This window comes from Streptococcus infantis (assembly GCF_047460685.1).
Lineage (GTDB): Bacteria > Bacillota > Bacilli > Lactobacillales > Streptococcaceae > Streptococcus > Streptococcus infantis_AD.
The window spans coordinates 1-44,411 of record NZ_JASHFS010000018.1; the positions used below are offsets into that span (position 1 = coordinate 1).

Below are 44,411 nucleotides of genomic sequence, written 5' to 3' on the forward strand. Positions count from 1 at the left end.
GTGTCTTAACCCCTTGACCAACGGACCGGAGTTGTTATTTTCAACTCTTACTATTATACCGACTTTTCTTACTTTGTCAACACCTTTTTTTAACTTTTTTTCATTTCTCCTGAATTACTTCCTTCAGCTCTCTGAGAAGGGCTTTGCGGCCTTTAAATCGTTCGTCTGCCCAGAGGCGTTCATAAGCTTCTTGCTTATCTTCTGGTAACTTTCTTCTATAAGTATTCAACAATTCATGAAGAGCGTAGTAATCATCCAACCACAATCCTCCTTCTGGTAGGCGATGGCTAATCTCCCCTACTTCTTCATAGGCCATTCGGTCTAAACGACGTTTTTGACTCTCTTGTTTTCTAACGCTATCAAGGATTCGATTGCGAAATTTTGTTTTGAAGTAGACGTAGAGTTTCTTTTCTTCTTCCACTAGTTCTGGATGGTGTTCTAGAAGTTCATGGAGACAGATCATGCCTTCTTGGTCCCAGTCTTCTTTTTCCCACAGGTGAAGATAATAATCTTTTCGGCATCTATGGACAATTCCTTTTACCTTCTCATAATACTTTTCAAGCATTTGCTTTCCCCCTTTCTCTGCTTGTAGTATAGCAGAGAAAGGGGGAAAGAAGGGCTTTGGTTCCTGTCTTATGTTTTTTTGAGTCTGTAATGTTATGGATTATAAGTTTGTAATTCACATAAAGGTTGACTAGTTTTTCACAGTTTAATTTTCAGGTAAAGCAAAAAGCCCACTGTTGTAGGCTTTTTGTAAAATAAATCTTAAAATTAAAGCATTTTGTTGTAGAATTCAACGACAAGTGCTTCGTTGATTTCTGGGTTGATTTCGTCGCGTTCTGGTAAGCGAGTCAATGAACCTTCCAATTTTTCAGCGTCGAATGATACGAATGCTGGACGTCCAAGAGTAGCTTCTACTGCTTCGAGGATTGCTGGAACTTTCAATGATTTCTCACGAACTGAGATCACTTGACCTGGAGTTACGCGGTATGATGGGATATCAACGCGTTTTCCGTCAACAAGGATGTGACCGTGGTTTACGAATTGACGAGCTTGACGACGAGTAGTCGCAAGACCAAGACGGTAAACAACGTTATCCAAACGACGTTCCAAAAGAAGCATGAAGTTGAAACCAAGGATTCCGCCTTTGATTTTTGTAGCTTGTACGAACAAGTTACGGAATTGTTTTTCACCTACACCGTAAGTGAAACGAAGTTTTTGTTTTTCAGCCAATTGCAAACCGTATTCTGACAATTTAGAACGGTTGTTTGGTCCGTGTTGTCCTGGTACGTAGTTACGACGTGCCAATTCTTTACCTGTACCTGTAAGTGAAAGGCCAAGGCGACGAGCTTGTTTCCAAGATGGTCCTGTATAACGTGACATGTGTATGTCCTCCTGATATAAATAATATTTCGGTGGAAATAGTCACTTAGAAAGCCCTGATTCGTGCAGATGCCCTTCGCCTAAACAGCCAAGGTTACTTATCAGAAGACATCTGTTGACGAGCTTCATGCGTTCCTGCTGATATTTCACACAATGGATATTGTACCATGAATGGTTAGATTTGTAAAGGGGGTTTAAGCTTTATTTTCATTGCCAGAGAGATTGAGAAGGAGGGTAAAGGTGCTTCCTAGGCCGTACTGGCTGGTAACTGTGATTTCTCCACCTAATTGATGGGCCAATTCGCGCGCAATCGCAAGACCTAAGCCATGACCACCTGTTTTCATGTTACGAGAAGTTTCTACACGATAAAGGCGTTTGAAAATATTTTCCAAATCCTCTGGGGCAATGCCCTGCCCTTCATCCGTTACACTGACTGAAAGCTGGTTCTTCTCCAGCTTAGCCACCACTTCCAGCTTGGTTCCTGGAGCTGAGTATTTAAAAGCGTTATTGATCAGATTCACCAAGATGCGAGAAAGTTTGGCATAATCTCCTTCAATCCGGGCAGACTCTGGAATTACCTGCAAGTGGACATCTCGCTCCTCCTGCTCAATCAAGAACTGAAACTCACTCATACACTCAATCAAGAGCTGATCCAGAAAAATGCTGTCTTTACTAGTTGTCTCTGCCTGATTTCTAGCTGTGTTTAGAGTCAAAAAATTCAACTCCTCAACCAGTTTATTGAGTCTTTCAGTCTGGCGTCCAATGGTTGCTAGATAATGCTCCTGTTCTCCTTCCTTGATAACCCCATCCAAAATCCCTTCTACCGTCGCTTGGATCGAAGTGATGGGGGTCTTGATATCATGCGAAAGTTGAGCAATCATCAAGCCCTTTTCTCGTTCGCTTTCTTCCAAGGAATCAAAGGTCGCCTGCAAATCATGGGACATTTCATTGAAAGCTTGGCCTAATTGCTGAAATTCTACAGGTCCTTGAACCTCTAGATTTGATGGAAAATTCTTGTCCGCTACTCGCTTGGCATGTTCCTTGAGTTTGCCCAACGACGTAAATATCGGCGACAGGAGAAAGAGACTAATCCCAGCACCGACAAGGCTGGCAACGATGGTCATTCCAAGCAGAAAGTAAATCTCGCTTTTCTCAATCAGCATTTTTTGAACAGCCCAAAAAACCACGATAATCGTTAGGAGTGTTGAAATGACATACCCCACTAAAATATAACTTTTTAATTTCATTAACTACCTCGTGCTTTCTCAATTTTGTAGCCCAAGCCCCAAACGGTTTTGATGGTCGGTGTTTCTGCACTAGCATGTTTAGCCAACTCCTGTCGAAGAGCATGAATATGAACATTCAAGGTATTGGTGTCATCCACATAGTCTTCTTGCCAGACCTTTTCATAGAGGTCTGTCTTAGAGAAAACCTGCTCTGGATTGCTGGCTAAAAGCCATAGAAGGTCGAAGGATTTGACTGTCAAATCAAGCGCCACATCTCCGACTTGGACCTCATGGCTACCGTGATTCATCCGTAAATCCCCGAGACTGACGACCTCTGTCTCACCTCCACGATGAAGGCGCCGCAAGATATTGTGGACACGCAAAACCAGCTCACGAGGGCTAAAGGGCTTGGCAATAAAGTCATCTGCCCCCAGGCTTAGACCGTAAATCTTGTCCTGCTCACTGGTCTTAGCCGTGATAAAGAGAAAAGGCTGGTCTGGAGATTGATACTGAACCTCACTAATCAAATCATAACCATCCATCCGAGGCATCATGATATCTGTAATAATCAAATCAATTGGTTTTCGCTTGAAGATTTCTAAGGCCTCTACCCCATCATGGGCCACCAAAACCTGATATCCTGCCTGAACCAGATAGCGTTGATGAATATCTGTGATTTCTACCTCGTCGTCAACGAGTAAAATTGTCTTTCCCATCTGTCTCTCCTTTGAAAAAAACAGTGCTATACCACAATAGTATAACACTATTTTAATCGCTTTACGAACATTCTAATCGATATCTGAATTTTTCAAATCCTAGATAGAAAGTCTGTAGCTAGACTAGTCATTTTCCTCTTTTTTAGCTTTCAAACCGAGGCCACCTAGCAGTCCTGCCAAGGCGAGTCCAAAGAATCCAATAGTAGCCATTGATGTTTGGGCTTCACCAGTATATGGAAGCATGTCTTTTTGTTCTTTCATGCGAGCAGCCATCATTGGACTTGACACCTTGTTAGTAGATGCCACCTTGCCTTCATCAGGCATTTTACTTGAGGCTGCTGGAGCTTGTTTTTGCTTCATGCTTGGTGTTGCCATTGGCTGGCTAGCATTCATGGTTTTGTCCTGCTCTTTGTTAGGCATCATCTTATCCTGGCTAGCAGCTGGCATTTGAGATTTCATCGGATTGAGAGACTTATACCCCTTCAAATTAACAGTCAAATCCTTAGTCGCTACAAGATTACTCAAATCTGCCTTGCCGTCTTTAGCGCCGTACACCTTGATAGTAGCTTTATAACTTTGAGTGCCGTTTTGTTTCAAGAGGTCAAGAAGCTCTTTATCTGATTTGCCTTGAGTACCGGCCAAATCCACTTCATAGAAGTAGAGACCTTTGCCCAATTTCTCTACTGGTGGGAGAGCAGGATTTTTAGCTGAACCATTGTCTGACCATGGGGCCTTGTCGGAGGCTTTCAAGATAAGGCGAGTCAACATACCGTCACCAGCGAAGAATTCATATGGAATGACTTGGTTAACTCCGGCTGTGAATGGGCCTGGGAAGTTGGCTTTGTCCAAATAAGTGGCTGGGACATCTACTGTGTCTTTGGTGTTGTCGGCCACTCCTTTTTGAACTTCAGCAGGCGTAGTCAAGCCATTCAAGTTGACATCCAAATCTTTTGTCGCTACAAGATTGCTCAAGTCTGCCTTACCATCTTTGGCACCGTACACTTTAATAGTAGCTTTATAGCTTTGAGTGCCGTTTTGTTTTAACAAGTCAAGCAGCTCTTTATCTGATTTACCTTGAGTGCCGGCCAAATCCACTTCATAGAAGTAAAGGCCTTTGCCCAAGTTTTCTACTGGTGGAAGGGCGGGATTTTTAGCTGAACCGTTGTCTGACCATGGGGCCTTGTCTGAGGCTTTCAAGATAAGACGAGTCAACATTCCGTCTCCGGCGAAGAATTCATATGGAATGACTTGGTTGACACCTGCTGTGAATGGGCCAGGGAAGTTGGCCTTGTCCAAGTAAGTAGCTGGGACATCTACTGTGTCTTTGGTGTTTTCAGCCACACCTTTTTGAACTTCAGCTGGGGTGGTTGCTGATTGAGCTTCACTTGCCGCAGGTTTAACCGCATCTTCTGTTTGTTTCTTAGATTCTGGTCGGGCTTGCACTTCTTCTTTGGGTGCTACCACTTGGTCTTTAGCAGTCACATCCGCTTTTTCTGGAGAGCTTGTCGTATCCACACTTGCTTTAGGTGTTGGAGCAGACTGTTCTGAAGAAAGATCTACATCGACTGCTTTTTTGAGAACCTCTGCTGGTAAGTCGCTCTTTTCACTCACCGAAGTAGCGTCTGGCACGACTTGGGCAGGAGTCGGATTGACGACATCAGCACGTGCAGAACTTGGTTGACCGACTAGGACAAAGAAGCCACTAGCCACAACAACTGAGGCAACACCGACACTAAGACGGCGGATAGACCAACGAGTATATCTCTGATTTGGATTGAATTTCATAGGATTCTCCTTAGAGTTTTTCTTTATTTGATGACTCTAGTATAATCTCCTAAAATTAAAAAGGATTAAGAAAAAGTTAAAATTTTTCTTAAATCCCTCTTATAAAATACTTATATTGACTCAATAGTCGTTGAAAAAAAGAATAGTCATTCCTCTTTTACTCACTAAGGCTTGCTAGGGTATCCAAATATTGGTTATTTATCACCGCCATGATATAGGTATCCGATTTTAATAAATCATTTGGTCCAAACTGTACATCTAAGGGAGCATTTTCGTAGTCACGAAAACCGAGGATATTGAGATTGTACCGTCCTCGAAGGTCTAGTTGACTAAGACTCTGCCCTGCCCAGGACTGTGGAATTTTCATCTCGACAATCGAGACATTCTTGTCCAACTGAAAGACATCCACACTGTTATTAAAGAGAATCGTCTGTGCCAACGAACGCCCCATCTCAAACTCTGGTGAAATGACTGAATCTGCACCGATTTTTTCAAGGACTTTTTTTGCTGTATGGCTTTTAACCTTAGCAATAACAGTCGGTACACCCAGACTCTTGCAATGCATGACTGCAAGAACACTAGACTCTAGATTTTCACCAGTTGCGACGACTACGGTATCGCAGGTATCAATTCCAGCTGATAGCAAGAGCTCTTCATCGGTGATATCTCCAACAACACCACGCACCAAGACTGGTTCAAATTGATTGATTCGTTCCTCATGGTTGTCAATAGCGATAATATTTATATCATGCTTGGCGAGAGCAGCCAGAACACTACTCCCAAAAATACCCAAGCCTAAAATTCCGATTGTCCGATCTGACATAGTTTATCCTTTCTTATCCTATGGTAATATCCGCTTTCATATAGTGGATCATATCTTTCTTATCTGGTCGATACTCAGCCAAACTAACTAATAGCGTCAGAGGTCCGATTCGCCCAATAAACATCAATAGCATGATGACGCTAAGCGCTAGCTTACCTAACTCTGGTGTCAAATTAGCTGTTACTCCAACCGTGGCAAGCGCTGAAATAGTTTCAAACATCAGGTAGATAAATTTCGGATTCCCTTCTACTGTTATTCCTAGTAAAATCAAGCCAACCAGAAAAGTCAATAAGAAAACAATAAACACACTGAATGATTTTTGAACTGTCCGAGGTTCAATAGTTCTCCGAGCCACATTTGCATGAGGTAACCCTAGAAGTTCACTGCGTGCGAATACCAACAAGACAAAGAAGGTTGTGATTTTTAGTCCCCCTGCTGTACCGCCAGGTGCCCCACCCAGAAACATCTGCAAAATATAGATCATCAAGGTAACAGGTCTAGCCTGAGTAAAATCAATAGAAGCAAAACCGGCTGTTCTCATGCTGACAGTTTGGAAGAAACTAACCAGCAATTTATCAGGGAAGCTGAGATTGCCAATCGTTCCCGAATTGTTCCACTCTATCAAGAGGGTTGAAACTGTTCCAGCAAATAAAATCCCCGCTGTTAAGAAGAGGACTAGCTTAGTATGGAAACGAAGACGACGCTTTTTCTTCTTTCCTAATTGGGTAGCCAAGTCGAACCAAACCATGAAACCTAGACCACCCGTAATAATCAATCCTGCAATCACTAAATTAATCAAAGGATCAGTTTGAAAAGCTACTAAACTTGTACTTCCAAAATTATCAAAACCAGCATTACAGAAAGCTGAAATAGCTACGAAAATGGAAGTAAAAAGTCCCCGTCCCCAACCAAACTCGGGGACAAAACGAAAACTTAGCAGAAAGGCTCCGAAGCCTTCTACTAGAAAAGTCGTCACGAAGATGGAACGTAGAAAATCCCTCAGAGACTGGGTTTCTTCGAAGCTAAAGCTCTCCAGAATCGTTTCTCGACCTCGAAGACTGAGTTTTTGCTTGCCCTGGATATAGAAAATTCCGATAAAGGTCATGAGACCCAAACCACCAATCTGAATCAAGAACATACAGATCAGCTGCCCCCAGACATTGTAGGTCGAAGCGACAGGTAAGGTAAAAAGTCCTGTCACACAGACCATGGATACTGCTGTAAAGAGATGGTCGAAATAGGTCGCTTGGGAGCTTGTTGCTTGCACAAATGGCAGACTCAAAAGGAGAGAGCCTGCGAAAATAACCAAAGCAAAACTTAAAAAAATTCGACGAGCAGGTGATAAACGCCCTAGAACGGTATTTATTTTTTCAACAATTAATTTGAATAACATAGCTACATTGTACCATAAAACAGTTAAAGCAGTCACATATGACTAACGATCTCAAGACAGATACCTAGCGCCTTATCAAAAGCTTCTGCACCCCAATCGCGACTATCATAATTTTCTAAATCTGCTAGAGAGTCTGCTGTGAATAGAAGTTGTCCCCACACGACTCCACGAAGCCGGGCAACTGCTGCAAGAGCTGCACACTCCATCTCCACAACTGCACATCCCTCTTCCTTACGATAGGCAACTTTTTCAGCTGTTTCTCGGTAAAAACCGTCTGTCGACCAAGTCATAACCTCTTCATAAGGAATGCCTAGTTGTTCCAAGACTTGCTCGATAGCAGAAATCGCTTCTACATGTACATCCATATAACGAGAAGGGGGTGCATAATGGTAACTAGCTCCTTCATCACGCAGGGCACGAACCGGAACCAGAAAGGCATTTTCTTCTATACTAGTTAGTACTCCACAAGTACCAGTGGAAATGATTTTCTCCACACCGTAACCAATCAACCAATCCATAAACTGGGCTGCAGGGGCAGAACCAACAGGAGCCTGAGCCAGACACACTTCCTCACCCTTGTAACTCATGACATAAACAGGATAGGTTTTAGTGGCAGACACAAACTCCCCAACGCACTCTGCTCCCGCTTCCTGAGCATAGCGGTCAATCTCCTCCTCCAAAAACGCATAGATGCACTTCTTTGGCAACTGTAAATCTAAGCCTTCATGGTTGGGCATGATAACTGCTTGAGGATTGTCATCAAACTCTAAAATAGGAATAGCGTGTTTCTGAATCATAGAATACCTCCTCTAAATTTTTACTATTGTATCAAAAATAGAAAGAAAGTCAAGGTCGAGTCGCAATTCAGAAAAATTGAATTTAAATAGGAAACAACAATTAAATGCTTTTTTCGTCATAATAAAATTGCTATAGCTTAAGAAATAGTTTATAATAGATTGAATTTTTAAAAAAAGTGGAGGTTCTTATGAAATTCTATTCCTATGACTATGTGCTCAGTCAGATTAGTCAACAGAATTGGGTCATGATTATTGTATCAGCTTTACTGCTTATCGTGACTGGATTTTTTGCATTTAAGGCTTTTAAAGATAAGAGAGGAAGTAAGTTCCGTGAATTATCGATTATTTCTATTTTGACTTTAATTGCTTTTGTATTGATTAGCATTACGAATCTTCAAAGCAGTCAATCCAATGATAATCAATTTCGTAGTTCCTTACACTTCATCGAGATTGTATCAAAAGAGTTAGGTGTTGATAAAAAAGATGTTTATGTCAATACTTCGGCTATAACCGATGGAGCTATTATTAAGGTTGGTGACAATTTTTATCGTGCGATTAGCGGAACTGACCAAGATAGCTATTTATTAGAAAAAATGGAACTGTATAAATCAGATGTTGAACTCGTGGAGGTTGAAAAATGATAAGCTTTTTTGCTACAATTGCGATTAAATTGGCCTTGGGGCTTCTGTCTCTTGTTTTTGTTATCAATGTAACAGGTAAAGGAAATCTAGCACCAAGTTCTGCAGTAGACCAAATACAGAACTTTGTTCTCGGGGGTATTATCGGCGGGATCATCTACAATAGTTCAATCACCATCATCCAATACATTGTTATCCTCATTATTTGGACTATTCTCATTTTGCTCCTCAAATGGCTGAATACTAATGTTTCCTCCATTAAACATCTGATTGACGGAAAACCTACGATTATCATTAAAAATGGGAAATTAGATCCAGAAGCTTGTCGCTCAAAAGGTCTTGCAGCTGCAGATGTAGCTCTTAAATTGCGTGCTCAAGGAATTTTCCAACTAAAGGAAGTCAAGAGAGCTGTGATTGAGCAAAACGGACAACTAATTGTCGTAAGAATGGGTGACGAGAATCCTAAGTACCCAGTCATTACAGACGGCGTTGTCCAAGTTGAAATTCTAGAAACCATTGGCAAAACTGAAGAGTGGCTAACAGAACAATTGAAAGAAGAAGGCTTCGAAGAAGTGTCTAATATCTTTATCGCCGAATATGATAAAGGTCAATTGAATGTTGTAACCTATTAAAAAAAATAAACTGATGCTTTTCGTATCAGTTTTTTGCTTTTTAATAATAAAGGGTGTATACTTAAATTAATATCTGATGTAATTTAGATAATACAAAAATTAACGGAGGTATCCCCCATGTCAATCGAAGAAAAATTCAACCAAGCTAAAGGTTCTGTTAAAGAAGGTTTTGGTAAACTAACTGGCGATACTAAAACTCAAGCAGAAGGAGCTGCAGAAAAAGTAGCTTCAAAAGCTAAAGAAGTTGCTGAAGATGCAAAAGAAGCTGTCGAAGGTGCAGTAGCTGGTGTAAAAAACATCTTTAAAAAAGACGGAGAATAATTCTTTCTCGTCCTAATAACATAAGAAACTCTTATTCCAAGCTGTTAATATGCTAGGGATAAGAGTTTTTTCTTTAAATTATTATGTTTTTTAATATTAGAAAATACTTCTTATGATGTGTTGCTCAACCTAAAGCAAAAAGAACTAATTCCTATACTCCTCCTATTTCCACAAACCACCTAAGATTTGTTTTTCCAATAAGCCTAAGTCCTCTTCTCTCATTTCGCCATTGACGCCAACGACATATAGTTGAGAGAAGTAAGCTAACAATGGACCTATACAGATGCGAACCATTTGAGGAATCGTTATCTCTGGATTTACACGTGGATCTGCTAGCAATTCCTTATGAAGCACTCGAAGTTTATCTTGAATAGCATTCCAGATAAAAATCTGTTCATTTTTTAGTTTTTTATTTGAAAAACTCTCTTGTAGAATGATTTTCATCAAGGCACGATTTTTTTTGAGATAGCTCATACGATTATGGACGAGATAACGAACCCTCTCTTCTGTCGTTTCAAAAGCTAAGAGTTCCTCAAAAAAACTACCGAGAATGCCTGGGACTACAGGATGTAAAATAGCCGTCAGTAAATCATCCTTCGTCTTAAAATACTTAAACAAAGTTGCCTGGCTTAGTCCAGCACGCTCAGCTATGTGAAGAGTTGAGGTCCCATGGTAACTCCTGGTTGATATGAGATCCACTGCTGCCTGCATGATTTTTTTCTTTCCTTGAGGGTAATTCGCTTCTTCTAAGTAATCTTCAAACGATTCAAAAACAGTCTTATCCATCCAATCTTCACACCTTTTTAGCATTATTTATGTTGATTTCTAAACTTTACGATAACGACGCAATCCAACAATATTGAGAATTGTTAAAATGATCAAGAAAATCATTAAAACACCAAGATTTGACAAAATATCACCAAGATTGTGTCCGTAAAGAATAATCTGGCTTATTGCATCACCAGAATAGGTTAATGGCAAAAATTTCCCCACAGTTGGAGCCCATTCTCCCATGGATGACAATGGAATAATTCCTGAGAAAAAAAGTTGGGGCATAATCACGAGAGGAATAAATTGCATCATTTGGAATTCTGATTTTGCTAGAGTAGACAAGAGAATTCCAAAAGCTAGTGCTACAAGAGCCAGTACCACATTAACTATTATAACATTTAAAATATTTCCTACAACTTCTACATCTAGTAGCCAAATTGCTGCTAAAACGACAACTGCCGTTTGAAAAATCGCAATAATACCGTAAGACAACATATAGCCATAGACGATTTCAGAACGTTTCACTGGGGTTGCTAACAAGCGATCCAAGGTTCCACTTGTTCGCTCTTTCAACAGTGCCATACCAGAAATCAAAAAGACAAAGAAGAAGACCACAAAGCCAATTAAAATTGGAATCATACGTGCAAAGAATCCAGTATTTTTATCTCCATATTGGTAAGATTCTTTGATTTCAGGCGCCTTTTCATCTAATTTCAATTGTGGAAGAGCTTGTTTGACACGAGATAATAACTGATCGGTGCCTTCATTGACGATACTTGTTCGTAACACTTGTCGTGTCATAGTTGTTTTAGAAGCATCCGTATTTGCGTAGTCGACCTGATACTCACCATCTTTATACGATATGACTGCATCTACTTTCTCGTCAGCTAGAGCTTTTTTAGCCTGATCTAAGTCTTGATAAGTCTCGACGTCCACATGATCGAGCTCATCCATTTTTGTTACCAAACCAGTTGGTAGATCTTGTGTCGCTAACTTGACATTCACGGTTGTACTAGCTGAAAACATGAGGTTCATCAGCCACATAATAAATACCGGCGCTACAAACATCATAGCCAAGGTTCGTTTGTCACGAAGCAATTCTTTGATAACTTTTTTAGCAATAGCAATGGTTCTCATCTTACTCTCCTTCTGCTTTCAAAAAGACTTCTTCAATACTTGAAACTTGATAACTATCTTTTAAGTGTTGCGGTGTATCAAAAGCAATGATTTTTCCACCTAATAATAAGCCGACCTTATCCGTTAACTCTGCTTCATCCATAACATGGGTAGTAACTAATATCCCTACCCCATTGTCTCTAAGCGCGAATAATTCTTTCCAGATTTTCTTTCGAAGAGAAGGGTCGATTCCAACTGTCGGTTCGTCCAAAATCAAGAGCTGAGGATTCCCCAGAAGCGCGACGGCTAAAGACAAGCGTCGCTTCATTCCTCCAGAATAACCGGATACCGTTTTATTCAAATGCTCTGTCAGATCCACAACTTGAGCCACATGGGCAATTTCAGCTGTCAGATCTCTTTTGGATAGCCCTTTTAGCTGACCAAAAAATTCTAGATTTTCTTGACCTGACAAGGCCTCATAAAGAGCATCAGACTGAGCCATATAGCCAATATCACCTAAAATATGACGATTTGGCATAGTATGGTCCAAGACTAAAGCGATACCGCTATCCGCCTTTTCCATTCCTAGCATGGTTTTAATCATAGTTGATTTACCAGCACCTGATGGACCGATTAGACCAATGATTTCTCCAGGCTTTAAATCAAAACCAACGTGATCTAAGACCATTTGACGACCAAAAGATTTTTCTAAATCTTTTAAATGTAACAATTTTTTCATTTGAATCCTCTCAGGTGAGTGTTTACTCACTTTTTAATCATGAGACTATTATAGTGAGTGAACGCTCACTTGTCAAGTAGAAAGTAGAAAATTGAAAAAAAATCTCCCTTCTCTTTCGAGAAAGGAGATTTTCTTTTATGGTCGTCCACCAGGACCTCCATTTCCTTGAGGGCCACCGCCAGGTGCTCCTCCGCCGCCAGGCATCGAATTTACAATCTCAGTTTGTTTTTCACCGTTGATGTAGATATCACCACCTGTGTAGGTCGCTGTTCCATCAAAGTCAAAACCAGTTTGACCAGTCATTTTGATGGTTCCTCCCGTAACAGTAATGTTACCATTTGAGTCAATTGGATCCGTGTCCCCTTGACCAACTTCAACGGTCAAATTCCCACCATTCATAGTAAAGAAGATTTCACTTTGTTGGGCGTTTTTGTTGGCCGCATTGACACCATCATCTGTTGAGTATATGGTGATGTCTCCACCGTTGATAGTGATTGACTTACCTTCAAGACCTTCTGTAGAATTCTTAACAGTATAGGTTCCGCTATCAATCACCAAATCACCTGATGCGTGGATACCATCGTCCCCTGCAGTAACAGTGATGCTATTATCAGAGAGATACATGGTTCCTACAGATGTGTCCTCATCATTGTCAACCTTAACTCCGTCTTCCTTGGCATCGATAGTCATGGTTGTGCCGGTAATGTTGAGTTCATCATTGACGTTAAAAGCATCTCCTACTGCTGTGATGTTGCAGGTTCCACCTGTGATGTGAAGTGTGTCGTTGGCCTTGATAGCATTGTTTTTCTTGCCATCTACATTGAGAGTTCCTTTACCATTGATGGTCAAGTCCACTTTAGAGAAGAGGGCTGCATCCGCTTTTTCATCACTATTAGAAGCAGAATCTGAGAGGCTATTGGTTGTTCCATCTGCTAGAGTTAGGTAAACATGACCAGCCGATGTTGCAGAAATAGCTGCATTGGTATTGATCATGGTAGCGCCCTTTAGAACAATATGTACATCATCAGTCTTTTCGGCCTCAATCTTGATTTGAACACCGTCAGATTGACCAGAGATCACATAGGTACCTGACTTAGAGATTGTAACAGTCGAACCTGATACGGCAACTCCGTCACCTGATACCATCGCTGTTGACCCAGACAAGGTTACAGTTGCTGCTGTTTTTTCATCATAAGAAGTATCATAGTCCTTATCTGTAAAGTAACTAGATGTTTTCTTATTGGTAGTTACTGTTGTCGTTGCAGTACTATTGCTAGCTGTTGTATTTGAAGTTGACTGGGTACAAGCTGTTACTAGTGCTAGAGTTGCTATACTCGTTAATAAGAATGTCCATTTTTTTGCTTTCATGCTCGTTTCCTCGACTTTCATTTTACATGCTCTTAGTCTACGTGACTTTCCTAAAACAAGCCTAAACTTTTTCTGAAAATTTTCTTAAGTTTAGTTTCAATTAAGTTAAATTTAACAAAAGTTTTAGATAAACTCTTTAAAATCCTATCCAAACAAGTTCATCCTTGTTTAAAAATAGTATAAGCTAAGATTAGAGGAGAAGGAATTATGAAACCAATCGAAACAACTTTTAAGCGGATTGAAACCAAATATATTATCTCCAAAGATAAACTAGACAAACTGACTCAAGATTTAAAGGAATATTTGGTAGAAGATGACTATCCAATTTCAACCATTTCAAATATCTACTTTGATACGGAAGACTTTGATATTCTCCAAGATGAGCATCTTGGCGACAAACTAAAAGAAAAGGTGCGGATGCGGACCTATCTCAGCCAACCCAAAGCAGATAGTCAAGTATTTTTAGAAATCAAAACCAAGGATCAAGAAGGAGTTGGTCGAAAATTTAGACTACTCTCAACTCCTATTTCTATCCTTAACTTTATGACCAAAGGGCACTTGGATGCTAGTATTACTGATACAGTCGTCATTGAAAAAGTGAAAAAGCTTCACCAAGATTACAAGCAGGCTATCAAGCCTCGTATGTACATCTACTACGATCGTTATTCATTAAAAGAAAAAAAATACATCAAGGGCTACGACTATAATAAAATTCGTATCACCATTGACCAAAATCTAATCTATAGAGATGAAAATGTCAGTCTCTTCGCAGGAAATCAAGGGGCTCCTCTATTAGATGACAATACTGTGATTATGGAGATTAAAGCTCCTGGAAACAAACCTCAGTGGTTACAAGACATTCTAGACAAGTATGGTTTGATGGAGCACAAATTTTCAAAATACAGTTGTGCTTACCACAAATCTCAAGGGCTTCCTTATGCACCACGTCCCAGTATAGAAAGCGCAGGTATCGCTTATGCTTAATCTATTTAATTCCATTTTCAAGAACGCCACTGCAAGTGCAGATCCCTTCCAACTACTGCTGGCACTTCTAGTCAGTCTAGTTCTCGGTTTGGCACTTACTTGGACCTACAAATATCGGACCCTCTACACCAGAGAATTTGCTATCAGCTTGACTCTGCTTCCCTGCCTTATGACCTTGGTTATTTTTCTGGTCAATGGGAGCTTGGGTACGTCAATTGCTGTAGCCGGAACCTTTAGTTTGATTCGTTTCCGTTCTGCAACGAGTGGTTCAAGAGAACTGATTGCGATTTTCCTAGCCATGATTATCGGTTTGGCTTGTGGAACAGGCTATCTCTTCCTGGCCATTCTCTTCACACTCTTTATCTTGGGCGTTTGGTTCCTTTTGGAGAATCAACAAGTTAAATCTGACAATCAACGCCGTAGACTTTTGACAATCACGGTAACTAATCAAGAGAAGATTCAAGATGCTATCCAATCTGCTCTTGACCAATTCTGCTCAGAAGTTGACATGATTACGATCAATAGCACAAATGCAGGGGACAACCTTAGCATTGTCTATGAAGTCGAGCTAAAAACAGAGGTCGATGATTTCCAAGTGACTAGCTATCTTACACAAAATATTGATCAATGCGATGTGGCATTGACTAAAAAAGCTAAAAAGAGAAAAAATCTCTAAAGACGAAAAACGAGGCTGGGATAAAAATTCCGACCTCGTTTTTTGCTAGCAATAAGTTTTTGACACTGAGACTGATTAGGCTTTCCAATTCCAAAGAGTTCTTTTGAAAAAGACTTCATCTTCTCTATCTCAACCTTTAATTTCCTTTAACTGGAATTTCTTTGATAACTCGTGCTGGGTTGCCTGCCAGAACGACATTATCGCCAAAAGATTTAGTAATGACAGCTCCTGCTCCTGCAACAACGTTATCACCTAGTGTAACACCTGGAAGGACAATAACCCCACCACCTGCCCAGAAGTTCTTGCCAATTGTAATTGGTTTTCCAAATTCTAAACCTGAATTTCGTTCATCTGGATCCAGCGGATGAAGAGGTGTTAAAAACTGACAATTAGGACCAATCATGGCATTATCACCAATGGTAATAGGACAAACATCCAACATGGTTAAATTCCAATTGGAATAAAAATTTTCTCCCAGATGAATATTGACCCCGTAATCTACCATCAAGCGAGTGTTGATGTAGAGATTTTCACCAGTAGAACCAAACCATCCTTTGATTATTTCCATACCTTTTACTGGGTCGACCTCTTCATTAAAGGAGGCTTGCTTTTGTCGTGCTGTTTGTGCTAGAGCACGAAGTTCTGGGTCGAATGGGTGATAGGGTTCTCCCGCGATCATTTTTTGATATTCTGTTTTCATGTTATTTCTTTCTTGCTTGTTTTAGATGATTGTAGCATAGTTTTGAATCTAGAGCAAATTATAGTGAAATGAAATAAAATCAGAACAAATTTACTAGAGCAGTTAAGTCAATTTCTAGCATTTTTTAGAATTCACAGTGTACTGTTTTGTATTTGATCTACTATAAAACACAAGTCTAACCTTAAATAAAAAAAGCGAGCAAAGCTAGTTTTCTGACAATCAGAATTCTGCCTTGTTCGCTTTTTTATCTAGTGGATCCTTCTTAAAAATCTATAGTAAATGATTAATCTTTTCATCTCAGATCTTAAGTAACATCTACTTATTCACTTACTTCAACAGTCTCAACGACTTCTTCTACAGTCGTATCTACTGAAACTTCTTCTTGAGAAGATGCTAGGTAAGACTCTTCATTGATAGCTTGTGGTTCAAGGTTTCGGTAACGTGCCATACCTGTACCAGCTGGGATAATCTTACCGATGATAACATTTTCCTTAAGTCCAAGGAGATGGTCTTTCTTACCACGGATAGCCGCATCTGTAAGGACACGAGTTGTTTCCTGGAAGGAAGCCGCTGACAAGAAACTATTTGTTTCAAGTGAGGCTTTGGTAATTCCCATAAGGACTGGACGACCTGTCGCTGGTACTCCACCTGCGATGAGAACGTCCTTGTTAGCATCTGTAAAGTCATTGATGTCCATAAGAGTTCCCATGAGAAGATCTGTATCTCCTGGATCCATAACACGAACTTTACGGATCATTTGACGAACCATTACCTCAATGTGTTTGTCACCGATTTCTACCCCTTGGCTACGGTAAACTTTTTGTACTTCACCGAGGAGGTAAGTTTCAACTGACAAGACATCACGTACAGCAAGGAGACGTTTTGGTTGGATTGAACCTTCTGTCAATGCTGCACCACGAGAGACTTGGTCCCCAACTTCAACACGCATACGAGCTGTAAATGGTACCACGTATTCGCCTTCTCCAGTTTCACCTTTAACGAAGACTTTCTTAGTACGAGTTGATGCATCTTCTTCGATAGCGGTAACTTGTCCTTTGACCTCTGTGATAACCGCTTCCCCTTTAGGATTGCGGGCTTCAAAGATTTCTTGGACACGAGGAAGACCCTGAGTGATATCGGTATTTGAGGCAACCCCACCCGTGTGGAAGGTACGCATTGTAAGCTGTGTACCAGGTTCCCCGATAGATTGGGCAGCGATTGTACCAACTGCTTCACCGACTTCGACCGCATCACCAGTCGCCAAGTTGATACCGTAACAGTGACGGCAGACACCATGACGAGTGTTACATGTAAATACAGAGCGGATAGTCACTTCTTCCACACCAGCATTGACAATTTCACGCGCCTTGTCTTCTGTGATCAATTCATTTGGACCAATGATAACTGCACCAGTTTCTGGATGTTTAACAGTTTTCTTAGTATAACGACCATTGAGGCGCTCTTCAAGAGACTCGATCATCTCTTTTCCTTCTGCAATAGAGCGGATCAAGAGACCACGATCTGTTCCACAGTCGTCCTCACGGATGATAACGTCTTGGGCAACGTCAACCAAACGACGAGTCAAGTAACCTGAGTCGGCTGTCTTAAGGGCCGTATCGGTCATACCTTTACGAGCACCGTGAGTTGAGAAGAACATTTCGAGTACTGACAAACCTTCGCGGAAGTTTGAAAGGATTGGCAATTCCATGATACGTCCGTTCGGAGCAGCCATCAGACCACGCATACCGGCAAGCTGTGAGAAGTTTGAGATGTTACCACGGGCTCCAGAGTCCATCATCATAACGATAGGGTTCTTAGGATCTTGGTTAGCAATCAAACGTTTTTCAAGTTTTTCACGGGCAGCACGCCATTCAGCTGTTACAGCATTGTAGCGCTCGTCGTCCGTAATCATACCACGACGGAATTGTTTTGTGATTTGTTCTACACGTTTGTGTGATTCTTCAATGATTTCAGCCTTGTCATCAACGACTGGGATATCGGCAATACCCACTGTCAATCCTGCAAGAGTTGAGTGGTGGTAACCGAGGTTCTTCATGCGGTCAAGTAGGGCAGAAGTTTCTGTCGTACGGAAACGTTTGAAGATTTCAGCGATGATATTTCCAAGGTTTTTCTTCTTGAATGGAGGGTTAAGTTCAAGATTGCTGATTGCTTCCTTGATATCTCCACCAAGTGGCAAGAAGTATTTAGCTGGAACGCCTTCTGTCAAGTTGGCATTGTTTGGTTCTTGCAAGTATGGTAGACCCTCTGGCATGATGTCGTTGAAGAGGATTTTACCAACTGTTGTAAGCAAGACTTTATGTTTTTGCTCTTCTGTCCATGGTTTGTTGAGGCTGTCTGTTGCAATACCAACACGTGAGTGGAGGTGAACATAACCATTGCGGTAAGCCATGACTGCTTCGTCACGATCTTTGAAGACCATTCCTTCACCTTCACGACCAGCTTCTTCCATGGTCAAGTAGTAGTTACCCAAAACCATGTCCTGAGATGGAGTAACAACTGGTTTACCATCTTTAGGGTTCAAGATGTGCTCAGCAGCGAGCATGAGGATACGAGCTTCTGCTTGGGCTTCTTCTGAAAGCGGTACGTGGATGGCCATTTGGTCCCCGTCAAAGTCGGCATTGTAGGCTTCACAGACAAGTGGATGCAAGCGAAGGGCTTTACCGTCAATCAAGACAGGTTCAAAGGCTTGGATACCCAAACGGTGAAGGGTCGGTGCGCGGTTCAAAAGCACTGGGTGTTCTTTGATAACTTCTTCGAGGATATCCCAGATACGCTCATCTCCACGTTCTACCAAGCGTTTAGCCGCTTTAACGTTTTGCACGATATCACGTGCAACGATTTCACGCATGACAAATGGTTTAAAGAGCTCGATAGCCATTTCACGTGGCACACCACATTGGTACATCTTAAGAGTTGGACCAACGGCGATAACAGAACGTCCTGAGAAGTCAACACGTTTACCGAGCAAGTTTTGACGGAAGCGTCCTTGTTTACCTTTGAGCATGTGGCTCAATGATTTCAGTGGACGGCTACCTGGTCCTGTAATTGGACGACCACGACGACCATTGTCAATCAAAGCGTCAACCGCTTCTTGAAGCATACGCTTCTCATTTTGAACGATGATACCTGGTGCGTTCAACTCAAGCAAACGAGCCAAACGGTTGTTACGGTTGATAACACGACGGTAAAGGTCGTTCAAGTCAGATGAGGCAAAACGGCCACCATCCAACTGCAACATTGGACGAAGATCTGGTGGAATAACCGGAAGGATGTTAAGAATCATCCATTCAGGTTTATTTCCAGACTTGTAAAAGGCATCCAAAACATCCAAACGACGGATGGCTTTGATACGTTTTTGTCCAGTTGCTGTCTTCAATTCTTCTTTGAGTTCAGCAATTTCTTTTTCAAGATCTACTTGTTTCAAGAGGTCTTGGATAGCTTCGGCACCCATTTTAGCAACGAATGATCCGTAGCCATATTCACGCAAGCGCTCACGATATTCACGCTCTGTCATGATAGATTTGTGCTCAAGTGGTGTATCCTTTGGATCAATCACCACGTAAGCAGCAAAGTAGATTACTTCCTCGAGGGCACGAGGGCTCATATCAAGGGTCAAGCCCATACGGCTTGGAATTCCCTTGAAATACCAGATATGAGATACAGGAGCTTTCAACTCGATGTGTCCCATACGTTCACGACGAACTTTTGTACGCGTTACTTCAACACCACAACGGTCACAAACAATCCCTCTGTAACGAATACGTTTGTACTTACCACAAGCACATTCCCAGTCTTTTGTAGGACCAAAGATGACTTCGTCGAATAGTCCTTCACGTTCTGGTTTCAACGTACGGTAATTGATTGTTTCAGGTTTTTTGACTTCTCCATAAGACCATGAACGGACTTTACTTGGAGAAGCTAGTGTGATTTGCATACTTTTAAAACGATTTACGTCAACCACTATTTCTTCCCTTTCTATTCTAAGTGAGCTACTTATTCTTGTTCAGTAGCTTCTTCTGTTGCTTCCGCTTTTGCACCTTCTTCAGCTTCAAAAGCAGCTTTTGCTTCTTCAGCAGCTTTTTTACGTGCTTTTTCAAGGTCATCTACGTGGATGACATCTTCGTCCATGCCCTCGTCAAGATCACGAAGTTCAACTTCTTGATCATCTTCGTCAAGGACACGCATGTCAAGACCAAGTGATTGCAATTCTTTAACAAGAACTCGGAAGGATTCTGGAACACCTGGTTTTGGAATTGGTTTTCCTTTTGTAATAGCTTCATAGGCTTTCAAACGTCCGTTGATATCGTCAGACTTGTAAGTCAAGATTTCTTGAAGGACATTTGATGCACCATAGGCTTCAAGCGCCCAAACCTCCATCTCACCGAAACGTTGTCCACCAAACTGAGCTTTACCTCCGAGTGGTTGTTGGGTAACGGTTGAGTATGGTCCGACTGAACGAGCGTGCAATTTATCATCAACCATGTGGTGGAGTTTGATCATGTACATGACTCCAACTGACACACGGTTATCAAATGGTTCACCAGTACGTCCATCGTAAAGGATCGTCTTGGCATCGCTATCCATACCTGCTTCTTTAACAGTTGACCAAAGATCTTCTGAACTTGCTCCGTCAAAGACTGGTGTTGCGATGTGAATACCAAGGGTGCGAGCTGCCATACCAAGGTGGAGCTCCATAACCTGACCGATATTCATACGTGATGGCACCCCAAGTGGGTTCAACATGATGTCGACTGGAGTTCCGTCTGGAAGGTAAGGCATGTCTTCTACAGGAACGATACGAGATACAACCCCTTTGTTTCCGTGACGTCCGGCCATCTTATCTCCAACCTTGATTTTACGTTTTTGAGCGATGTAAACACGAACCAGCATGTTAACACCTGATTGCAACTCATCTCCATTTGCACGTGTGAAGATCTTAACATCACGAACAACTCCATCGGCACCGTGTGGTACACGAAGGGAAGTGTCACGAACTTCACGAGATTTGTCTCCGAAGATAGCGTGCAAGAGACGCTCTTCAGCTGAAAGATCTTTTTCACCCTTAGGTGTTACTTTACCTACAAGGATATCCCCTTCTTTAACCTCAGCACCGATACGGATAATACCCATTTCGTCAAGGTCTTTAAGGGCATCTTCACCAACGTTTGGAATTTCACGAGTGATTTCTTCAGGCCCAAGCTTTGTATCGCGAGTTTCTGATTCGTATTCTTCAAGGTGGACAGATGTGTAGACATCGTCTTTGACCAAGCGTTCGCTCATGATAACGGCATCCTCGAAGTTGTAACCTTCCCATGTCATGTAGGCAACGATTGGGTTTTGTCCAAGCGCCATTTCTCCATTTTCCATAGAAGGTCCATCTGCGATAAAGTCGCCTTTTTCTACAACGTCACCAACTTTAACAAGCGTACGTTGGTTGTAGGCAGTACCTGAGTTTGAACGACGGAATTTTTGGATATGGTAAACATCCAATGAACCATCTTCACGACGAACTTCTACCTTGTCAGCATCGGCATAAGTAACTTTACCATCATACTGAGCAATTACAGCCGCTCCAGAGTCATGGGCTGCTTGATATTCCATACCAGTACCAACGTAAGGTGCTTTTGGATCAATCAATGGTACAGCCTGACGTTGCATGTTGGCACCCATGAGGGCACGGTTGGAGTCATCGTTTTCCAAGAAAGGAATACATGCTGTCGCAACGGCAACTACCTGTTTTGGAGAAACGTCCATGTAATCAACACTTGAAGCTGGGTATTCTTGGTTAACCCCTTGGTGACGTCCCATGACAACTTTTTCAGCAAAAGTGCCATCTGCGTTCAATTTAGAGTTAGCCTGTGCTACTGTGTACTCATCTTCTTCATCGGCTGTCAACCAAACGATTTCGTTAGTTACTTTTCCAGTTTCACGATCAACCTTGCGATATGGTGTTTGAATGAAACCATACTTGTTGAGGTGCCCGTATGAAGACAAGTTGTTGATCAAACCGATGTTTGGTCCCTCAGGTGTCTCGATTGGACACATACGACCATAATGAGTGTAGTGCACGTCACGCACTTCATATCCAGCGCGGTCACGTGTCAAACCACCAGGTCCTAAGGCAGACAAACGACGTTTGTGTGACAACTCAGAAAGCGGGTTGTGTTGGTCCATGAACTGTGACAATTGAGAAGAACCAAAAAATTCTTTGATTGCTGCAGTTACTGGACGGATATTGATAATTTGTTGTGGTGTTAGTACTTCGTTATCTTGAACAGACATACGTTCACGAACGTTACGTTCCATACGTGAAAGTCCAAGACGCACTTGATTGGCAAGCAATTCACCAACAGCACGAATACGACGATTTCCAAGGTGGTCGATATCATCCACACGACCAATACCTTCTGCTAAGTTGAGGAAGTAGCTCATCTCAGCCAAGATATCTGCAGGCGTTACGATACGAACCTTGTCATCTGGATTTGCATTACCGATGATAGTTACAACACGGTCTGGATCAGTTGGTGCAACAACCTTGAATTTTTGAAGAACAACTGGCTCTGTTACTACAGCAGCATCATTTGGAATGTAGACAATCTTGTTCAAATCGCCATCCAAATGGCTTTCAATGCTCTCAATCACGCTACGAGTCATGATTGTTCCAGCTTCTACCAAGATTTCACCAGTTTCAGGGTCTACCAATGGTTCAGCAATTGTTTGGTTAAGCAAACGTGTTTTAACATTGAGTTTTTTATTGATTTTGTAGCGACCAACTGCAGCCAAGTCATAACGACGTGGGTCGAAGAAACGAGCTACAAGCAAGCTACGTGAGCTTTCAGCAGTCTTAGGCTCACCTGGACGAAGGCGTTCGTAAATTTCTTTCAAGGCTTCGTCTGTACGAGAGTCCATTGGGTTCTTGTGAATATCTTTTTCAACAGTGTTACGAACAAGATCGCTGTCACCAAAGATATCAAAGATTTCATCATCGCCTGAGAAACCAAGCGCACGAACCAAGGTCGTAAATGGAATCTTACGAGTACGGTCGATACGAGTGTAGGCGATGTCTTTTGAGTCGCTTTCAAGTTCCAACCAAGCTCCACGGTTAGGAATAACAGTTGAACCGTAACCCACTTTACCATTTTTGTCTACCTTGTCATTAAAGTAAACACCTGGAGAACGCACCAACTGTGATACGATGATTCGTTCACCACCGTTGATGATGAAAGTACCCATCTCAGTCATGATTGGGAAATCACCAAAGAATACTTCCTGTGTCTTGATTTCGCCAGTTTCTTTGTTAATCAAGCGGAAGGTTACAAAGATAGGTGCTGAGTAGCTAGCATCGTGGATACGAGCCTCTTCAAGCGTATATTTAGGTTCTTTGATTTCGTAGCCAACAAATTCCAACTCCATTGTGTCTGTGAAGTTTGAAATTGGCAATACATCTTCAAACACTTCCTTCAGACCATGGTCTAGGAAATCTTTGAATGAATCAGTTTGAATTTCAATCAAATTTGGTAAGTCAAGAACTTCTTTGATTCTTGAAAAACTACGACGGGTACGATGTTTCCCGTATTGAACGTCATGTCCTGCCAAGATGATTCTCCTTTTTAAATAAAGTTCCAAGCTTAGTGATCTAAGCTAGTAATTATCGTTAGATGGTTCTAAAAACCCTATCAACTTATCCCCCTCGACTAATTTTCAGAATCTTTAAATCTTTGTTACAAAGGTCGAAAAAACTGAAAAAAAGCACAAAAAGAGCAGCTAAATCCGACTTTTTCAGGAGATTTAACTGCTGTGAGCCTTGTCCGGACAATATTTCAGACAAAACCTACGACAAATGATTATTCATATTATACCTAATTTTCTTTGATTTTTCAAGGGTTTAAAATATTTTTCTCTTCCTCTAATCCGTTAATTATCTATATCTTTCTTTGAAAAATCAAGTCCATATTTAGGAAAACGCTTGCCTTAACTATTCCCTCATGCTATACTGTTATTGAAATTAATAGACAGGAGACATTTTATGAAAACAGCTAAAACCACTGTTACAATCGTTTCTGCACTTGCATCTGTCATCTTATTGACCAGCTGCGCCACAAAATCCACAGAAACACAAACATCCGCTAATAACTCATCTGACAATCAGATTACAATGACTTACGACCAACTACGGTCTAGAGAAAATACCATGTCAACTCTCTGGTATCAAAAAGCGGCCGAAACAAAAGCCTTGTATCTACAAGGCTATAATGTTGCTACAGATCGTCTAAAGGAATTACTGAAAACAGAATCAGACAAGCCTTATTCGATTGTTTTGGACTTGGACGAAACGGTCCTAGATAACAGTCCTTATCAAGTTCAAAATGTCAAAGATGGAACAGCATTCACACCTGAAAATTGGGATGTTTGGGTCCAAAAAGCTGCAGCAAAAGCCGTCCCAGGTGCTAAAGATTTTCTTCAGTTTGCCGATCAAAACGGTGTCCAAATCTACTATATTTCTGACCGTTCAGTCGACCAAGTAGATGCTACCATTAAAAATCTAGAAAGCGAAGGTATTCCTGTACAAGGACGTGATCACCTCATGTTCCTAGAAAGTGGTGTAAAATCCAAAGAAGGTCGTCGACAAGCGGTTCAAGAAAAGACAAATCTTGTGTTACTATTTGGTGATAACCTTGTAGACTTTGCAGATTTTTCTAAGACTTCTGAAGCTGATCGTGACAAACAACTTGAAGAATTGCAAAAAGAATTTGGTGAAAAATTCATCATCTTCCCAAATCCAATGTATGGATCATGGGAAACAGCAGTTTACGGTGGTAATAAACTAGATGCCAAGGGACAAGTAGAAGAACGCGAAAAGGCTTTACAAGGCTTTGACAAGTAATGAAAACTTGGTATTCAATAAGGCCATAAGTACAAAAAGAAGTGCAAAAGCTCTTTAACTGACAAAACTCAAAAAAGCGGACAAGAGAGGATTCTGATAACCAGAAAACTTTCCTGTTCGCTTTTATCATGTGAATCGTATCTTAATGAGCCAACATTTCTTGGGCGATTTCTTGACCAGATAAATTCTCTGGATAGTAGGTTGCCCAGTTATCCATTTCTTCAAAGAGGGCTTCCTGGCTAGTGCCTCCAAAGAAGATATGGAAATGCTCTGCCTTGACTGGTGCGATATTGTGGTCGCTAAACTGAACATACTTAAATTGTCCAGCATCCGCATCTGTCGCTTCAAAGAGATAACGAACTCCTCGATTCCCTTTCTTATAAGTCAAAATTTTCTTGCCGACATACTTGTATGTATATTTCTTACTTTGATCACCTTGGATGAATTCCATAGTGTTATCCGTGATATTAATCTTAGATACATCGGTTTGATAGCCCTTTTGATAGTAGGCTTTGTATTCATCCTTGGTCATTTTACCAGTCAATTTAGCCTTGTAGTCAAAGACTTGATCTAGAGTACCATCTTCAAGGAAAGGATAGACTGACTGCCAGTTGCCAGCATAGTCACTTAAGGTACGATCCTTGACATCTGTATCCTCAAAGTAACCATTTTGAACGGTTTTAGTTTCCTCTGCTTTTTCTGGTTCAATTTCTGCCCCTGCCTGGTCAGTTGTTTGCTTGAGGGCCTTGAGATTTTTCTCCATGACAGAGATATAGTTTTCTCCAGCTTTCATGTCCTCTTCGGTCAAGCTTTCCAGAGGATTCAGAACGTCTAACTTAACTCCTGTTTCTTTTGAGAGAGTATTAGCTAGGGCTTGTGAGGCATTTTCTTCAAAGTAGATATAAGAAATCTTGTTTTTCTTGATATATTCGGTCAATTCTGCCAAGCGGCTTGCTGAAGGCTCCGCATCTGGGGAAAGACCTGAGATAGAAACTTGATTGAGTCCGTAGTCTAAAGCTAAGTAACGAAAGGCAGCGTGTTGAGTCACAAAACTCTTTTGTTTTGCACTAGAAAGTCCTTCAGTATAGGCCTTGTCCAAGGCTTGTAGTTTTTCGATATAGGCAGCTGCATTTTGCTCGAAAGTCGCCTTCTTATCTGGATAGTCAGCTGAAAGACTATCACGAATGTACTCTACAAGCTTAATGGCACGCGCAGGAGACAACCAAACATGAGGGTCATACTCGTGATGATGACCTTCTTCACCGTGATCATGGTCTTCCTCTTCTTCACTTCCTGGAAGAAGCAACATATCACCAGTCGCCTTGATTGTTTTTACTTTTTTCGCATCTAGTGAATCTAAAAGCTTGGGAACCCATGTTTCCATGTTCTCATTTTCATAAACAAAGGCATCAGCGTCTTGGATTTTAGCAACTGCCTTAGGCGATGGTTCATAATCATGTGGTTCTGTCCCTGCCCCAATCAAGAGCTCGACATTGGCTGTATCGCCTGCTACTTGTTTGGTAAATTCGTAGACAGGATAGAAAGTTGTGACAATATTTAATTTTCCGTCTGCCTGTTTTTGATTGGAACAAGCGACTAAGAATAGTGTCACAAGACTTGCCAAAAATAGGCCTAGTTTTTTCATTTTCTTCTCCTATTTGATAAAACGTTTGAGTAAGCTGACTAACAAAAAGACAACTACAAAGATAATGGTAATACTTGCACTCGGTGGTGTTTCTGCATAATAGGATATATAAAGTCCTGCCACCATACCTAGAAAACCAATAACGCTGGCAAGAATCATCACCGAACTAAAGTTCTTCCCTAAACGCAAAGCAATACTTGCTGGCAAGACCATGATAGTTGATACCAAAAGTGCTCCCGCAGCTGGGATCATGAGAGCAATAGCCACACCCGTTACCATATTAAAGAGAATTGACATGGTACGCACTGGAAGACCATCGACAAAAGCTGTATCCTCGTCAAAAGTTAGAATATACATGGGTCTTAAAAAGAGGAAGGTCAGGATTAAAACAACCGCTGCAATGATAAAGAGCCCAATTACCTGCTCTTGACTGATAGTCACGATAGAACCAAAGAGGTATTGGTCCAAACTCATAGAGCTAGAACTCTTCCCCTTACTCATAACAATGAGTGAAACTGCAAGTCCTGTAGACATGAGAATAGCTGTCCCAATCTCCATAAAGCTCTTGTAAACCGTACGGAGATACTCAAGGAATACAGCCGCAATCAAGACAATGACAATGGTTGAGATGGTTGGAGAAATCCCCAAAACCAAACCAAAGGCCACCCCTGAAAGCGAGACGTGACTGAGAGTATCACTCATAAGGCTCTGACGACGCAAGATGAGGAAGGTTCCCAGTACTGGCGAAAAGAGACTCATGGCAATAACTGCCAAAAAGGCCCGTTGCATAAAATCATAAGAAAATAGATTAAGCATGGTCCACCTCCTGGTCATTTTCATGGACATTGAAACAACGCCATGGCGAATTTTGGTCACGAACAAGGTGGATATTGCGATCTGCGTAATCCTTGACTTCTTCAGGATCGTGAGTAATCATCAAAACAGCCTTGCCATGATGGTGGGCACTATGGTGCATGAGCTCATAAAATTCATTCTTGGTACCTGCATCCATCCCTGTTGTCGGCTCATCCAAGATAAAGATATCTGGATCTGAAGCAAACATACGTGCAATGACCGCTCTTTGCTTTTGCCCACCAGAGAGAGAACCAATGCGTTTATCCCGATGTTCCCACATACCAACTGAGTTTAAACTAGCCTTAATGTGTTCTTCATCATGGGCATTCAAACGACGGAACCAGCCCTTTCTTGGGTAGCGACCTGATTTGACAAACTCATAAACAGTACTTGGAAAGCCCGCATTAAAACTGGCGATCTGCTGGGGAAGGTAGGCAATTCTTAATTTTTTCCCATGAATATTTGTCTTTGAGATGGTTACTTTTCCAATTCTCGGTTGTAAAATACCTAGACTGGCCTTGATAAGAGTGGTCTTTGCTGCTCCATTTTCCCCAGTAAGGGTGACAAATTCCCCACTATCAACACTGTAATTGATGTGCTCAAGCACAGGTTCCTTGTCATAATAGAAGGACAAATCCTCTACTGTGATGTATCTCATTACTTGATTTCTCCTACTAAAGCAGTTAAAAACCGCTGGATAATTTTTTGTTCGTTTGGTGTGAACTGAGTGGCAACCTGCTCATAAGTTGAGAGGGTATGTTCATGATGATGGTGGTGTTCCTCAGCAATCGGTCGAGCCAAGTCTGTCAATTGATAGAAGACAACGCGAGCATCCTTAGGATCCTTAGATGTCTCCAACATCCCCTCCTTAATCAGGGATTTGATAGCCTTTGTAACGGCAGCTTGACTAACATTGAGACGACGCGCCAACTCAGAGTTGGTGAGCGACTCCTCTGATAAAAGCATGAGAATATGCTCCTGGGTATTGGTCAAGGCTACATCACTGGTACAATGACCAATGAGAATTTCATGCTGATTTTCCGCCTTGAGAATAATCTCATTTAAAAAATGATCGATATCTTTTGCCAACTGTCTCATGATTTGCTCCTTTCTCAGAACGGAATTTCTATAAATACAAGGTTTTCATACTCTTCAAAAATCAAATTCAAACCACGTCAGCTTCGTCTTGGCGTACTCAAGTACAGCCTGCGTCTCGCTTCCTAGTTTGCTCTTTGATTTTTATTGAGTATCACACCATTCCTTTACTAGTTAAGTATATCACATCCAAGCAAGGAGTCAAGAAAAAAGATGAAAACACCTGAGATGTTTTCATCTTTTAGAATTATTTTTCTTGTTTACGGCTAGTCCAGAGGGCTGTCGCTCCAAGAATCATACCCAATAGCATCATGAAAATAGATTGTTCACTACCTGTATTTGGAAGTAGTTTCTCTGAGACTACTGTTTTCTTAGCAAACTTATCTGCAACCTTATAATCAACTTTTACAGTAGAAGGTTGAGTCGGTTTTGTTGCTTGGTCTTCTACTGGTTTAGCTGGATCTTGCTCTTTACCTTCTTCAGGAAGTTTAAATGTTTTTGAGTCCACAGAAATCGTGCGTGAGTTTGGATTTACCTTTTCATACTGAATCAAATCAGCTGTTTTAAGGTAGTCTTCAAAGGCAGCATCCATTGAAGGCCCTTCTTCTCTAGCTCCACCAAGCATGGTATAACCATCACCACCTGCTGCAAGGAAGTCATTGGTTGCTAGGTAGTAGACTTTAGCCAAATCTAGTTTTTCATAAAGACCAGTCGCACGATTCTTAACTTGAATAGCCAAGACACGTTTGCCTGCAGCTAGGTTTGTATCGTAGTAGACCTTGGCTCCTGAAATCTGTAAGAATCCACCACTTGGTTCTAGCAATGGTTGACCATTTTCATCCAAGACAGTTTTTCCTGCCTTATCAACCTGCAAGATAGAGCCGAGTGATTTTTCAAACATATCCAGAACTTGCTGACCAGTTACTTGAATTTGTGAGATTGTGTTCCCAAATGGTAGAACCGCAATGACATTTCCTTTTGTAATTGGCTTATCTTTGGCAATCGTTTCACGCAAGCCTCCACCATTTGTTACAGCGATATCTGTTGGATGACTAAATCCTGTTTGACCATACTGGTAGAGAGAATCTGCGACGACATTTCCAAGGTTTGTCTCGCGGACACGGACATTTTCACGGTCACCGTTCAATTCAACTGGACTATTTGAAACAACCTCTATAGCATTTTCAGCGTCATACTTTTGTTTGATGTCCTTGACAAGTTTTTCAATTTTTGGATTAGCTTCCAATTTCTTAGCATCTGCAGCTGCAATGAGTGAAGGATTCCCCAATAATTGGCGAGATTTGTATGTGATTTTACCAACGTTATGGAGATAGCTTCCTGTCTGGTTGTAAGTCACATTGTCACCATAAGTAGTCGATTCTACTGTATGAGAGTGACCATCAATAACAGTGACACGCTTACCTTTCAAAAGAGGATTTTTTGAAAGTGCTTCTGCAAGTGTTGAACCGCGCCATTCTACTGGTGTTGTTGTATCAACTCCCAAGTGAGCAAGGACAACATAGTGTTTGTAGTCTTTGCCTTCTGCCAAGGCTTTAGCTTGAATTTCTTCGATAACCTTGTTAACCTCTGCAATAGGCTCTGTAAAGGTTACACCTGTAACATTTTTAGGGTGGGTCTTAGTAGCTGTTTCAGGCGTTGTTACACCGATGACGACAAATTCATCACCTTCAACATCCTTATTCTTATCAACAATTGTTGCCGCTTCAAATAAACGAGCTCCATTCACATAAGTATTTGAGCTAAGCAGTGGGAAGTTCAAAATTTCTTTATATTTTTTAGCTTCGTCAAATTCAAAGTCGAACTCATGATTTCCTACAGCCATAGCATCGTAACCCATCTCATTTAGGATTTTGGCACGAGCTTCACCCTTTGTAGAGTTTGAAATCGGTAAACCTTGGAAAGCATCACCTGCATCCACCACTAGAGTCGTTTGTTTGCCCTTTTCGCGCTCCTTCTCAATAACTGTAGCGAGTTTGGCATCTCCGATTACTCCTTTTTCTTCTACGATACGACCATGAACGTCATTGGTATGCAAGATAACAGTATCTTGTTCTTCTTTTTGAGGTGCAGCTTCTTCAGCTGGCGTTGCCGGACTTGTAACAACCTCAGGAGTCGCTGTCACTACTGGTGCTTCTGTAGTGCTCACAACTTCTGTAGCTTCTGAAGAACTAGTATTTTCTTCAGCATAGACCTGTCCAGCTAAAAAGGCTGGAGCTAATAGGGCTGTCGATAGGACAGGCAACAAAAAACGTTTATTCATATTGAAATCCCTTTCTCTTCTTTCTTCTACCATTATACGCTATTTAGCATCATTTTAAAACTTTTAACCTTTTTTAGGGCAAGCTATCTGACATTTCATAAAAAAGTCTGAACAAAAAGTTCAAACTCCTTTTCTATATTATTGAAAATCTTTAATATTCCCATCGTAATTTGCCCAATCCTGGCTAAAGAAGCGGTCATTCATTTGGTAACTAGGAGCTGTTGTCGGATTGCTCAAAAAGGGATTTACCACCTTATCAAACGCCAACCAGCCCAACCAACCGATATGAATCGTATCCTTAACAAAGTAGGGATCTCCACCATTTTTTGAAAAGTCAGCGATATTGGTGAAACCCTGACTTTCCAACTGGTAACGAATTTTTTCAATAGAGTGTTGATACATTTCTTCGCTCAAACCTGTATAGTTCATCCATTTTTGATTGACAGGTTGAAAGACAAAGAGCACATTAACCTTAGACTTGGCAAATTGATCAAGTACTAGCTGCAAATCATTGTACTCAGTTGATTGGAGAAAGTTATAATTCTTTTGATAGCCTTCTAAATTTTTTAAGTCCTTCTTAAGTTGAGTGGTATAAAAATGGTTATCCATCCCCAAATCATTATTGGTCGTATTTTCTTCTGCATCCTTACGTGCAATATTTTCCAATTCTTCATAAGAAAATTGGTCTGGGAGACTGCTCAAATATTTTTCAATATGATCTTTGTACTTTAATCGACCATGAATGGAGAATTGACCAAAAAGAGCAGCTTGTCTTTCATTGAACTCGGCAGAGAGATTAACCATCGTTTGATCAAAGTCTGACAATTGTTCATTATTGGCCAGCTTCTCAACAATCCCCTTCATCGGTACTCTTGGATTTTTCTTCAAGAGTCTAGTGGCCGCATATTGAGCAGCCAGATCTCCGGATTGATTTTCCAAAAAGGCCGTCAACTGGTCATTGTTAAAAAAGCTTTGAAAAGTAGGCGCATCATGCTCCTCTTTTGTAAACCATTGTGGAGAGATTACAAATACCGCTTGTTTGTTTTCAAGCTCAGATGTGATTTGTTGTAGTCCAAAGTACTGACTAAGAGAAGCTGCTCCTGCCTGCCCCATAAAATAAGGACGATAGGAGCGATTATACTTTTCAGCTAATACTCCTGGATGCATGCTATCAAAACGAATCCATTCACTCGAACCCAAAAAGGGTATAAAACGCATATCAGGATCCGTAAGAGCTCTTACTTTTTGACTTCTTTCCTTAAAGCTTTCTGCACTTATCGAAGCGGCAGAGTATTTTTCCTCCATGAGATTATGACTTGGACTACTTGGATAGAAACAGATAAGAAGGCACACCAGCAAGCCCGCTACAAAGACAGGCCCGAAAATCAGCCACAAGCGTTTAAGCATTCTTTAACTCCGTAATCCCTGCTACGATTTTATTAGCTGTATTCCAGTCATCACGACCAAATTCTGTAACTGGGACACGAATATCAAAGCGGTTTTCGATTTCCACAATTAATTCAACTGTCCCCATACTATCCAAGACACCTGCATCAAAAAGATCCTCATCCATCATGTCAGAAACATCTTCCATAAACAATTCATCAATAATTTCAATAACTTCTGATTTGATATCCATTTTTTAATTCCTTTTATTTTTTAAACCATAAATCATTCAAAAATCCAGAGAAGATTAAGAATGAAACCATCACGACATGGAAGGTTATCACCATGCCAAGCAACTGAACCCAGCGATTCTCAGGCAAGGGAGCTTGCCCTGCTTTCTTACGTTCTTTATTGAGCGTTTTTTTCTTTCGAACCCAAGCATCATTAATGACTAAGCCCACTCCATGAAAGAGTCCGTAGGCGATGTAAAACCAAGTTATCCCATGCCAGAACCCCATAAGGAGCATGTTCAGGATATAGGCGACACTTGAAGTCACATTTCGATTCTTAAAGAGCTTCTTTCTTGTCATCACCATGACCATGCGCATAAAGACAAAGTCACGGAACCAGAAGGATAAACTCATGTGCCAACGATTCCAAAACTCCTTCAAATCCCTTGATAAAAAAGGTTTGTTGAAGTTAATCGGACTACGAATCCCCATCAGATTTGAAATAGCTAGAGCAAACATGGAATAACCCGCAAAGTCAAAGAAGAGCTCCAGACCAAATGTGTACATGACTGCAACTACATAGTAGTTAAAGAAACCGCCTGTTTGTAAAGCTAAATTCTTTAGCGGTGGCAATAAAATCTCGCCTAAAATATGAGCTAGGATAAATTTATACAGAAATCCCCACATGATATACCGAACGGATTCGGCTAGCATATCTAGCAACTCATCGCGCTCTGGTATCGTCTTATAATTTTCATTAAAACATTTGAAACGATCAATAGGACCACTTGAAAATGTTGGCATAAAGAGAAGAAAACGCAAATACTCCCACATCTTCAAATCCTTAATGACTCCATCTCGAAGTTCGATGATGATTCCTACCGAACGAAATGTCAAATAAGAAATTCCCAAAAATCCAAGCAAAGACTGCGTTCCATTGATAGCAGGCTGCACCTTGACAAAGATGATGGGAAGTAACGACAACAGACTAACGAGATAGAAAATCCATTTGCCATCTCGAATTTTTCGATACTGCTTGTAAAAAAGAACCAGTACAATTTGCCAAATTAGATAGATTCCTAAGGCAGCTATTTGATTAGTCTTGCCACCCGTCAACATGGTAACGATAAAGAAGAGACTAACCAGTATTTCATACCAGGCAAAACGTTTTTTGAAAAAAAGACCGATAAAGATTGGCAAGGTAGCAGTAATCACGTACAAAAAGTACTGCGGATTCCCATACGGCTCAATATGAGGCAGCTGTTTCAGGAAATCCATCATCTATTATTCACCTCGTTAATTAATCCTTTGATATCAATCTTGCCATTTGGAGTCAGTGGCAATTCCTCTCTGTAAAGAAATTTAGATGGCATCATGTAAGACATCATAATATCTTCCAAGTCTTCCTTGATAGCTTTCGTGATATCAATTTCGCGCTCAAATTGTTCTTTGACGCCATCTTTTAAGATAACATAGGCCAAGAGATTTTGGACCTTGTGGTCTTTGTTGTAACGTGGAACTGCAACAGCAGATTCAACGTACTTGGATTTGTTCAAGTTTTGAGAGACATCCTCTAGTTCAATACGATAGCCATTAAACTTGATCTGGAAGTCCATCCGTCCACCGTAAAGAAGAAGACCTTCATCTGTCATAGTTCCAACATCTCCAGTGTGGTAGGCTGGCAAACCTTCAAATTCGAAGAAAGCTTCAGCTGTTTTCTCTGGATTATTCATGTAGCCTTTTGAAACAGCTGGACCAGATATGATGATCTCCCCTTGTTCTCCGTTTGGCAGTTTATTGCCCTCTTCATCGATGATAAAGGTTGGTGAATCAGGTTTGGTGTAGCCAATCGGAAGACGTTTCAAGGTTGCCAACATCTCATCTGTAATAGCGACTGCTGACAAAGCAACTGTTGCTTCCGTTGGACCGTAAGCATTGATGATGCGTGCATTTGGGAAACGCTCGCGCAATTTCTGAGCAGTTTTAACTGTCAACTCTTCCCCATCAAAGTAAAAATGGGTAATGCCTGGCATCTTTTCAGCATTGAAATCTTCAGACAACATGGCCATATCTGCAAAAGATGGTGTTGAAGTCCAGATAGAAATTGGAAGTGAAAAGATAGTCGCAAAGAGCTGCTTAAAGTCTTGAGTAATGGCTGATGGGAGGGCAAAAAGCGTTCCTCCAAGAGCCAAGGTCGGTGCCCAGTACATGACAGACAAGTCAAAAGAATAGGGTGGTTGCGCCAACATTTGTGGACGATCTGGCGTCGCAAATTCCTTGTCCGTAATCATCCAGTTGGTAAAGCTGAGCAGATTATCATGCGAAATTTGCACCCCTTTTGGTTTTCCAGTTGTCCCTGAAGTAAAGATGATGTAGTAGTTATCATCTCCTTTTACTGAATGCATGATGGTATAGCTGGAACTTCGAGAAAAGGCTTCATGGACTTGCTCTAAATTCAGTATTGGTATACTTGTCTGCTCTAATGGAAAATCTGAAATAGCAATAATCAAGCTCGGTTCTGCTACTTCTACGATAGCGGAAACTCGTTCTAAGGCTGAATGGCTATCGATGGGAATATAGGCATGACCTGACTTGGTCAGGGCCACAAAGGTAGCCAACATTTCATACTCCTGACCACCAAAAACGACTACTGGAGATTTTTCAGGTAATCCTAGCTGATCAATGGTTGCAGCCAAACCATCTGAATCAGCCTTTAAATCACCATAAGTGTGCTCTTGCCCTAAGACATTGTATACTGGAAAGGTAGGTTGAGTTTGGGCGAAATATTCAATCGCTTCAATCATATCTTTTATCGGCTTATTAGACACGATGATTTTTCTCCTTTAAACTAAAATTCATTGTAAATAAAGCTTCCCTGACTTTGTCCTAGGTAACTAAAAAAGTAAAGCAAACCAAGTAGAACAATAAAATACAGGACCGTTTGTCCTAAAAAAACATAGATTGGTTTCTTTTTATCCATAATTAACTTCTTTTTGTAAATTTTCAATAATTTTATGCAAATATACAATTACTATTTTTTCTTGTTCCCATTTTACCACTTTATTCCCTCTATTTTCAACTGTTTACCATTTTTAGAAAGCACATTTTAGCTTATTTTAAGACAAGTTAAAATATTAATATTTCGCCCCCCAAAAAACAACAAAGTTTGAGAATGGATTCTCAAACTTTGTTACAAATAGCTCTTTTATCTTAGAAAAGTAAGAATACAAGCACGGCCAAGGCTGCACCGATAACAGGTCCCACAACTGGAATCCAGGCATAAGACCAGTCTCCATCTCCCTTGTTTGAAATTGGCAAGATGCTGTGCATGATACGAGGGCCAAGGTCACGAGCTGGGTTCAAGGCATAGCCTGTTGTCCCACCTAGTGATAGACCGATACCGACAATCAAAGTTCCCACTGCAAAGGTTCCGATACCAGGCTGAAGGTCATAAAGCCCCAAAGCAAAGATTGTCAACACCAAAACAAAGGTTCCAAGGATTTCACTGCTCAAGTTAGAAACTGTATCCTTGATGGCTGGACCAGTACTGAAGGTTGCCAGGATATTGCCTGCATTTTCTTCTGCATCATAATGTGGTTTGAATTGCAACCAAACCAAAATCTGACCGAGCATGGCCCCTGCGAACTGGGCTAGGATATAAGGGAATACTGATGCCCAGGGCAGGCCACCTTTTAAGGCCACACCAATGGTCACAGCTGGGTTTAAATGAGCTGGACTGAGCTTGCCAGACACAAAGGCTGCGACAGCAACGGCAATCCCCCAACCCATAGTGATGACAATCCATCCTGAATTGTTACTCTTAGTTTTGGGAAGAACCACACCTGCAACAACACCATTTCCTAGAAGAATCAGGATTAAGGTCCCCAAAAATTCTCCAAATAATTCTTTCATCATATCTTTGTCTCCATTTAAAAGAAGGAGAGAGAAAGCAAGGAACGCTTGTCTCCCTCTCTTCTAGTTTTTCTTAATTTTTTAATTCTGCTAAATCGTTGTTAGCAAGAGCTGCTTCGACATCCGCACGGTAGCCTGCTTTTTCATCTTCTGTCCAGTCATAGAATCGTCCCATTTCATCCAAAACTGGCTCAACGATGCTGTCCAAGCTATCACGCATGAAAAGCATGTGGTTGGTACGACGAAGGAGGAAGTCAACTGGGCTAAGAGCCAACTCATTGCGCATTGCATAGTGAAGAGACAAGGTGTCCGCCAAGCTGAGTCCTGGCGCTTGTTCCAAGCTGTGAGCAAGGGCAAAGACTTTCGGTGCATTTGAACCGTAAAGATTTGCCAGATAGTGAGCTTCCTTGCTATCCAATCCACGTGAAACTCCAAGTTGCGCAAAGGCTTCGATTTCTGAGTCCACATTTGCTGGGTTCAATTCCCCACCTGAAACAGGGTAAGTCTTAGAGTTGATGAGTTTAAAGCTGCGATCAAATTCTGCTTTAAGGATATCAACCACGCGCTCCATAGCCCCTTCAGCCATCTTACGGTAGTCTGTGATTTTACCACCAGCAAGGGTCAAAAGGCCATTGTCATCACGATCCAAGCTCGAACCACGAGAAACTGCAGATGGATCCAAATGTTTCTCAGAGGTACTGCTTTCAAGCTTGCTGACAGCAGACTCAACATCTTCACGCGTTTTTTCTTTCGATAGATAAGCTTCGACAGTCGCAATCAAGGTATTGAAGCTTTCATCGCTAATAGTGCCGTTATTTCCTCCATTGTAGTCAGAAGCGCTATTACCTGCAATCAATGGACGAAGACCTGCCCAGCTGCTTTCGATATCATCAATGGTAATGTTAGCTTCTGGGAAGCGGTTGTTGACAATGCCAAGTAGATAATCTACATCTTCCTGAGTCACTTTTGGATGTTCCAAATCACCTGTGTAGTCTGTATCCGTTGTACCAAAGTAAGTCTTGTTTTCACGTGGGAGAACAAAGACCATACGACCGTCACCCAAACCTGTGTCAAAGTAAACTGGCTGTGACACCTTGATCTTGCTTGAATCCACTACCAAGTGAACTCCCTTAGTTGGACGCATTTGTGAGAATTGTGTTCCCTTATTAGACAAATTGCGCACCTTGTCGCTCCAAGGACCTGTTGTGTTGATCACCAGACGGGCCTTGATTTCAAATACTTGGTCTGTCAACAAATCACGAGCTACAACACCTGTAATCTTGCCACTTTCGTCAAAGAGGAAGCCTTCTGCCTTGACATGGTTGGCAATGAGGGCACCGTCTTGGTTGGCACGTTTGATATTTTCAATCACGAGACGCGCATCGTTGTTACGGAAGTCAAGGTAAACCCCACCTCCTACCAAGCCTTCTTTCTTCAAGTTTGGCTGGCGTTCCAAAACTTCTTCCTTGCTCAAAACTTTGTTAGCAGCTGGCGTGTTATTAACTCCTGCTAAAAGGTCATACAAGTCCATGGCTACTTTGAGACGGAAGAGGCTAAAGGTCGCTCCATCCTCATCGTAAACTGGCAAGAGCATTGGATCTGGTTTTGGAATGTGTGGAGCAATTTGTTGAACCACTGCACGTTCTGAAACCGTATCTGATACTACTTCTACGTCAAATTGCTTAAGGTAACGAAGACCTCCGTGAACCAATTTTGTTGAACGGCTAGATGTTCCTTCTGCGAAGTCCTGCATTTCGATCAAACCAGTTTCAAGACCACTAGCTGCCGCCTGCAAGGCTACACCAGCCCCTGTGATTCCTCCACCGATAATCAAGAGGTCCAGGGTGCGTTCCTGCATTTTTTTAATTGATAATTCACGTGTTTTCTTTGAAAATTCCATATTTACACACTTTCTAACTAAGTCGCTTTATTCTTCCAGTATTAGTCGTCGATTTCCGCAAAGACTTGAGTTGCTTTCACAGCCTTCTTCCAGCCCTTGTAGAGTTGTTCCTTGCGAGATTCGTTCATGGATGGCTCAAAAAGTTCTCCTGTCTCATTCAAGAGTTTCAACTCATCCAAATCCTTCCAGTAGCCTACTGACAAACCTGCTAGGAAGGCTGCTCCTAGAGCAGTTGTTTCCAAGTTTTTGGCGCGTGCGATGTCGATTCCTAAGATGTCCGCTTGGAACTGCATGAGAAAGTTATTCATAGCTGCACCGCCATCCACCTTCAAGACTTGGATAGCTGTCTGAGCATCCACTTGCATGGTATCGATGATATCACGCACTTGATAAGCGATAGATTGCAAGGTTGCCTTGATAAAGTCTTCTTTGCTTGTTCCACGAGTCAAGCCAAAGACAGAACCGCGAGCGTTTTGGTTCCAGTATGGAGCACCTAGTCCTGTAAAAGCTGGAACTACATAAACTTCATCATCATTGTGAGAATCACGAGCGTATTTTTCAGACTCTGGTGAGTTTTCCACCATACGAAGTCCATCACGAAGCCATTGAATGGCACTTCCTGCGATGAAGATAGACCCTTCCAAGGCATAGTAAACCTTGCCGTTGATTCCGTATCCAATCGTTGTCAAGAGGTTATTTTCAGACAACTGCATCTCTTCCCCAGTATTCATAATAATGAAAGAACCTGTTCCATAAGTATTCTTGACCACACCTGGTTCAAAGGCCAACTGTCCAAAGAGGGCTGCCTGTTGGTCCCCAGCCATACCTGAGATTGGCACTTCTCCGCCGTAGAAATGGAATGGAGCTGTCTTACCGTAGATTTCAGAGTTAGAACGAACTTCTGGAAGCATAGCCTTAGGAATGTTGAGAATTTCCAAAATCTCGTCATCCCATTTGAGTTCCTTAATGTTATAAAGCATGGTACGAGCTGCATTTGAGTAGTCCGTCACGTGAGCCGCACCGTCAGTCAATTTCCAAACCAACCAAGTATCGATAGTACCAAAGAGCAATTCTCCTTTTTCAGCTCGCTCTTGGGCTCCTTCTACATGGTCCAAAATCCAACGAACTTTAGTAGCAGAGAAATAAGCATCGATGATCAAACCAGTCTTTTCATGGAATTTTTCCACATAGCCTTTGCTTTTTAGTTGCTCAGCCAAAGGTGCTGTCTGGCGAGACTGCCAAACGATGGCATTATAGATAGGAAGACCTGTCTTTTTATCCCAAACAACTGTCGTTTCACGCTGGTTGGTAATCCCGATAGCTTGGATTTGATTTGGCTTGATACCACTTTCGATAAAAGCCCCAGCGATTACTGACTGGACTGAGTTCCAAATTTCATTGGCATTGTGCTCAACCCAACCTGCTTGTGGAAAGATTTGTGTAAATTCTTTTTGACTTGAACTGACCTTTTCCCCTTTTTTGTTAAAAATAATGGCACGAGAACTGGTAGTTCCTTGGTCAATAGCCATAATGTATTTTTCTTGTGACATGTGCTGTCCTCCTGATAAAGATCTTGAGGTTATTTCCTCTTTACAGTAACTAGTATACAAAATAAAGCGCTTTCTTGTTTATCAAGTTTTTTAAAATTTTAAAAAAAATTGATAAGATTGTGAGAATTTCACAAAAAAGGCCTGGATTCCCAAGCCTTTTAAGCAAATAATATCTGACGAATCGCTGCCAAATCTTCCATATCTAAGTCGTTTTTTAAATAATATACTAGAGTCTGGTCTTTTTTATGAATAGGATTATTGGTCACCAGCAAATCATAGTGCCGACTAGGGTCATAGGCTTCAATGGTAATAAAACGATTGTATTCCAAATAGCGTTTCAAGATAGCAGTCATTCTTGAAAAGACAAGAAAACCCGCTGTTACATCTAGACCAATCCGCATATGATGACCGTCATTTTCTGCCATGTATTCCATCAATTGAAGCAATTCCCAAAGTATTTTTTTATCCAAGTCTGTCCCCTGCTGAAAGGCAGGTAAAGCATGAAAAATCTCCTCTGCTGTCTCTTTAAAATCATGTTCCATCAGCAAATAAGGATGACGATTCTCTAACTGGTACTTATAGCGGTCTTGTAAAATATAGCCCTTGAATAGATAGACTTGGCCACAAAATTGACTCAGTTCATAGGTGACATGGTCTTCCGTATAACCGCCTAGCAAGCCCTTTTTCTTCATTTTTTGAATCAGTTGCGTCAACAAATCTGCCAGCCGCCCTCCAAACCCAAGGATATACTCCATGGTATGTAGGGGCAAAATGCGATGAGAAAGAAGAAAAGAGAAGAAAATCATCATCTCACCATCCTCAGTTCCCAAAGGAATGTGTTGCCCAGCAAAAAAGGACGGTGTCTTTCTCAACAAGCGAAGGTAGAAAATATTGTCAAAATAGCCTCGCATTTTATCTTCTATGACTTGAAATTGACAGGCATTGACACGTAGACGTTGTTGGCTGATATGATTCCACAAAATCAAGTCTAACTTCTGCCCCGAAGACAATTGAGCACCACAGATTTCTTCTAAACTAGCAATCTCCCGCCTTCTCTCAGGCTTTTGCATTTCATTTCCCCAGTCCTTACTCGACCAAACCTTACGTAAAAGACAGAAATAAAAGTAACGAATCTGGTGCTCTGGACCTCGCAAACGTCCGTTTTGGATAGATAAATCAAATTCGGATAAAATCTGATTTAAACCAGATAAGTGGCGCCCAAGCGTGGCCTCACTGACCATCAATTCTTGAACCAGCTGATGGGCTTGAAACTGCTGGTGATAGAGCAGATATAGTAAAATCTGGTATTTCACCGCATTGTCTAAAAATAGGCGACGAATATCACGCCCCTTAGTAGTCGCACCGACTGACAAGTTGACCTGCTCTTCCTGTAAATGAATCTGTACATCTAGACCAACTGTTTGCGCTCTTTCATTTGTGAATAAGATGTACTTGGTCACAGTCGCTTTAGAGAAGCCCGTCTCCTCCATCAGTGCTTTTAAGGTCGTTTGTGACTCCTGCAATAAAAAAGAAAGGACTAAAAATTGACCAGCTTCAGCTTTTTCCATCAAGTCTCCTAAATACATTTGTTACCCCTTTCATTTTCTTCTTCAAGCATAGCATAAATTAAAAAAATGCTAAAATAATCTGTTTATCTTTTCGGTTTTTCCCTAGTTTCAAACTCAAATAATCCTCAGAATCAGCAAACACCCCACTCCCCCTTTGGGTATTTTTATGCTAAAATAGTAGCTATGGATAAAATTATTAAAACTATATCAGAAAGCGGAGCCTTTCGTGCTTATGTTCTTGATAGCACTGAAACTGTCCGCACTGCTCAAGAAAAACATCAAACTCAAGCTAGCTCAACTGTAGCACTTGGTCGTACCCTTATCGCCAGCCAGATTCTCGCAGCCAATGAAAAAGGAAATACCAAGCTAACGGTTAAAGTTCTTGGAACTAGCTCTCTAGGTGCCATCATCACTGTCGCAGATACCAAGGGGAACGTCAAAGGTTACGTTCAAAACCCTGGAGTTGACATCAAAAAAACTGCAACTGGCGAAGTCCTAGTCGGGCCTTTTGTCGGAAATGGTCAATTTCTCGTTATCACAGACTACGGCACTGGAAATCCTTATAACTCTATGACTCCGCTTATCTCCGGAGAAATCGGTGAAGATCTTGCCTTCTACTTGACAGAAAGCCAGCAAACTCCGTCAGCAGTTGGACTCAATGTCCTTTTGGACGAAGAAGACAAGGTCAAAGTAGCAGGCGGTTTCCTTGTTCAAGTTTTGCCAGGAGCCAAGGAAGAAGAGATTGCTCGCTTTGAAAAACGCATCCAAGAAATGCCAGCTATCTCAACCCTTCTCGAGAGTGAAGACCATATTGAAGCTCTTCTTAAAGCCATCTATGGTGACGAGCCATACAAACGCTTGTCTGAAGAAGAGATTCGTTTCCAATGTGACTGCAGCAAAGAACGTTTTATGAATGCTCTTGCCAGCCTTCCAAGCTCAGACTTACAGGAAATGAAAGAGGAAGACCACGGGGCAGAAATCACTTGTCAATTCTGCCAAACTACTTACAACTTTAATGAAAACGACCTGGAGGAACTCATTCGTGACAAATCTTAATACCCCCTTTATGATTGGCAATGTTGAGATTCCCAATCGTACCGTTTTAGCACCCATGGCCGGTGTGACCAACTCAGCCTTCCGTACCATTGCAAAAGAGCTTGGAGCTGGGCTCGTTGTCATGGAAATGGTCTCTGACAAGGGAATCCAATACAACAACGAAAAAACTCTTCACATGCTTCATATCGATGAAGGCGAAAACCCTGTCTCTATCCAACTTTTTGGTAGCGATGAAGACAGCCTAGCACGCGCAGCAGAATTCATCCAAGAAAACACTAAAACCGATATCGTGGATATCAACATGGGCTGCCCAGTTAACAAAATCGTGAAGAACGAAGCTGGCGCTATGTGGCTCAAGGATCCAGATAAGATTTACTCTATCATCAACAAGGTCCAATCTGTCCTTGATATCCCACTTACTGTCAAAATGCGTACTGGCTGGGCTGACCCATCTCTGGCAGTTGAAAATGCCCTCGCTGCTGAAGCTGCAGGTGTTTCTGCCCTTGCCATGCATGGACGTACCCGTGAACAAATGTACACTGGCCACGCTGACCTCGAGACCCTTCACAAGGTTGCACAAGCTCTGACAAAAATTCCATTTATCGCTAACGGTGACATTCGCACTGTCCAAGAAGCTAAACAACGTATTGAAGAAGTCGGTGCTGATGCCGTTATGATAGGACGCGCAGCTATGGGGAATCCTTACCTCTTCAATCAAATCAATCACTACTTTGAAACTGGAGAAATCCTTCCTGATTTAACCTTCGAAGATAAGATGAACATCGCCTACGAGCACTTGAAACGCTTGATTAACCTCAAGGGAGAAAAGGTTGCGGTCCGTGAATTCCGTGGACTCGCTCCTCACTACCTCCGTGGAACATCAGGTGCAGCTAAACTCCGTGGAGCTATCTCACAAGCAAGCACACTAGCCGAGATCGAAACTCTATTGCAATTAGATAAGGCTTAAACTTCTATACTACCTTTCAAGTAAGGGTTGATTTCTAGACCCTCTCATACCACCGTACCTGTTGTTCTGCATACAGCGTTTCAACGTATACCGTTCAAGGTAACAATCCAATCACTCCCAGTCTAACAGGTGGTTTGCACCATGTCTCTAAGCCCCAATTACCAGCCAGCGCCTAAAGACGCCGGCTTTTACCTTGTTCAAGCCTCATTGCTCTTGACTCGTGAAGAAATCATACACTGGATAATTTCTTTAATCTTGGATGTATAGTAGATTGAAACAAGATGTGAACAAATCGATTAGGAAAGTCAAATTAATTTCTAGAAATATTTTAACATCTATAACGTACTATTCTAAATTCAATCTACTATATTTCCTTATCGTGGCTTCATTGAGGCCAACTGTACTCACATAATATCCCTCTGCTCAAAAATGTCGATTTCCAAACTTATATTTCAGATTTGCGTGTTTATCGAACATCATTAGAGCGCTTTTACCTTTTAAATATCCCATGAATTATCCTTGGTGGAATACTTACCAACATATGTACATAATCACGCATCAAGTGTCCGTCGATAATTTCAATACCTTCATAACTACACAAGCGATGAAATATTTCGCCTAAACTACTTCGATATTGATTATAGATGATTTTTCGTCTATACTTAGGGGTGAACACAATGTGATGGAACACATCCACTTTGTGTGTGATAAACTATGAGACTTTTGTGCCATGGTTTTCTCCTTTCGCTTTACAATTGGCTTGAACACCTTTATTGTATCGCGTTTGGAGTTTTTTAGTATAACCTTCGACGCGCACCCGCATAGCGGGTGTTTTTTTATCTCGCACCTAACGGAGCGAGACGGACTATAGTTATTTAGTTTTAAAAAAGCACTCTAATGATTCAAAGATATTGGGGACTTCCCTTAATAAATCTGTCACTTTCTTTTTCAAGATAGCCCAAGCCTGCTCAATAGGATTCAAATCTGGTGAAT

Annotated in this window: 37 protein-coding genes and 1 pseudogene; 8 read left to right on the forward strand and 30 right to left on the reverse strand. The window is 41.4% G+C overall.

From position 1 onward, the window contains the following. Positions 1–100: 100 nt before the first annotated feature. The 8 genes from QM917_RS08965 to QM917_RS09000 all read right to left on the reverse strand — a co-directional run bounded on the left by QM917_RS08965 (position 101) and on the right by QM917_RS09000 (position 8,123). Positions 101–565, reverse strand: a complete 465-nt coding sequence (locus QM917_RS08965; protein WP_414285498.1) for a sigma-70 family RNA polymerase sigma factor — start codon at positions 563–565, stop codon at positions 101–103. A 206-nt stretch (positions 566–771) separates the two neighbouring features. Beyond that, entirely contained in the window at positions 772–1,383 is a 612-nt protein-coding gene (rpsD, locus tag QM917_RS08970; RefSeq protein ID WP_000092756.1) for a 30S ribosomal protein S4, read from the reverse strand. A 194-nt stretch (positions 1,384–1,577) separates the two neighbouring features. Then, positions 1,578–2,630, reverse strand: a complete 1,053-nt coding sequence (locus tag QM917_RS08975) for an ATP-binding protein (RefSeq protein WP_414285499.1) — start codon at positions 2,628–2,630, stop codon at positions 1,578–1,580. After that, positions 2,630–3,325 (reverse strand): response regulator transcription factor, encoded by a 696-nt coding sequence (locus QM917_RS08980; RefSeq protein ID WP_414285500.1) that lies wholly within the window; start codon positions 3,323–3,325, stop codon positions 2,630–2,632. Before QM917_RS08980 ends, QM917_RS08975 begins: the two co-directional genes overlap by 1 nt. Before the next feature lie 123 nt (positions 3,326–3,448). Next, the gene (locus QM917_RS08985; RefSeq protein ID WP_414285501.1) at positions 3,449–5,110 is read right to left on the reverse strand and encodes an SSURE domain-containing protein; all 1,662 of its coding nucleotides are present in this window, start codon (positions 5,108–5,110) and stop codon (positions 3,449–3,451) included. 157 nt (positions 5,111–5,267) lie between these two features. Then, complete coding sequence (locus QM917_RS08990; RefSeq protein WP_075232388.1) at positions 5,268–5,933, reverse strand: potassium channel family protein; 666 nt, start codon at positions 5,931–5,933, stop codon at positions 5,268–5,270. A 13-nt stretch (positions 5,934–5,946) separates the two neighbouring features. After that, positions 5,947–7,326 carry a TrkH family potassium uptake protein gene (locus tag QM917_RS08995; RefSeq protein ID WP_315640389.1) on the reverse strand — a complete coding sequence of 460 codons (1,380 nt, stop codon included), beginning with the start codon at positions 7,324–7,326 and terminating at the stop codon, positions 5,947–5,949. A gap of 32 nt (positions 7,327–7,358) precedes the next feature. After that, a complete protein-coding gene (locus QM917_RS09000) occupies positions 7,359–8,123 on the reverse strand; it encodes a nucleoside phosphorylase (protein ID WP_315640388.1) in 765 nt (254 codons plus the stop codon). Positions 8,124–8,311: 188 nt separating this feature from the next. Between QM917_RS09000 and QM917_RS09005 the strand changes: the two genes are divergently transcribed. The 3 genes from QM917_RS09005 (at position 8,312) to QM917_RS09015 (ending at position 9,714) form a co-directional block, all read left to right on the forward strand. Beyond that, positions 8,312–8,764, forward strand: a complete 453-nt coding sequence (locus tag QM917_RS09005) for a DUF3290 family protein (RefSeq protein ID WP_315640387.1) — start codon at positions 8,312–8,314, stop codon at positions 8,762–8,764. Beyond that, positions 8,761–9,393 carry a DUF421 domain-containing protein gene (locus tag QM917_RS09010; RefSeq protein WP_315640385.1) on the forward strand — a complete coding sequence of 211 codons (633 nt, stop codon included), beginning with the start codon at positions 8,761–8,763 and terminating at the stop codon, positions 9,391–9,393. Before QM917_RS09005 ends, QM917_RS09010 begins: the two co-directional genes overlap by 4 nt. Before the next feature lie 117 nt (positions 9,394–9,510). After that, positions 9,511–9,714 carry a CsbD family protein gene (locus QM917_RS09015; RefSeq protein WP_049503389.1) on the forward strand — a complete coding sequence of 68 codons (204 nt, stop codon included), beginning with the start codon at positions 9,511–9,513 and terminating at the stop codon, positions 9,712–9,714. Between the two features lie 162 nt (positions 9,715–9,876). Here QM917_RS09015 and QM917_RS09020 read toward each other — a convergent pair whose 3' ends face one another. The 4 genes from QM917_RS09020 to QM917_RS09035 form a co-directional block, all read right to left on the reverse strand. After that, positions 9,877–10,500, reverse strand: coding sequence for a TetR/AcrR family transcriptional regulator (locus tag QM917_RS09020; RefSeq protein WP_049508119.1), 624 nt, complete (start codon positions 10,498–10,500; stop codon positions 9,877–9,879). Positions 10,501–10,539: 39 nt separating this feature from the next. Next, the gene (locus tag QM917_RS09025; protein WP_006154045.1) at positions 10,540–11,622 is read right to left on the reverse strand and encodes an ABC transporter permease; all 1,083 of its coding nucleotides are present in this window, start codon (positions 11,620–11,622) and stop codon (positions 10,540–10,542) included. Position 11,623: 1 nt separating this feature from the next. After that, positions 11,624–12,340 carry an ABC transporter ATP-binding protein gene (locus tag QM917_RS09030; protein WP_042759577.1) on the reverse strand — a complete coding sequence of 239 codons (717 nt, stop codon included), beginning with the start codon at positions 12,338–12,340 and terminating at the stop codon, positions 11,624–11,626. 135 nt (positions 12,341–12,475) lie between these two features. After that, positions 12,476–13,708: a carbohydrate-binding domain-containing protein gene (locus tag QM917_RS09035; protein ID WP_414285502.1), complete on the reverse strand. Its 1,233-nt coding sequence runs from the start codon at positions 13,706–13,708 to the stop codon at positions 12,476–12,478. Positions 13,709–13,915: 207 nt separating this feature from the next. Between QM917_RS09035 and QM917_RS09040 the strand changes: the two genes are divergently transcribed. Further along, the gene (locus QM917_RS09040; protein WP_414274007.1) at positions 13,916–14,692 is read left to right on the forward strand and encodes a polyphosphate polymerase domain-containing protein; all 777 of its coding nucleotides are present in this window, start codon (positions 13,916–13,918) and stop codon (positions 14,690–14,692) included. Then, positions 14,685–15,368 carry a DUF4956 domain-containing protein gene (locus tag QM917_RS09045; RefSeq protein WP_075230261.1) on the forward strand — a complete coding sequence of 228 codons (684 nt, stop codon included), beginning with the start codon at positions 14,685–14,687 and terminating at the stop codon, positions 15,366–15,368. Before QM917_RS09040 ends, QM917_RS09045 begins: the two co-directional genes overlap by 8 nt. 136 nt (positions 15,369–15,504) lie before the next feature. Here the strand turns inward: QM917_RS09045 and QM917_RS09050 are convergent, their stop codons facing one another. The 3 genes from QM917_RS09050 to QM917_RS09060 form a co-directional block, all read right to left on the reverse strand. Continuing rightward, entirely contained in the window at positions 15,505–16,068 is a 564-nt protein-coding gene (locus QM917_RS09050; protein ID WP_414274006.1) for a sugar O-acetyltransferase, read from the reverse strand. 319 nt (positions 16,069–16,387) lie between these two features. Next, positions 16,388–20,050, reverse strand: coding sequence for a DNA-directed RNA polymerase subunit beta' (gene rpoC, locus QM917_RS09055; protein ID WP_414285503.1), 3,663 nt, complete (start codon positions 20,048–20,050; stop codon positions 16,388–16,390). A 32-nt stretch (positions 20,051–20,082) separates the two neighbouring features. Beyond that, on the reverse strand, positions 20,083–23,685 hold the full coding sequence (locus tag QM917_RS09060) for a DNA-directed RNA polymerase subunit beta (protein ID WP_075232379.1): 3,603 nt from the start codon (positions 23,683–23,685) through the stop codon (positions 20,083–20,085). 430 nt (positions 23,686–24,115) lie between these two features. Here QM917_RS09060 and QM917_RS09065 point away from each other — a divergent pair, with 430 nt between their 5' ends. Beyond that, positions 24,116–24,973 (forward strand): 5'-nucleotidase, lipoprotein e(P4) family, encoded by an 858-nt coding sequence (locus QM917_RS09065; protein WP_223339512.1) that lies wholly within the window; start codon positions 24,116–24,118, stop codon positions 24,971–24,973. Positions 24,974–25,115: 142 nt separating this feature from the next. On the opposite strand, the gene QM917_RS09070 is transcribed toward QM917_RS09065, so the two are convergent. The 14 genes from QM917_RS09070 to QM917_RS09135 form a co-directional block, all read right to left on the reverse strand. Then, positions 25,116–26,618, reverse strand: a complete 1,503-nt coding sequence (locus QM917_RS09070) for a zinc ABC transporter substrate-binding protein AdcA (RefSeq protein ID WP_414285504.1) — start codon at positions 26,616–26,618, stop codon at positions 25,116–25,118. Between the two features lie 9 nt (positions 26,619–26,627). Then, on the reverse strand, positions 26,628–27,434 hold the full coding sequence (locus tag QM917_RS09075) for a metal ABC transporter permease (RefSeq protein ID WP_414285505.1): 807 nt from the start codon (positions 27,432–27,434) through the stop codon (positions 26,628–26,630). After that, the gene (locus QM917_RS09080; protein WP_414285506.1) at positions 27,427–28,131 is read right to left on the reverse strand and encodes a metal ABC transporter ATP-binding protein; all 705 of its coding nucleotides are present in this window, start codon (positions 28,129–28,131) and stop codon (positions 27,427–27,429) included. Before QM917_RS09080 ends, QM917_RS09075 begins: the two co-directional genes overlap by 8 nt. Next, positions 28,131–28,571: a zinc-dependent transcriptional regulator AdcR gene (gene adcR, locus QM917_RS09085; RefSeq protein ID WP_414276601.1), complete on the reverse strand. Its 441-nt coding sequence runs from the start codon at positions 28,569–28,571 to the stop codon at positions 28,131–28,133. The genes QM917_RS09080 and adcR overlap by 1 nt, the downstream gene beginning before the upstream one ends. A gap of 244 nt (positions 28,572–28,815) precedes the next feature. Next, positions 28,816–30,849 carry a cell surface ecto-5'-nucleotidase Nt5e gene (gene nt5e / locus QM917_RS09090; protein ID WP_414285507.1) on the reverse strand — a complete coding sequence of 678 codons (2,034 nt, stop codon included), beginning with the start codon at positions 30,847–30,849 and terminating at the stop codon, positions 28,816–28,818. A gap of 138 nt (positions 30,850–30,987) precedes the next feature. Next, positions 30,988–32,256, reverse strand: coding sequence for a D-alanyl-lipoteichoic acid biosynthesis protein DltD (gene dltD / locus QM917_RS09095; protein ID WP_414285508.1), 1,269 nt, complete (start codon positions 32,254–32,256; stop codon positions 30,988–30,990). After that, positions 32,249–32,488, reverse strand: coding sequence for a D-alanine--poly(phosphoribitol) ligase subunit DltC (dltC, locus tag QM917_RS09100; protein WP_000351968.1), 240 nt, complete (start codon positions 32,486–32,488; stop codon positions 32,249–32,251). The genes dltD and dltC overlap by 8 nt, the downstream gene beginning before the upstream one ends. 13 nt (positions 32,489–32,501) lie before the next feature. Then, positions 32,502–33,746, reverse strand: coding sequence for a D-alanyl-lipoteichoic acid biosynthesis protein DltB (gene dltB / locus QM917_RS09105; protein ID WP_414285509.1), 1,245 nt, complete (start codon positions 33,744–33,746; stop codon positions 32,502–32,504). Then, a complete protein-coding gene (dltA, locus tag QM917_RS09110; RefSeq protein ID WP_414285510.1) occupies positions 33,743–35,293 on the reverse strand; it encodes a D-alanine--poly(phosphoribitol) ligase subunit DltA in 1,551 nt (516 codons plus the stop codon). The genes dltB and dltA overlap by 4 nt, the downstream gene beginning before the upstream one ends. Before the next feature lie 20 nt (positions 35,294–35,313). Then, complete coding sequence (locus tag QM917_RS09115; RefSeq protein ID WP_000358457.1) at positions 35,314–35,445, reverse strand: teichoic acid D-Ala incorporation-associated protein DltX; 132 nt, start codon at positions 35,443–35,445, stop codon at positions 35,314–35,316. A 230-nt stretch (positions 35,446–35,675) separates the two neighbouring features. Further along, positions 35,676–36,380: an MIP/aquaporin family protein gene (locus tag QM917_RS09120; protein ID WP_414285511.1), complete on the reverse strand. Its 705-nt coding sequence runs from the start codon at positions 36,378–36,380 to the stop codon at positions 35,676–35,678. A gap of 70 nt (positions 36,381–36,450) precedes the next feature. After that, on the reverse strand, positions 36,451–38,277 hold the full coding sequence (gene glpO, locus QM917_RS09125; protein WP_414285512.1) for a type 1 glycerol-3-phosphate oxidase: 1,827 nt from the start codon (positions 38,275–38,277) through the stop codon (positions 36,451–36,453). A 41-nt stretch (positions 38,278–38,318) separates the two neighbouring features. Next, positions 38,319–39,827 carry a glycerol kinase GlpK gene (gene glpK, locus QM917_RS09130; protein WP_414285513.1) on the reverse strand — a complete coding sequence of 503 codons (1,509 nt, stop codon included), beginning with the start codon at positions 39,825–39,827 and terminating at the stop codon, positions 38,319–38,321. Positions 39,828–39,985: 158 nt separating this feature from the next. Next, entirely contained in the window at positions 39,986–41,413 is a 1,428-nt protein-coding gene (locus QM917_RS09135) for a helix-turn-helix domain-containing protein (RefSeq protein WP_414285514.1), read from the reverse strand. 165 nt (positions 41,414–41,578) lie between these two features. Here QM917_RS09135 and hslO point away from each other — a divergent pair, with 165 nt between their 5' ends. Both hslO and dusB read left to right on the forward strand, forming a co-directional pair. After that, positions 41,579–42,451: an Hsp33 family molecular chaperone HslO gene (gene hslO / locus QM917_RS09140; RefSeq protein WP_414285515.1), complete on the forward strand. Its 873-nt coding sequence runs from the start codon at positions 41,579–41,581 to the stop codon at positions 42,449–42,451. Further along, positions 42,438–43,418, forward strand: a complete 981-nt coding sequence (gene dusB / locus QM917_RS09145; protein WP_414285516.1) for a tRNA dihydrouridine synthase DusB — start codon at positions 42,438–42,440, stop codon at positions 43,416–43,418. The genes hslO and dusB overlap by 14 nt, the downstream gene beginning before the upstream one ends. Positions 43,419–43,778: 360 nt before the next feature. On the opposite strand, the pseudogene tnpA reads toward dusB, so the two are convergent. After that, a pseudogene (tnpA, locus tag QM917_RS09150) lies at positions 43,779–44,150 on the reverse strand (IS200/IS605 family transposase); the annotation flags it as partial. Between the last annotated feature and the right edge of the window lie 261 nt (positions 44,151–44,411).

Bases quoted from the DNA above. Each gene is read 5' to 3' on its own strand.
- QM917_RS08965 (WP_414285498.1), bottom strand. From the start codon at position 565: ATGCTTGAAAAGTATTATGAGAAGGTAAAAGGAATTGTCCATAGATGC.
- rpsD (WP_000092756.1), bottom strand. From the start codon at position 1,383: ATGTCACGTTATACAGGACCATCTTGGAAACAAGCTCGTCGCCTTGGC.
- QM917_RS08975 (WP_414285499.1), bottom strand. From the start codon at position 2,630: ATGAAATTAAAAAGTTATATTTTAGTGGGGTATGTCATTTCAACACTC.
- QM917_RS08980 (WP_414285500.1), bottom strand. From the start codon at position 3,325: ATGGGAAAGACAATTTTACTCGTTGACGACGAGGTAGAAATCACAGAT.
- QM917_RS08985 (WP_414285501.1), bottom strand. From the start codon at position 5,110: ATGAAATTCAATCCAAATCAGAGATATACTCGTTGGTCTATCCGCCGT.
- QM917_RS08990 (WP_075232388.1), bottom strand. From the start codon at position 5,933: ATGTCAGATCGGACAATCGGAATTTTAGGCTTGGGTATTTTTGGGAGT.
- QM917_RS08995 (WP_315640389.1), bottom strand. From the start codon at position 7,326: ATGTTATTCAAATTAATTGTTGAAAAAATAAATACCGTTCTAGGGCGT.
- QM917_RS09000 (WP_315640388.1), bottom strand. From the start codon at position 8,123: ATGATTCAGAAACACGCTATTCCTATTTTAGAGTTTGATGACAATCCT.
- QM917_RS09005 (WP_315640387.1), top strand. From the start codon at position 8,312: ATGAAATTCTATTCCTATGACTATGTGCTCAGTCAGATTAGTCAACAG.
- QM917_RS09010 (WP_315640385.1), top strand. From the start codon at position 8,761: ATGATAAGCTTTTTTGCTACAATTGCGATTAAATTGGCCTTGGGGCTT.
- QM917_RS09015 (WP_049503389.1), top strand. From the start codon at position 9,511: ATGTCAATCGAAGAAAAATTCAACCAAGCTAAAGGTTCTGTTAAAGAA.
- QM917_RS09020 (WP_049508119.1), bottom strand. From the start codon at position 10,500: ATGGATAAGACTGTTTTTGAATCGTTTGAAGATTACTTAGAAGAAGCG.
- QM917_RS09025 (WP_006154045.1), bottom strand. From the start codon at position 11,622: ATGAGAACCATTGCTATTGCTAAAAAAGTTATCAAAGAATTGCTTCGT.
- QM917_RS09030 (WP_042759577.1), bottom strand. From the start codon at position 12,340: ATGAAAAAATTGTTACATTTAAAAGATTTAGAAAAATCTTTTGGTCGT.
- QM917_RS09035 (WP_414285502.1), bottom strand. From the start codon at position 13,708: ATGAAAGCAAAAAAATGGACATTCTTATTAACGAGTATAGCAACTCTA.
- QM917_RS09040 (WP_414274007.1), top strand. From the start codon at position 13,916: ATGAAACCAATCGAAACAACTTTTAAGCGGATTGAAACCAAATATATT.
- QM917_RS09045 (WP_075230261.1), top strand. From the start codon at position 14,685: ATGCTTAATCTATTTAATTCCATTTTCAAGAACGCCACTGCAAGTGCA.
- QM917_RS09050 (WP_414274006.1), bottom strand. From the start codon at position 16,068: ATGAAAACAGAATATCAAAAAATGATCGCGGGAGAACCCTATCACCCA.
- QM917_RS09065 (WP_223339512.1), top strand. From the start codon at position 24,116: ATGAAAACAGCTAAAACCACTGTTACAATCGTTTCTGCACTTGCATCT.
- QM917_RS09070 (WP_414285504.1), bottom strand. From the start codon at position 26,618: ATGAAAAAACTAGGCCTATTTTTGGCAAGTCTTGTGACACTATTCTTA.
- QM917_RS09075 (WP_414285505.1), bottom strand. From the start codon at position 27,434: ATGCTTAATCTATTTTCTTATGATTTTATGCAACGGGCCTTTTTGGCA.
- QM917_RS09080 (WP_414285506.1), bottom strand. From the start codon at position 28,131: ATGAGATACATCACAGTAGAGGATTTGTCCTTCTATTATGACAAGGAA.
- adcR (WP_414276601.1), bottom strand. From the start codon at position 28,571: ATGAGACAGTTGGCAAAAGATATCGATCATTTTTTAAATGAGATTATT.
- nt5e (WP_414285507.1), bottom strand. From the start codon at position 30,849: ATGAATAAACGTTTTTTGTTGCCTGTCCTATCGACAGCCCTATTAGCT.
- dltD (WP_414285508.1), bottom strand. From the start codon at position 32,256: ATGCTTAAACGCTTGTGGCTGATTTTCGGGCCTGTCTTTGTAGCGGGC.
- dltC (WP_000351968.1), bottom strand. From the start codon at position 32,488: ATGGATATCAAATCAGAAGTTATTGAAATTATTGATGAATTGTTTATG.
- dltB (WP_414285509.1), bottom strand. From the start codon at position 33,746: ATGATGGATTTCCTGAAACAGCTGCCTCATATTGAGCCGTATGGGAAT.
- QM917_RS09115 (WP_000358457.1), bottom strand. From the start codon at position 35,445: ATGGATAAAAAGAAACCAATCTATGTTTTTTTAGGACAAACGGTCCTG.
- QM917_RS09120 (WP_414285511.1), bottom strand. From the start codon at position 36,380: ATGATGAAAGAATTATTTGGAGAATTTTTGGGGACCTTAATCCTGATT.
- glpO (WP_414285512.1), bottom strand. From the start codon at position 38,277: ATGGAATTTTCAAAGAAAACACGTGAATTATCAATTAAAAAAATGCAG.
- glpK (WP_414285513.1), bottom strand. From the start codon at position 39,827: ATGTCACAAGAAAAATACATTATGGCTATTGACCAAGGAACTACCAGT.
- QM917_RS09135 (WP_414285514.1), bottom strand. From the start codon at position 41,413: ATGTATTTAGGAGACTTGATGGAAAAAGCTGAAGCTGGTCAATTTTTA.
- hslO (WP_414285515.1), top strand. From the start codon at position 41,579: ATGGATAAAATTATTAAAACTATATCAGAAAGCGGAGCCTTTCGTGCT.